This window comes from Phaeobacter sp. A36a-5a, from assembly GCF_037911135.1.
Taxonomy (GTDB): domain Bacteria; phylum Pseudomonadota; class Alphaproteobacteria; order Rhodobacterales; family Rhodobacteraceae; genus Phaeobacter; species Phaeobacter bryozoorum.
The window spans coordinates 284,434-342,104 of record NZ_JBBLYU010000004.1 but is presented as its reverse complement, the minus strand read 5'-3'; the positions used below and the strand labels follow the sequence as shown (position 1 = coordinate 342,104).

44 protein-coding genes, 2 pseudogenes and 1 other annotated feature (2 of these 47 only partly in view) are annotated in these 57,671 nt (G+C 58.9%); of the genes and pseudogenes, 27 read left to right on the top strand and 19 right to left on the bottom strand.

What is annotated here, in order from left to right:
- A protein-coding gene (locus WLQ66_RS17080) for a hypothetical protein (RefSeq protein WP_340547527.1) crosses the window boundary here: on the bottom strand, positions 1-102 show its 5' portion. It extends 384 nt beyond the left edge of the window; the window shows 102 of its 486 coding nt (coding positions 1-102); the start codon lies at positions 100-102; its stop codon lies off the left edge, out of view.
- A 116-nt stretch (positions 103-218) separates the two neighbouring features.
- On the opposite strand from WLQ66_RS17080, the gene WLQ66_RS17075 reads away from it, so the two are divergent.
- Complete coding sequence (locus WLQ66_RS17075; RefSeq protein WP_211038625.1) at positions 219-407, top strand: hypothetical protein; 189 nt, start codon at positions 219-221, stop codon at positions 405-407.
- Positions 408-722: 315 nt separating this feature from the next.
- A complete protein-coding gene (locus WLQ66_RS17070) occupies positions 723-2,444 on the top strand; it encodes a plasmid recombination protein (RefSeq protein WP_340547526.1) in 1,722 nt (573 codons plus the stop codon).
- A 477-nt stretch (positions 2,445-2,921) separates the two neighbouring features.
- On the opposite strand, the gene WLQ66_RS17065 is transcribed toward WLQ66_RS17070, so the two are convergent.
- Positions 2,922-3,620 (bottom strand): MOSC domain-containing protein, encoded by a 699-nt coding sequence (locus WLQ66_RS17065; protein WP_340547525.1) that lies wholly within the window; start codon positions 3,618-3,620, stop codon positions 2,922-2,924.
- Positions 3,621-4,232, bottom strand: coding sequence for a MarR family winged helix-turn-helix transcriptional regulator (locus WLQ66_RS17060; RefSeq protein WP_340547524.1), 612 nt, complete (start codon positions 4,230-4,232; stop codon positions 3,621-3,623). It abuts the gene before it with no gap.
- A 17-nt stretch (positions 4,233-4,249) separates the two neighbouring features.
- On the opposite strand from WLQ66_RS17060, the gene WLQ66_RS17055 reads away from it, so the two are divergent.
- Complete coding sequence (locus WLQ66_RS17055) at positions 4,250-4,999, top strand: hypothetical protein (RefSeq protein ID WP_340547523.1); 750 nt, start codon at positions 4,250-4,252, stop codon at positions 4,997-4,999.
- Positions 5,000-5,056: 57 nt separating this feature from the next.
- Positions 5,057-5,581 carry a redoxin domain-containing protein gene (locus WLQ66_RS17050; protein WP_340547522.1) on the top strand — a complete coding sequence of 175 codons (525 nt, stop codon included), beginning with the start codon at positions 5,057-5,059 and terminating at the stop codon, positions 5,579-5,581.
- Between the two features lie 238 nt (positions 5,582-5,819).
- On the opposite strand, the gene WLQ66_RS17045 is transcribed toward WLQ66_RS17050, so the two are convergent.
- Positions 5,820-7,274, bottom strand: a complete 1,455-nt coding sequence (locus tag WLQ66_RS17045; RefSeq protein ID WP_340547521.1) for a catalase — start codon at positions 7,272-7,274, stop codon at positions 5,820-5,822.
- Positions 7,275-7,371: 97 nt separating this feature from the next.
- Between WLQ66_RS17045 and WLQ66_RS17040 the strand changes: the two genes are divergently transcribed.
- From WLQ66_RS17040 to WLQ66_RS17015, 6 genes are all read left to right on the top strand, one after another.
- A complete protein-coding gene (locus WLQ66_RS17040; protein ID WP_340547520.1) occupies positions 7,372-8,316 on the top strand; it encodes a hydrogen peroxide-inducible genes activator in 945 nt (314 codons plus the stop codon).
- Positions 8,317-8,881: 565 nt separating this feature from the next.
- Positions 8,882-10,552: an ABC transporter substrate-binding protein gene (locus WLQ66_RS17035; RefSeq protein WP_340547519.1), complete on the top strand. Its 1,671-nt coding sequence runs from the start codon at positions 8,882-8,884 to the stop codon at positions 10,550-10,552.
- Between the two features lie 73 nt (positions 10,553-10,625).
- On the top strand, positions 10,626-11,711 hold the full coding sequence (locus tag WLQ66_RS17030; protein ID WP_340547518.1) for an ABC transporter permease: 1,086 nt from the start codon (positions 10,626-10,628) through the stop codon (positions 11,709-11,711).
- A gap of 12 nt (positions 11,712-11,723) precedes the next feature.
- Positions 11,724-12,929 (top strand): ABC transporter permease, encoded by a 1,206-nt coding sequence (locus tag WLQ66_RS17025; RefSeq protein ID WP_340547517.1) that lies wholly within the window; start codon positions 11,724-11,726, stop codon positions 12,927-12,929.
- Positions 12,930-12,940: 11 nt separating this feature from the next.
- The gene (locus tag WLQ66_RS17020; RefSeq protein WP_340547516.1) at positions 12,941-15,031 is read left to right on the top strand and encodes a dipeptide ABC transporter ATP-binding protein; all 2,091 of its coding nucleotides are present in this window, start codon (positions 12,941-12,943) and stop codon (positions 15,029-15,031) included.
- A gap of 56 nt (positions 15,032-15,087) precedes the next feature.
- Entirely contained in the window at positions 15,088-15,891 is an 804-nt protein-coding gene (locus tag WLQ66_RS17015) for a type 1 glutamine amidotransferase (RefSeq protein ID WP_340547515.1), read from the top strand.
- A gap of 4 nt (positions 15,892-15,895) precedes the next feature.
- On the opposite strand, the gene WLQ66_RS17010 is transcribed toward WLQ66_RS17015, so the two are convergent.
- The 5 genes from WLQ66_RS17010 to WLQ66_RS16990 form a co-directional block, all read right to left on the bottom strand.
- On the bottom strand, positions 15,896-16,900 hold the full coding sequence (locus WLQ66_RS17010) for a LysR family transcriptional regulator (RefSeq protein WP_340547514.1): 1,005 nt from the start codon (positions 16,898-16,900) through the stop codon (positions 15,896-15,898).
- Positions 16,901-17,018: 118 nt separating this feature from the next.
- Positions 17,019-17,768, bottom strand: a complete 750-nt coding sequence (locus WLQ66_RS17005; protein ID WP_340547513.1) for an amino acid ABC transporter ATP-binding protein — start codon at positions 17,766-17,768, stop codon at positions 17,019-17,021.
- A 12-nt stretch (positions 17,769-17,780) separates the two neighbouring features.
- Entirely contained in the window at positions 17,781-18,668 is an 888-nt protein-coding gene (locus WLQ66_RS17000) for an amino acid ABC transporter permease (RefSeq protein WP_340547512.1), read from the bottom strand.
- Positions 18,658-19,413 carry an amino acid ABC transporter permease gene (locus WLQ66_RS16995; RefSeq protein WP_340547511.1) on the bottom strand — a complete coding sequence of 252 codons (756 nt, stop codon included), beginning with the start codon at positions 19,411-19,413 and terminating at the stop codon, positions 18,658-18,660. Before WLQ66_RS16995 ends, WLQ66_RS17000 begins: the two co-directional genes overlap by 11 nt.
- 27 nt (positions 19,414-19,440) lie before the next feature.
- Complete coding sequence (locus WLQ66_RS16990; RefSeq protein ID WP_340547510.1) at positions 19,441-20,274, bottom strand: transporter substrate-binding domain-containing protein; 834 nt, start codon at positions 20,272-20,274, stop codon at positions 19,441-19,443.
- A gap of 169 nt (positions 20,275-20,443) precedes the next feature.
- On the opposite strand from WLQ66_RS16990, the gene WLQ66_RS16985 reads away from it, so the two are divergent.
- Both WLQ66_RS16985 and WLQ66_RS16980 read left to right on the top strand, forming a co-directional pair.
- On the top strand, positions 20,444-21,187 hold the full coding sequence (locus tag WLQ66_RS16985; RefSeq protein WP_039152133.1) for a substrate-binding periplasmic protein: 744 nt from the start codon (positions 20,444-20,446) through the stop codon (positions 21,185-21,187).
- Positions 21,184-23,880, top strand: a complete 2,697-nt coding sequence (locus tag WLQ66_RS16980; protein WP_340547509.1) for a hybrid sensor histidine kinase/response regulator — start codon at positions 21,184-21,186, stop codon at positions 23,878-23,880. Before WLQ66_RS16985 ends, WLQ66_RS16980 begins: the two co-directional genes overlap by 4 nt.
- On the opposite strand, the gene WLQ66_RS16975 is transcribed toward WLQ66_RS16980, so the two are convergent.
- From WLQ66_RS16975 to WLQ66_RS18830, 5 genes and pseudogenes are all read right to left on the bottom strand, one after another.
- Positions 23,868-24,677 carry a response regulator gene (locus WLQ66_RS16975; protein WP_340547508.1) on the bottom strand — a complete coding sequence of 270 codons (810 nt, stop codon included), beginning with the start codon at positions 24,675-24,677 and terminating at the stop codon, positions 23,868-23,870. The genes WLQ66_RS16980 and WLQ66_RS16975 overlap by 13 nt on opposite strands.
- A gap of 364 nt (positions 24,678-25,041) precedes the next feature.
- Positions 25,042-25,470, bottom strand: a pseudogene (locus WLQ66_RS16970) (IS5 family transposase); the annotation flags it as partial.
- A gap of 37 nt (positions 25,471-25,507) precedes the next feature.
- A protein-coding gene (locus tag WLQ66_RS16965) for an IS3 family transposase (RefSeq protein ID WP_340546359.1) occupies positions 25,508-26,736 on the bottom strand; the annotation gives its coding sequence in 2 pieces (ribosomal slippage) (positions 25,508-26,448 and positions 26,448-26,736; 1,230 coding nt in all).
- Positions 26,339-26,455: a sequence feature (AL1L pseudoknot), on the bottom strand. (Overlaps the previous gene by 117 nt.)
- Positions 26,737-26,752: 16 nt before the next feature.
- Positions 26,753-27,262 (bottom strand): hypothetical protein, encoded by a 510-nt coding sequence (locus WLQ66_RS16960; protein WP_340547507.1) that lies wholly within the window; start codon positions 27,260-27,262, stop codon positions 26,753-26,755.
- A 132-nt stretch (positions 27,263-27,394) separates the two neighbouring features.
- Positions 27,395-27,598, bottom strand: a pseudogene (locus tag WLQ66_RS18830) (transposase); the annotation flags it as partial.
- Positions 27,599-28,597: 999 nt separating this feature from the next.
- Between WLQ66_RS18830 and WLQ66_RS16955 the strand changes: the two are divergent.
- From WLQ66_RS16955 to WLQ66_RS18825, 6 genes are all read left to right on the top strand, one after another.
- Complete coding sequence (locus tag WLQ66_RS16955; RefSeq protein ID WP_340547506.1) at positions 28,598-30,253, top strand: ATP-binding cassette domain-containing protein; 1,656 nt, start codon at positions 28,598-28,600, stop codon at positions 30,251-30,253.
- The gene (locus tag WLQ66_RS16950) at positions 30,250-32,367 is read left to right on the top strand and encodes a peptidase domain-containing ABC transporter (RefSeq protein ID WP_340547505.1); all 2,118 of its coding nucleotides are present in this window, start codon (positions 30,250-30,252) and stop codon (positions 32,365-32,367) included. Before WLQ66_RS16955 ends, WLQ66_RS16950 begins: the two co-directional genes overlap by 4 nt.
- A 4-nt stretch (positions 32,368-32,371) precedes the next feature.
- Positions 32,372-33,715 (top strand): HlyD family type I secretion periplasmic adaptor subunit, encoded by a 1,344-nt coding sequence (locus WLQ66_RS16945; RefSeq protein ID WP_340547504.1) that lies wholly within the window; start codon positions 32,372-32,374, stop codon positions 33,713-33,715.
- Positions 33,716-34,269: 554 nt separating this feature from the next.
- A complete protein-coding gene (locus WLQ66_RS16940; protein ID WP_340547503.1) occupies positions 34,270-36,093 on the top strand; it encodes a hypothetical protein in 1,824 nt (607 codons plus the stop codon).
- Positions 36,094-36,963: 870 nt separating this feature from the next.
- Entirely contained in the window at positions 36,964-39,129 is a 2,166-nt protein-coding gene (locus tag WLQ66_RS16935; protein WP_340547502.1) for a DEAD/DEAH box helicase, read from the top strand.
- Positions 39,126-39,809, top strand: coding sequence for a DUF2290 domain-containing protein (locus WLQ66_RS18825; protein ID WP_416633797.1), 684 nt, complete (start codon positions 39,126-39,128; stop codon positions 39,807-39,809). Before WLQ66_RS16935 ends, WLQ66_RS18825 begins: the two co-directional genes overlap by 4 nt.
- Positions 39,810-40,141: 332 nt before the next feature.
- On the opposite strand, the gene WLQ66_RS16930 is transcribed toward WLQ66_RS18825, so the two are convergent.
- Complete coding sequence (locus WLQ66_RS16930; RefSeq protein WP_340547501.1) at positions 40,142-41,206, bottom strand: hypothetical protein; 1,065 nt, start codon at positions 41,204-41,206, stop codon at positions 40,142-40,144.
- 602 nt (positions 41,207-41,808) lie between these two features.
- Here WLQ66_RS16930 and WLQ66_RS16925 point away from each other — a divergent pair.
- The 5 genes from WLQ66_RS16925 (at position 41,809) to WLQ66_RS16905 (ending at position 47,868) form a co-directional block, all read left to right on the top strand.
- Positions 41,809-42,198: a hypothetical protein gene (locus tag WLQ66_RS16925; RefSeq protein ID WP_340547500.1), complete on the top strand. Its 390-nt coding sequence runs from the start codon at positions 41,809-41,811 to the stop codon at positions 42,196-42,198.
- Between the two features lie 53 nt (positions 42,199-42,251).
- Complete coding sequence (locus WLQ66_RS16920; RefSeq protein WP_340547499.1) at positions 42,252-42,833, top strand: c-type cytochrome; 582 nt, start codon at positions 42,252-42,254, stop codon at positions 42,831-42,833.
- Positions 42,834-42,846: 13 nt separating this feature from the next.
- The gene (locus WLQ66_RS16915; protein ID WP_340547498.1) at positions 42,847-43,737 is read left to right on the top strand and encodes a c-type cytochrome; all 891 of its coding nucleotides are present in this window, start codon (positions 42,847-42,849) and stop codon (positions 43,735-43,737) included.
- A 44-nt stretch (positions 43,738-43,781) separates the two neighbouring features.
- Positions 43,782-45,164, top strand: a complete 1,383-nt coding sequence (locus WLQ66_RS16910) for a multicopper oxidase family protein (protein ID WP_340547497.1) — start codon at positions 43,782-43,784, stop codon at positions 45,162-45,164.
- Positions 45,165-45,363: 199 nt separating this feature from the next.
- Positions 45,364-47,868, top strand: a complete 2,505-nt coding sequence (locus WLQ66_RS16905) for a heavy metal translocating P-type ATPase (RefSeq protein ID WP_340547496.1) — start codon at positions 45,364-45,366, stop codon at positions 47,866-47,868.
- Positions 47,869-48,030: 162 nt separating this feature from the next.
- On the opposite strand, the gene WLQ66_RS16900 is transcribed toward WLQ66_RS16905, so the two are convergent.
- Complete coding sequence (locus tag WLQ66_RS16900; RefSeq protein ID WP_340547495.1) at positions 48,031-51,177, bottom strand: transporter substrate-binding domain-containing protein; 3,147 nt, start codon at positions 51,175-51,177, stop codon at positions 48,031-48,033.
- A gap of 249 nt (positions 51,178-51,426) precedes the next feature.
- On the opposite strand from WLQ66_RS16900, the gene WLQ66_RS16895 reads away from it, so the two are divergent.
- Positions 51,427-51,834: a response regulator transcription factor gene (locus tag WLQ66_RS16895; protein WP_340547494.1), complete on the top strand. Its 408-nt coding sequence runs from the start codon at positions 51,427-51,429 to the stop codon at positions 51,832-51,834.
- A 51-nt stretch (positions 51,835-51,885) separates the two neighbouring features.
- On the opposite strand, the gene WLQ66_RS16890 is transcribed toward WLQ66_RS16895, so the two are convergent.
- The 3 genes from WLQ66_RS16890 to WLQ66_RS16880 form a co-directional block, all read right to left on the bottom strand.
- Positions 51,886-52,986 (bottom strand): M24 family metallopeptidase, encoded by a 1,101-nt coding sequence (locus WLQ66_RS16890; RefSeq protein WP_340547493.1) that lies wholly within the window; start codon positions 52,984-52,986, stop codon positions 51,886-51,888.
- A gap of 155 nt (positions 52,987-53,141) precedes the next feature.
- On the bottom strand, positions 53,142-54,728 hold the full coding sequence (locus tag WLQ66_RS16885) for an ABC transporter substrate-binding protein (protein ID WP_340547492.1): 1,587 nt from the start codon (positions 54,726-54,728) through the stop codon (positions 53,142-53,144).
- A gap of 68 nt (positions 54,729-54,796) precedes the next feature.
- Positions 54,797-55,414, bottom strand: a complete 618-nt coding sequence (locus tag WLQ66_RS16880) for a helix-turn-helix domain-containing protein (RefSeq protein WP_374015532.1) — start codon at positions 55,412-55,414, stop codon at positions 54,797-54,799.
- Positions 55,415-55,579: 165 nt separating this feature from the next.
- Between WLQ66_RS16880 and WLQ66_RS16875 the strand changes: the two genes are divergently transcribed.
- The 3 genes in view from WLQ66_RS16875 to WLQ66_RS16865 are tightly spaced (each overlapping or abutting the next) and all read left to right on the top strand, a layout consistent with a single transcriptional unit that may run on beyond the window.
- Positions 55,580-56,623 carry an ABC transporter permease gene (locus tag WLQ66_RS16875; protein ID WP_340547491.1) on the top strand — a complete coding sequence of 348 codons (1,044 nt, stop codon included), beginning with the start codon at positions 55,580-55,582 and terminating at the stop codon, positions 56,621-56,623.
- Positions 56,623-57,525, top strand: a complete 903-nt coding sequence (locus WLQ66_RS16870; RefSeq protein WP_340547490.1) for an ABC transporter permease — start codon at positions 56,623-56,625, stop codon at positions 57,523-57,525. Before WLQ66_RS16875 ends, WLQ66_RS16870 begins: the two co-directional genes overlap by 1 nt.
- Positions 57,522-57,671, top strand: the start of a protein-coding gene (locus WLQ66_RS16865) for an ABC transporter ATP-binding protein (RefSeq protein ID WP_340547489.1). It continues 699 nt past the right edge of the window; only the first 150 of its 849 coding nucleotides appear in the window; its start codon is at positions 57,522-57,524; the stop codon falls past the right edge of the window. Before WLQ66_RS16870 ends, WLQ66_RS16865 begins: the two co-directional genes overlap by 4 nt.

The following is a 57,671-nucleotide window of genomic DNA, read 5'->3' as shown; positions in this document are numbered from 1 at the left end:
GTCGAAGGTGCGGGTGATGAAGGTGGAACCATCATCTGCTTCGTTTGCAGGCCACAAGCCTTTTTCTGTGCTCATGCGCATGATACGGCAAATATCAGCCATAGTCGGTCTCCTCTCGCGAGATCGGTTTTGGTTAGGGTGCGGCAAGGGGTAGGAGCCTTGCTGCACCTGCAATATATGGTACCATAAAACCAAAAATCAATACGAGATTGTCAGACATGTCAAAAAAAGCGCGAGGACGCCCGGCGGTGGATACCGAAGCGGTCAATCTCCGATTGGCGCGTGGGATGATCGAAGTCATTGATAACCAGCGCCGCGAGCAAGACGATCTTCCGACACGGCCTGCTATGATCCGGCGGATGTTGAAGCAATGGTGCCAGGATCGCGGAATTGAAGTCGACGAATAGCAATTGCTGTCAGTGTAAATCTTCACCCCTTCCAGATTATCGAAAAACAATAAGTCATCCCAGGCCCCCGGCAGGGCGGGTCCAGCAGGCTGCTGGCCGCAGGAAGCTTTTGAAGGCGAAGGCCTGAAACAAGCTGACGAGGAGGGGATCGAAGGGGGTATCCCCCTCGCGAACGGCAAGTTGCAATCCTGGGGCCCAGCCCAAGATTGCAACTTGCCTAGTGAGTACAAGCCTCACAAAAACAAAAATAAGCCTATCGGGATTTTCTTCGTCTTCGCGGAGACTCGGATCAGAGAAGCAGATCCGAGCAGCAAGATGACCCTACAGCCCAAGTTCACCCAAGCACAGCCCGTAATTCTAAATGAAGCACCGGTTGTGCTGCGATTTGCAGGCTTGTTTCCGCGGGACCTTGGCAAGTTCAAGATGCATGACAAGCGCGGCGGCGGCGACCTGGATCATGTCGACCAGGAGCTGTCGCGGCTGAACCAGGTGCTGGCCGGCGAGCCGGGCTGGCAGCAGCAGATACGCGGCGAAATTGCTGAGATGCGCCGTCACAATCACGAGGAGCATTTGCGTGCCCTCAGAGCCAAATCACGCATGAAGGACGCCAGGAAGCTGGAGGCGGAAGGGCCTGCAGACCCCTGGCGGTCCTGCAGCAGAGGTCCGCTTCGGGAAGGCATCATCACAGTCAACAAAGATTGGCTGGGCGGGGCAGGGCTCTCTGAATGGGATCCGGAACGTGTCTCTGCTTTCCGCAAAACCGCCATGTCGTTCCTCGGTCAAAACTTTCCACATGGTCAGCTGCGCTATGCAAGCGCCCACGTCGATGAGGAGGCTTACCATATCCACTTTGTCGTGGCCGTTTGGACCGAGAAGCCATCCGCCAACCGCGGGCATCAGATCCTGCTGCAGCCATCTGAGAACCCGCTCATCAAAAGCTATGAGCATGCCCAGGATCTTGCCGGAGAGGCCTTCGAGACAATCGGGATCATCAGGGGGGAGCGCCGTGCCGAGGCCCGGCGCCAGGCGTGGGCAGAGGGAAAACCTCTGCCCGAGCGGCGGCAGCATGTGCCGCCATCAAAGTGGCGTGCCGAGGAGCGCCTCAAGGCGCAAGCGGAGAAGAAGCGTATCCTGGGCGATGCTCTGGATGAGGCAAAGGCGGCCGTTGAAAACGGCCGGGACCTGGCCAAGGCCACGGTCAAAAAGTCGCGCAAGCGCGCGGTGAAAGAGGCGCGGGCCCGCAAACAGCGGACCGCGCGGGAAACTGCAAAGATGATCCGCCGCCGCGATGCGGCGGAGGCAGAAGCTGTGCAGAAGGAAAAAGCGGCTGACGCCGCGAATGCTCTGAAAAAGAAAATTGTGGCTGAGGTCGGGGCATTGGAGCCGAGGGTTAAGGGGTATGAGGCAAGGGCAGAAGAAGCTGCGGAAAAGTACCGGGCCAAGATGGCCGCGCGGAAGCTGGAGGAAGAAAAACGCGCGCGGGTTATCCAAGAAAGGCAACAGGCCGAGCAGGTGCTGAACGCCGCGAAGGCGGAGAAATCTGATCTGGCCGCTCAGCTGCTGCAGATGGTTCAGCACCGCGGCCAGGAAGAGAAAGCAGTTGCTGAGGCCCGGGCTGCCCGGCTGGCTGAGGAGAAGAGACTGCAGGAGGCAGAAGAAAAGGTCCGGTTGAAGGCAACGGAGGCAGAGGTCATCACGGATGCCATCGGGACCGGGCTGGATTTGGTTGCTGATGGGGCGGTCTTCTGGCGGGAGGCGTCTGCGGATCAGCAGGCAGGCTTGACTTGGGGCGCGGCCGCTCCGGATGCCAAGGGCGAGCGGGATGAAACGCTGAAAGAAATCCGCCCGGCAATGCGGATGGTCACGCGCATTGCTCAACTGGTGGCGCGGACCGTGAAACGCGTCCTCGCCAAGGAGCGGCAAAAGCTGAAGAGTGACGCGGATTATGTCCGCGGCCTGCGTCAGAAATGGGAACCGGAAGATGCAGCGAGGCTGTCGAGGATCACGCTCGGTGGTATAAACAGCGGACCGAAATAGGGCCGATTGCTGACTTTTGCTGCGTGAAAAGCCAAGGTTTGCTGTGCGGACAAAGCCGCCTTTTGCTCACGCGGCTATTGCTGGCGCAGCATATGCTCGTAAGTGCGGCAGGTTGGTCGCTGCGATGCAGCCGATGTCGCCAGAACGGTCATTGAAAGCAAATCTGAGGGCGAAAATCCGAACCGTCCTTTCGCTGCGCAGCTGGTCGACAAGCGAGACGCCGGACTCTCCAGACATTTGCGTTTTGGCATGTTGCTGACGCAGCATCCGCTCGCATGTGCGGCACCATCATAGCTGCCGTGCAACCGATGTCGTCAGAACGGTCATTGAAAGGTAATTTGAGGCGTAAAAATCAAACCGCCCTTTCGCTGCAGCTGTGAGAACAACTTTTCCGAATTGAGCAAACAGCCATTCACAGTTGGGAAAGCGGTACTTGCCGCGCAACATCCATAAACAAGTTTAGCGATGGCGCAGGTGTCAATACTGACCAGCAAGCCTTGCGCTTGTGTCTTCGCTTGAAATGCCTTCGGCCATACGTTCGAAAGCCTGCCGCCAGCCGGGGGCGAGATCCGCCAAATCTGCCAGGGCTTCGGCATCTTCGCGGGAAGCCCTGCGTGTCAGCCGGGCGCGGGTTACGCGCAGGACACTCCAGTCCGGGTTGCGTCTTTCTATCAGCGTTATCCGGCCGCCCGCTGCAGCCGCGCCGGTTTCCAGCACACGGTAGTACCACCCGGTGCGGCCCGTTTTCTGGAACAGGTAGGGCATCTTTTCATGTCCGGTGTGCAGCCCCAGCTTCCAGCAGGGCTGACGGCCTTGGCTGATTTGAACGGTGGCTGTGCCAAGCCTCAGGATATCGCCGATGCAGAGGTTTTCTTCGGTCAATCCGGTTGTTGAGATGTTTTCGCCAAAGGCTGCGGGGACCGTGCCGGTGGCCATGTGCCCCTCGCCCTGCCAGGCCGCATAGTGATCCAGCGCGTAGTGGTGAATGGCCTTTTCCGCGCCGCCATGCACGGTCAGGTCCGCCTGCGCATCCTCTGAAAAACCTGTCAGCGTAATGGTCTGTGGGCCGGACACCGGGTCTTTTTGAATGGCGGACGGCGGCTTTCCGTCCCAGCGGTTCTGAACGCTGCCCAGGAAGATGCCGCCGATTTCTGCCGTAAGTCCAGGAAGGGTCATTCAGGCCTCTTTGTGTTCGATGCAGAATTTATCTTTTTCGCCGGGTTCCAAGCCGAGCCCCAGCAAGGTGCAGAAGCCGTTTTCCGAGTCGGCCTCGTGATAGGCGCAGGTCTTGCATTTCCCGAACGAGTGGCCGCCGTTTGCCGCCAGAGCCAGCCTCAAGCATTGCATCAGCCCGTCCTTGAGCGCGGTGTGAACGCCTGCGGGCAGGTTGCCTATCGCCTCTGCAATTGGATTGGGTTCGGTCACCGCGGCCACGCCTGCCTCAGTCAGTTCATAGGAAATTGACCGCTGGTCGGACTTTTGCCTGCGTTCGGCGGTGTATCCCTTTCGCACCAGAGCCTTCAGTGTCTGGGACATCGTTCCGCGCGTTGTTCCCAGATATTCGGCGACATGTGAGGGCGAGCGGGAAAACTGATTTGCCTCAGACAGATACTCCAGCGCCGCCCTTTGTGTCGGGTTCAGGTCGCCAGTCCAGCCGGCAGCGGAATCAATCCTGGCAAGACGGTTGATCAGGATGCGGATGCCATGGTCGGGTTTCATGCTCAATAAGTAGCGAGTCGAAATTAAAGTTGCAATGTATTTTTCGTTATAGTAGCGAATCGATATCAAATGACGGGAGATGAGAAATGAAACTTACCTGGACATCCCTTGCCGCCATCGTGATCGGAGCCTCGCCCGCTGTTGCAGGCGGTGATCACGCCCTGCATCAGGAGGGGGCAGTCATCTCTCCGGCTGATGCCGGCAAGGCGGCAGATTTCGACATCCTTGCGGCGCATGCGTATCGCAACGGCAACACAGTTACCTTCCACATGACCACCAGCGGCATCGCCGGGGCATCACTTCCGGCCGCAACCGGCGCAGTGGGCGGATCAGATGTCTGGTCCTACGTGTGGCCCACATCTCTTGACCCGTCTGCTGTTGGCTTTGAGGGCGGCACCGGCATTCTGGCAATGGCTGCAACCAGCCACCCGGATTTTGACGACACTCCGCTTTTTGATGAAAACGGCGATGGCGACCCGGCCAATGACGGCATCGAATGGCACAGCCATTGGGTTGTGCTGACCCCGACAGAGGCCTGCGGCCCGGGCGCCCTCGCGGTGCGCGACATCCCCGAGGGAGCGACGCCAAAGCTGCCCGCGACCTGGCCCGGGTTCCCGGTCTTCCTGGACAGCCCCGGATTCACGCCGCTGTTCGACGGCCCGGAGATCAAGGTGAATGCCGGTCTTGCCAGCGGGGTCGAACTGGAGGGCGTAGTTTATGACGGCGTCACTTCCGCCCTGCGGGTGAACGCCAGCATTCACGCGCCGCTGCTGTGCGTCACCGATGTATTCGACGTAGCCTCAGGCGATCTGAGCCTGCCGGGCAAACTTCAGTAACCGGTATCAGCCGGCCGCGCAAAGCAGGCGGCCGGCTGCCGAACAGGAGAGATCAAGATGCAAGCGCCTGAACTGCAGGTCAGTGAATGGTTCAATACCGACAGGAACCTCAAACTGTCGGATTTCCACGGAAAGGTTGTCCTGATTGAGGCCTTCCAGATGCTGTGCCCCGGCTGTGTCGTCCATGGCATTCCCCTGGCACAAGAGGTGCATCGGCATTTTCCCGGCGATCAGGTGGCGGTGATAGGGCTGCACACTGTCTTTGAACACCACGAAGCCATGACCCCGGTATCGCTGAAAGCCTTTTTGCATGAATACCGCATTACGTTTCCTGTGGCGGTCGACAAACAGGGGGCGGGGCCGCTGCCGGAAACCATGGCTGCATACGGGATGCATGGAACGCCCAGCCTGGTTCTGCTGGATCAGTCGGGCCGGATTACGGCGCATCATTTTGGCCAGGTTTCGGAACTGCAGGTGGGTGCCGAGATTGGCAGCCTGCTTGCGGGCAAGGCTGCTGCGACGGCCGAAGATCAGCTGACCGGCTCCTCCGGCCGATGCGGCGACAGTGGCTGCAACGCGTGAAGCGCCTGCAACCAGACTGCAATTCAAGGCGGAGATTCCTTCGGGATTGGGCCTGCTGTTGCGCAAAAACATGACCGGGGCAGTCAGCGAGCTGACCGTCTTTGGGCGGGCGCCTGCTAAAAGGCCCCGGCAGATCCAAAATGGCTGGCCGGATGCGGTTGCTTCCGGCCAGCCCAGATTTGCAAGACGGTACTGTTTCAGGGTTGGAGGGCCGGAATGCCGCCTTGCATCATTCCACCTAAGCCGTACCGCCAATGCTCAGCCCAAGGGCTTTGGCAACTCCGGTTCCGTAGGCTGGATCAGCTTGCAGGCAATTCGCAATGTGACGGCGCTGAATATCTTCCCGGGCTCCGCCAAGGGCACGGGCTGTGTTTTCAAACAGCACTTGCTGCTGGTCCGGCGACATCAGCCGGAACAGGGCTCCCGGCTGCGAGAAATAGTCCTCGTCCACCCGGTGGTTCCAATGATCCGCCGCTCCCTCAGCCGACAGAGGCGGTTCCGAGTAAGCCGGCTGTTCACTCCACTCTCCAAGCGTGTTCGGCTCATAGCCAATCCGCGATCCCGCATTGCCGTCAACCCGCATCGCCCCGTCGCGGTGGTAGGAATGGAACGGGCAGCGGGGTGCGTTCACCGGAATGGAAGAGTGGTTGACCCCCAGCCGGTAGCGCTGGGTATCGCCATAGGAAAACAGCCGCCCCTGCAGCATCTTGTCTGGCGAAAAGCTGATCCCGGGAACAACCGTGGACGGCGCAAAGGCTGCCTGTTCCACTTCGGCAAAATAGTTCTCCGGGTTGCGGTTCAGCTCAAGCTCGCCGACCTCGATCAAAGGGTAGTCGCCATGCGGCCACACCTTGGTCAGATCGAACGGATTGAGGCGGTATCCACCTGCCTCCTTCTCAGGCATGATCTGGACAAAGAGCGTCCATTTCGGAAAGTTCCGGTTCTCGATCGCTTCATAAAGATCACGCTGATGGCTTTCGCGGTCGCCTGCGATGATCTGGGCCGCCTCCTCATCCGTCAGGTTTTTGATGCCCTGCTGGGTCTTGAAGTGGAACTTGACCCAGTAACGCTCATTTTCCGCATTGATGAAGCTGAAGGTGTGGCTGCCGAACCCGTCCATATGCCTGTAGCTGGCGGGGATGCCGCGGTCAGACATAACGATTGTGACCTGATGCAAGGCTTCGGGCAGGCTGGTCCAGAAGTCCCAGTTGTTGTCCGCGCTGCGCATATTGGTGCGCGGGTCGCGTTTGACGGCGTGATTGAGGTCGGGAAATTTCAGCGGGTCGCGCAGGAAGAACACCGGAGTGTTGTTGCCAACCAGATCCCAGTTGCCTTCTTCGGTGTAGAATTTGACGGCAAAGCCGCGGATGTCCCGCTCTGCGTCTGCTGCCCCGCGCTCCCCCGCAACAGTCGAAAACCGCAGGAACAGGTCCGTCTTCTTGCCAACTTCGGAAAACAGCCTGGCCCGGGTGTACTTGGTGATGTCATGTGTGACGGTGAAAGTTCCATAGGCGCCGGAGCCTTTGGCATGCATGCGGCGCTCCGGGATCACTTCGCGGTCAAAATGCGCCATCTTCTCCAGAAACCAGACATCCTGAAGCAGCGCCGGGCCGCGCGCACCGGCTGTCTGGATGTTCTGATTGTCGGGCACAGGCGCACCAAACGCGGTGGTCAGTTTGGGTTTGCTGGTCATGTCTTTCTCCTGAACTTGCGTACGGGAGCACCCAACCGGAAACCGCCAAACTACTCCAACTTATATAAATTATCCGGCCGATAAGCAGAGGTGATCCATGGCTAGACGCACATCCGTTGCCGGTCTTTCTCTCCGGGATCTTGAATACATTCAAAGCATTGCTGAAGAGGGGCATTTCGGCCGCGCGGCCTCGATCTGCGGGGTGTCTCAGCCCGCAATCAGCCAGCAGGTGCAGAAGCTGGAGGCCCGTTTGGGGTTTTCGATTTTTGAACGGCAGGGCAAGCATGTGTCGCTGACGCCGAACGGGCAGATTGTTGTCCGCAGGGCTGAGATCCTTCTGGCCGAGGCCAGAGAGCTTTTGGAGCTGTCCCTTGGCCTGAACAACAGCCTGGAAGGCGAGCTCCGGATCGGTGTGATCCCGACACTGGGGCCGTATCTTCTGCCTTTGATTTTGAAGTCTCTGAAATCTGCCTACCCCAAGGTGCAGATTTCGCTGTTCGAAGAGCCAACCCGCATACTGGAAGAGATGCTCATGAAGCGCGAACTGGATACAGCTTTGACCGCGACCGAACCCGGGCAGCAAATGCTCGATGCTTTCACACTGTTTTTTGAGCACTTCATTCTTGCCTGCCCCAAGGAGCTGAAGAAGAAACCGGGCCAGCCTGTGCGGTGGTCCGGCGTTCTGGCGTCCAAGCTGGTCCTTCTGTCCGAAGAACACTGTCTGCGGGATCAGACGATGGCGCTTTGCGACCGGATTGATAGGCCCGGAAACCGTGTTGCCAGCAGTCTTGAAATGCTGCGTCAGATGGTTGCCCTGGGTGAGGGGGCTGCTCTTTTTCCTGCCCTGTCCGTCAGCGGCCCGGACCGTTTCGGCGGGCTTGCGACTCTTCACCCCATTGAGGGCGGAAATTTCGGGCGTCACATCCGTCTGGTCTGGCGCAACAGCGACCCCCGCGCAGAGCACCTGGAAAGCTTTGGGAATTTCATAAGGTCGCAGATGGAGACGCCTGCCATGGCAAAACTGTCTGCGGGAAGAAATTGACATTGGCCATTTGCGAACCGGGCAGTCAGAATGCCCTGCTACCCAAGCCAATTGAAAATTACTTCATTTCAGGCACTCGAAGTTTAGGCTTGGTGCATCAACGACGGAATAGACTGACTGCGTCGCAGCGATGAGAGGCTGTGACCAACGGCAGTTTTGAGCTGGTTCAGAATGCTGCACTAGAAGTGCGGCATCCAGTTAAAGTCCGGTGTAGGCACGTACGAAAATCTCGCAGCGCTACGCTGTGCTTGGCTACCAAAACTTAATATTTGCAGCAGGGTACAGTTCTTCTCTACCCAGTGTAGTGGAACGGAAATCCTCATCCTTCAGTTGTAAACGGCTCTGGATGACGCCTCTACCTCAACTTCTCAGCATTCAAATTCTCAATGTCAATCATCAGCGGCAACAATGAAGCTGCCTGTGCTGGCTTGGAAGATCGAGTGCCGCCACAGTTAGGCAGTTCTGAAGAATTGCCAAATTTCTATGTGCTGGGAGGCCGGATCTGGAGGAAATGGCAGCTGGGGGCTCTCCCCTTTCTTCAGCGAATGCTCAACGGGAGGAAGACATGAGCTCCAACAATCAAACTGGTGAACGAACCGGCAAGCCACTGCCAGAACATGTTCTGAAAGCCGCTGGCCATGCACGTCGAGGCGGTGTCATGGACCGGAGGGAGTTTCTGGCACTGGCCAGCGTGTTCGGCGCAACCGCAGCAACCGCATATGGCATGCTGGGCATGGCTGCACCGGCACAGGCAGCCACGCCCAAACGCGGCGGAACCTTGCGGCTTGAAGTAGGCGTGCATGCGCTGAAGGACACCCGCACGATGGATTTCGCGGCGATGTCTATGGTGGCCTCCAATTGGCTGGAATATCTGGTCGAATACAATAACGATGGTACCTTCAAGCCCCGGCTGCTGGAAAGCTGGGAAGTCAACAGCGATGCCACCGAGTACACGCTGAAGGTTCGCAAGGGCGTGACGTGGAACAATGGTGATCTGTTCACCGCGCAAGACGTCGCCCGCAATATCGAACGCTGGTGCGACGCTGAGGTCGAAGGCAACTCGATGGCGTCGCGGATGAACTCCCTGGTCGATCCGGAAACCAAGAAAGCCGCAGCCGAAGCAATCACCGTTGTTGACGATGAAACCGTCAAGCTGAAATGCCGTTCATCTGACATCACGATCATTCCCGGTCTGGCAGATTACCCCGCCATGGTGGTGCATGAAAGCTACACGCCGGAAACCATGCTGACCAACCCGGTTGGGACCGGTCCTTACAAGCCGGTCGAGTTTCAGGTTGGCGTCCGCGCAGCTGTGGAACGCAACACGGATCATATCTGGTGGGGCGAAGGTACCGGTGCCTGGCTCGACCGGATTGAATTCCTCGACTACGGCACCGACGCCTCTGCGGTTCTGTCCGCCGTTGAGGCGGATGAGATTGACGTGACCTACAACACGTCGGGCGAGTATCTGGAACTGATCGAAGCGTTGGGCTGGAAAACATCCGAAATCGCAACGGGCTCAACGGTTGTAATCCGCGCCAATCAGCAGGCCGAGGTGAACGGGCAGAAACCATATGCTGACGTCCGGGTCCGCAAAGCGTTGCAGAAGGCAGTCGACAATAATGTCGTGCTGGAACTTGGGTTCAACAACAACGGCAAGGTTGCGCAGAACCATCATATTGCGCCGGTGCATCCGGAATACGCCAACATTGGCGACCCGGTGCATGATCCGGCGGGCGCCAAAGCCTTGATGGACGAGGCTGGCATGGCCGATTTTGAGCATGAGCTGATCTCGATTGATGGCGGCTTCCGCAGAGACACCGCTGATGTTGTTGCCATTCAGCTCCGTGACGCCGGGATCAAGGTGAAGCGCACCATCATGCCGGGTTCCACCTTCTGGAACGACTGGACGAAATACCCGTTCAGTATCACTGACTGGAACCACCGCCCGCTGGGGGTGCAGCTCTACGGCATCTGCTACCGCAGCGGTCAGAAATGGAATGAATCCGGCTTTGCCAATGCTGAGTTCGATGCGCTCCTCGATCAAGCCGTCGCAGTAGCAGATCCGGCAAAACGCAGTGAGATCACGGCAAAGATGGAACAGATCATGGTGGATGAGGCCGTGATCATCCAGCCCTACTGGCGCTCCCTTTTCCGTCAGTCGCGTGAAGGCGTCCTGAACGCCGAGCCGCATATTTCCTTCCTGCCTCAGCTGTACAAGTGGGGCTGGGCCTAAACCCTAGCGTTTAGGCACGGCAGGCTGCGGACCTGTGCTCCCCCCGTGGCCTGCCTGAACACTCGGAGTTACCATGCGACACTTCATTCTGCGGCGGTTCGGCGTCATGTTTTTGACGGCGGCTTGCCTGACCTTTGTGGTCTTCTTCCTGACCAATCTAATGCCCAATCTTGAAAAGCTGGCCAAGACAGAGGCCAATGCCCGTATGAGCGACGCTGAAGTCCTCTCCTGGCTGGCGGACCGCGGCTATACGCAGGACATCTTTTCCAAGTATGGCGAATGGCTTGGGATCGTCCCTTCCGCGCGGCTGAGCGGTACGGGCGGAGAAATACACACCCGCTGTTCGAGGCCGGTGCGTCCTGCGGAAGCGGCTCCGCTGTACTGCGGAGTACTTCAGGGTGAGTTCGGCTTCTCCACGGTGTTCAAGGAAGAGGTCAGCACCGTCATCGCCAAAAGGCTAGGCACCACCGGTTATCTGATGCTTGCGGTGCTCTGTGTCATGGTGCCGCTATCTCTGCTGATCGGAGTTCTGGCCGGCATGCACGAAGGCTCCTGGGTCGACCGGCTGCTCTCTACGTTCTCGATCATTACCACCTCCACCCCGGAGTATGTATCTGCGGTGGTGCTGATATCCTTTTTCGCTTCAAAAAATGCGGGGATTTCACCGCTGCTGGCAGACTGGGGCCTGATTGACGGCCCAACCCTGTTCAAAGCCTCTGCCGCCACAGCGATGCAGGGCATTACCTTTGCCAACTTCACCCTGCCTGTCCTGGCGCTGACCTTCTACGGTATGGGCTACATCGCCCGGATGACCCGCGCCTCGATGATCGAGGTGATGACCGCGCAGTACATCCGCACCGCCCGCCTGAAAGGGGTGAGCTTCCGTTCCATTGTGCTGAAACACGCGCTCAGGAATGCAATGATTACCCCTTTTACTGTGATCATGCTGCAAATTCCCTGGCTGCTGACCGGTGTTGTCATCGTGGAAACGATTTTCAATTACAAGGGTTTCGGCTGGGCGCTGGTTCAGGCCGCGGGCAACAATGACATCGAACTGCTGATGGGCATTTCTGTAGTTGCGGTAATCGTGGTGCTGCTGACCCAGCTCATCTCCGACATCGGCTATGTCTTCCTCAACCCGCGCATCCGCGTCAACTAAGGATCCGGGACCATGACTGATCTCACAACTCCCGAACTTCTCTTGCAGCTAAGCCTGCGTTTTCTGCCCGTCTGGGCCTGCATGGCAGTTATCCTGACCGGATCCATTGCCACACGCCGCAAAACCGGCCTTTATGGTCAGATCTTTGACAGCCCTATTGGAGTCGCGGGTTTCTCCCTGGTGCTGTTCTGGGTTCTGACTGCAATCTTTGCAAATCAGATCATCACGCACGACCCCTATGGCCAGTTCGCCGGCATGAAAAACGCCCTGCCTGGCAGCGCCATTCCCGGGGCGGATGAAGATACCTATACTTGGTATCTGCTGGGCGGTGACAATCTGGCGCGGGACGTGTTCTCGCGGATGGTTTCCGGCAGCCGCATCGTGCTGACCGTCTCGCCGATTGCGACAATCTTTGCATTCCTGGTGGGGATCACTCTGGGCCTACCCGCTGGCTACTATGGCGGCCGCATGGACACGGCCCTGACCTTTGCGGCCAACCTGATTATCGCATTCCCGGTCATCCTGCTGTTCTACCTGCTGGTGACACCGGAAATCCGCGCAGGCGGCCCTGCCATCAGCTTTGGTGCCGGGCATGTCTGGCAGGCATCTGTTCCCAATGTTCTGGCGGCAATCGTCTTCATCTTCCCGATGATCTTCTTCTGCCTGTTCTGGCACTCCCGTTTCTATGTGCGCCCTGTTCTGCGCAACGTGCTGGTCGCCATCACGCTGGGCATTGGCGTCTGGGTCTATCTCGGAACTGCCTTTGACTATGATCCCACGGGAATTTTTCTGATCGAGCCTGGGCTCAAGAACATCTTCGCCATCATCGCGGTGGTTGGTGCGCCTGCCAAGTTCCGCATCGTGCGCGGACAGGTTCTGGACATCAAGACCCGTGATTTTGTTGCAGCTGCCCAGACCCGCGGTGAGCGTCCCTGGTACATCATGCTCTGGGAAATTCTGCCGAACGCCCGCGGGCCGCTGATCGTCGATTTCTGCCTGCGCATCGGTTACACCGCGATCCTTTTGGGCGCTTTGGGCTTCTTCGGCCTCGGCCTGACCCCGGAAAGCCCGGACTGGGGCACGACCATCAACGAAGGCCGGAAGTTCCTGGCTCTGTATGCTCATCCCGCTTTGGCACCTGCTTTGGCCCTCATGAGCCTCGTACTAGGCCTCAATCTGCTGGGGGACACCCTGCGCGAAGAATCCCTGAAGGACTGAAGGAGGCAGAAATGAACAAACTGTCAGATTACGACGGCCCGATCCTCGAGATTAACAAGCTGTCGATCTCCTTCTTCACCCGGCTGCTGGAAATTCCCGCGGTGATGGACTTCTCGGTCACCGTTCAGCCCGGCGAGGCCGTGGGCCTTGTGGGCGAGTCCGGCTGCGGTAAATCCACCGTGGCGCTTGGCGTCATGCAGGATCTGGGCAAGAACGGCCGTGTCGTCGGCGGCACCATCAAGTTCAAGGGCCGCGATCTGGCGGAGATGAGCGCCGAAGAACTCCGCGACATCCGCGGCAATGAGATCGCGATGATCTATCAGGAGCCGATGGCCAGCCTCAATCCGGCGATGAAGATCGGCAAGCAGCTGATGGAAGTGCCGATGATCCACGAGGGCGTCAGCGAAAAGGAAGCCTATCAGCGCGCGCTGGAAGTGGTGACCGACGTGCGCCTGCCCGACCCGGAGCGGATGCTGAATTCCTTCCCGCACCAGCTGTCGGGCGGCCAGCAACAGCGGATCGTGATTGCAATGGCGCTGATGTCGAAACCGTCGCTGCTGATCCTGGATGAGCCGACAACCGCGCTGGACGTGACGGTGGAGGCCGCAGTGGTCGAACTGGTCAAGGACCTGGGCAAGAAATACGGCACCTCGATGCTGTTCATCTCCCACAACCTCGGCCTGGTGCTGGAAACCTGCGACCGCCTGTGCGTGATGTACTCTGGCGAGGCAGTGGAGCGCGGCTCGATCCACGATGTGTTCGACGAAATGCAGCATCCCTATACCCAGGCGCTGTTCCGCTCGATCCCGCTGCCCGGCGCCGACAAGAACTCCCGCCCGCTGGTGGCCATTCCGGGCAACTTCCCGCTGCCCCACGAGCGCCCGCCGGGCTGCAACTTCGGCCCGCGCTGCGATTACTTCGAGGAGGGCCGCTGCGATCAGGACATGGTCATCCCGATGTCGCCGGTGCATGGCAACGACCGGCACGAAACCCGCTGCCTGAAGTTCCAGGAAATCGACTGGAACGCGCCGGTCACGGCGGGCGAGCAGAAGGAAAAGACCGCGCCGGGCAAGGTTGTCCTCAAGATCGACAACCTCAAGAAATACTACGAGGTTGCGGCCAATGCCCTGTTTGGCGGCGGCGAGAAGAAGGTGGTGAAAGCCAACGAAACCCTCAGCTTCGAGGCCCGCGAATCCGAAACCCTCGCCATTGTCGGCGAGTCCGGCTGCGGCAAATCCACCTTCGCCAAGGTGCTGATGGGACTGGAAACCGCCACCGAGGGCCAGATCCTGCTCGACAACCGCAACATCGAGCAGATCCCGATCGAGGAGCGTGACACTAGGACCGTCTCCGACGTGCAGATGGTGTTCCAGAACCCCTTCGATACTCTGAACCCGTCGATGACCGTGGGCCGCCAGATCATGCGGGCATTGGAAATCTTCGGCATCGGCGATTCAGAGGCCGAACGGCGCAAGCGCATGCTGGAGCTTCTGGACCTGGTGAAACTGCCCCGCGCCTTTGCCGACCGGATGCCGCGGCAGCTGTCAGGCGGCCAGAAGCAGCGTGTGGGCATCGCCCGCGCCTTTGCCGGCGGCGCCCGCATCGTGGTGGCGGATGAGCCGGTCTCTGCGCTCGACGTGTCGGTGCAGGCCGCGGTCACCGACCTGCTGATGGAGATCCAGCGCAACGAAAAAACGACGCTGCTGTTCATCTCCCACGACCTCAGCATCGTGCGCTACCTCTCCGACCGGGTGATGGTGATGTACCTCGGCCATGTGGTGGAACTTGGCGACACCGACCAGGTGTTTGCACCGCCCTACCACCCCTACACCGAGGCGCTGCTGAGCGCGGTGCCGATTGCTGATACCTCCGTGGAGAAAGAGCACATCGTTCTGGAAGGCGACATTCCCTCGGCGATGAACCCGCCGCCGGGCTGCCCGTTCCAGACCCGCTGCCGCTGGAAATCCGAAGTGCCGGGCGGGCTGTGCGAGAAGGAGGTCCCGCCGGTGCGCACATTGGACGGCGGCCACCAGATCAAATGCCACCTCAGCGACGACGTGCTGGAGCGCATGAAGCCGGTGATCAAGGTTGCGGCGGAATAGGCAAACCGCGCAAGAAGCCCTCAGAAGCAAACCGATTCAATTGACCAAGGAAGAACATGACCGAAATTCTGATTGTAGAATCCAGTTCCCCCAACCTTGCCAGCAGCCGACGTCAGCAAGGACGGGCCGCGCCGCAAAACTTTGCCCGGGTGTTCTCAGCAGTCATACCAGGTATTAAAATCCGTGTCGCCGAGCCCTACAAGACCGAGATGACACGCGCGGATTTTGCAGGTGTGGATGGAATTGTTATGACTGGGGCCGGCGACGAATGGCCAGCGAATGACGACTTGGCCCGCCCCATCCGGGCGGCTTGCGATCTTGCTTTCGAAACCGGACGCCCGGTTCTGGGTGTCTGCTACGGCTTGCAGATCGGCACCATCTGCCTGGGCGGCGAAATCGCCGCTTCCCCAAAGGGTAAGGAAACCGGGCTTGCATTGAATGTTGAGCTGACAGAGGAGGGCGCGAAACACCCGATGATGAAGGGCCGCCGGTCAGGTTTCAGTGTTGCTTGTGCTCACCGTGACGAAGTCACCCGCATGCCCGACGGCGGTGAATGCCTGGCCTTCAACGCGCATAGCGCTATCCAGGCAATGGCAGTGCGCCAAAGCGGTGCAGACTTCTGGGGGCTGCAATACCATCCTGAAATTTCACCCTCGATCGTGGCCAATGCGATCCGTGAGAACGGCAGCCTGTTTTTCAACACCGGTGTTGCTGTCGAGGATTTGCTGACGGTTGAAAGCGATCCGGAAACCGCAAATCGGCTGGGCTGTTCTGTCGATGACTTTGAAATCAATACCCGGACCCGGGAACTGACAAATTGGATTCAGTATGTTGCAGGCCAGGTAGCGCTAACGGCTTGACCACTTAGCCGTCCGGCAGCGGCGTATCTGGGGCAGAAAAGATATCCGGGTTCGCTAGTCTCAAGTAACTCGCGGCCTCAGGCGACATTTTTTGCCAGGGGCCGTCCACCAGCTCTTTGAACACTTTGACCAGCCGTTGGTTCACGTCTTGGGACAGCTCCTGCATTTCTTCAGTGCGGCTGAGAAGCATCAGCGTGCGGCATGCTTCTGGCGGCGCAGGGAAAATCGAAAGATCACGTAAAGCTGCAGGTGTCTGATAAAGACACAGGACAGAAGTTACGGCCCAGCCATAACCGACCTGAACAAAGCGCAGCAGGCTTTGGCTTGAATCAAAGCTGAAGGCTGGCTCGTCATCCGCTCCCAGTTGCCGCGCAATCCTGGCTGCGCGCACTCCGAACTTTGTGGTCGGCGCATAGGCGATCTGCGGGTCGGTGACGACAAAGTCTTCCGGCCGCTTGCGAGGCAGCGAGGCGGGGTAGACCAGGACATAAGGATCTATGAAGATTTTGGCCGGGTTCACATAACCAAGCGTGTCATAGGGCGGGCTGTCGACCATCAGATCGAAGCTGCGCCCCAATAGCGCGTCATCCGCCCATGGGGAGATCCCCGCGCTCAACTCCACCGACTCCGCAAGAGAGGCCGCTACTGAAAGGAATTCAGCCCCCATTGTGCAGGACATGCTGTCCGGCATCGCAATCCTGAGCTTCTTGCGGCTGACATTCGGTGTCGAGCGTACGTGTTCGACCAATCTCACCAGATCCTGCAACTGGCTGGGCAGCCCTTCCGCAAGACGCTTTCCTGCCCGGGTCAGGCGGATCGGCCGGGTGTTCCGCTCTATCAGCAAAACACCCAAAGCTGCTTCGAGCCGCTGCAATTGCTGAGAAAGCGCGGGTTGAGATAAGTCGCATTTTGCGGCCGCTTCGGTGAGACTGGCCGAACCGGCAATGATGCAGAAATTCCGCAGGAGCGAAAAATCCGGAAGCTGGTCCGAGGGCTTGCTGCGGCTCATCTGTCTACCCCACGAATGATCATCCTTGCTGGAGCACCGGCAATGGTTTCTGAAACATGCTCCTCGAAGGATCTCAGAACAGAGCAGGCCAGTCCGGCCATTCTGTGCCCTGCAGCAGTTACAGGATCTGGCTCAGAAACTCTTTCGTGCGCGGATCTTTGGCGTTGTCAAAGAAGGTTTCAGGTGAGCCGTGCTCGACGATCACCCCTTTATCGGTGAAATAGATGTGGTCAGCCACTTCACGGGCAAACCCCATTTCATGTGTTACCAGGATGCAAGTCATCCCATCCGCCGCCAGATCCTTAATGGTAACCAGCACTTCCTTTACGGTTTCCGGGTCCAGCGCTGCGGTCACCTCGTCAAACAGCATGACATCAGGACGCATCGCCAGGCTGCGCGCGATGGCAACCCGCTGCTGCTGGCCACCCGACAACTCGCCGGGATAACTGTGCTCTTTGCCTTCCAGCCGAACCTTTTTCAGCAACGCGCGCGCGCGTTCCTCGACCTCGGTCTTGTTTTCCTTAAGCACTTTTACCGGTGCCATCATCACGTTTTCCAGCGCGGTCTTGTGCGGAAACAAGTTGTATTGCTGAAACACCATTCCGACTTTCTTGCGCAGCTGTAGCCGATCGAGCTGTGCGTCATGCACTTCCTGGCCTTCAACAGTTATCGAACCGCCCTGGATATCGTTCAGGGCATTGATGCAGCGGATCAGCGTCGACTTGCCGGACCCGGACGGGCCGATGATACAGATCACCTCTCCTTTCATGATGTCCATGCTGACACCTTTGAGGATTTCAATTTGCCCAAAGGATTTGCGCACATCCCGGATGGAGATTATCGGCTGATCAGATGTCCAAGTATTCATCGTCCGGACCTTTCAGAGTTTGACTGCAAAGCGCTTTTCCAGCGCGATTGTGATGCGGGCGATCGGGTAGCAATAGGCAAAAAACAGCACCAGCGCGTACCCGAAGAACGGCACCAGAAGCTCAGGCCGGTTGTTTTCGGCCTCCATTGCCTGGCGCGAAAAGGTGATGATTTCGCCGACCCCCAAAAGCGAACACAACGGGGTCGCCATTGTCAGGATGGCATACCAGTTCATCCACGGCGGGATCATGCGTTTGAAGCATTGCGGCAGAATGATCTGCCACAGGGTTTGCGTCCTGGAGAAGGACAGCGCTTCGGCCGCTTCCCATTGTGCCGACGGTACAGACATCACAGCTCCGCGCACAATTTCGGAGATGTTCGCCATAATCGGAAGGGACAATCCGATGACAGCCTTCATCCAGGCTGGGACGGGGATCACCAGGCCGAAGATTTCGATCTCAAACGGAAAGGCCAGCAGCACGATAAACAGGATTACCAGCCAAGGCGCATTGCGGAACAGCTGGGTAACTCCCCAGCTCAGCCGCCGAAGCCAATTGTTCTGGGAAATCTGACCAAGCCCCAAAGCCGCTCCGGCGAAGGTACCGATCAGCATTGAAAAAACCGAAATCACGACATTGAAAACAAAGCCCTGAAAGGTCAGAAACGGTATCCAGCGCCAAAGAGCCGCAAAGGCATCACCCATGCCATGGCTGGCGGTTTGAGCAAGAGCCAGGGTCGGCCAGGCCAGCAACATCAGCAGGATGAACTGCGGTGGGATGCTGGCCAGCCAACGGACCAGAAACATCTCGTCGTAGGTTCCACCGGAAAGGACATAGGGTTTCAGGACCGGCAGATCGGTGCCGGCCGGGCCGGTAATGCCCGGAAGGTTGTTACTGGCCATAGCCCGGTATCCTCATCTTGCGTTCCCAGGAGTTCATGCCAAAGACCAGCACCCCGACCAGGCCCAGGTAGACAACGAAAAGAAGCAGCATTGTCGGGTTCTGCGCCGATGGGAAATCGTTCCAGACAGAGACGCTTTCATACAGCAGCTCCGGCACGGCGATGGCAAAAGCCTGGGTGGTGGTCTTCACCAGGTTTACGAGGTTGTTGTTCAGTGCCGGGATTGACACCCGCAGTGCCAGCGGGAAGACCACATTGGTAAAGGTTTGTGTCCGGCTCATCCCCAGCGCTTCTGCGGCCTCGCGGGTCGAATAGGGCACGGCTTCGATCCCGGCCCGGAAGATTTCGACGTTGAAAGCCCCCGCAAAAAACGAAAGCGAAATGATAGCCCAGCCGGCAGCTGAGATCACTGGCACCTCGGTCCAGCCGTCGGGACCGGTTACCACGGGCGTGAACTGACCCAATGCAAAGTAGAAGAACAGCAGCTGCACCAGCGGCGGTGTGTTCCGGAAGAACTGGATATAGCCTTGAACACCCGCGCGCAGGATGCGGTTGCGGGCCCCTTGCAGCCAAGCTCCTGCAATGCCGATCACCAATGAAAACAGCACACAGGCAAAGCTGAGCTTCACTGTCATCCACAGGCCGGACAGTATGCGTCCGGCCTGTTTCTCGTCATAAAGCCAGATGAAATTCCAGCGCGGGAAATCCTCGGCAAGCTGCACAAAAAACGCTTCGAAACCAGTCATGCCGACGGTCTCCCCTATGGCCAATGCTTATTCTGCAACCGGGTCCGCCAGTTTGGCGTTCAGGTTCTGCAGGTAGGCCGTCGGTTTGATGCCCCATTTGGTTTCCCACTCGATCAGGCTGCCATCCTGATGCCAGCCGTACTGCATGCCGGTCATGAAACGGCCAAAGACACAGCTTTCTTCGCCCTTCGGAACCGCCAGGCCCCAAGGGCTGTCGTCTTCGGAGGCCAGCGGCATTTCGAAGTCTGCCCATTCGCCGGAAGCAATTGCCGAGCCGATAGAGGAATCGTCATAGACGAAGGCAACACATTTCTTGTCACGCAACGCCTGGCGAGCTTCGGCGGACCCGCCAAAGGCTACGATTTGGGCGCCGTATTTGTCTTCAATAATCTGATTGTAGAACGCACCTTGCACGCCGCAGACCGGTTTGCCGTTCAATTCATCCCAAGAAGAGAACCCCAATGCCTTCGGGGCGAGGATATTGGTGCCCGACGTATAGTAATTCGGGCCGACAATTCCGACGATTTCACGGCGGTCGGCGCGGTCGGTCATGGTGGCAATCATCAGATCAATCTGACCCTGCTCCAGAAACTGCATCCGGTTCGAAGCGACGACGGGGGTCAGTTCCAGTTCAACGCCAAGTGTCTCAGCAACATCCTGGGCCATGTCAATTTCCATGCCGACAATCGAGCCGTCAGTGTCCCGGAAACCCCAGGGCTTGTAGTCTGCTTTGACGCCGACAACGATCTTGCCGCGCTCCTGAATCCGGTTCCAGGTGTCATTGGTACATTCCGCGGCAGTGGCTGCAATCGGTGTCAGAGCAACGCTGGCCAGGGCTGTGGTGGCAATCAGGTGTTTCATGTTTCTCTCCCTTTCTCGTCTGCCGGATGGTTAACAGCCGAAAACTGTTCAGCGTGAGAGACGAAAAAGTTCCCCTGGCACCGGAACTTTTTTGACAGGCTGCCTGCTTGCCTGACCTATGCGCGCACGGATACTCTGGCACTGGCGCGTAACCAGCGGTGGATGACTGATGAACCGGCTCTTGCAGATCGTGACTTCTATCTGCCTGCTTGGCATCATGATGCACCCTGTCCGGGCAGAAACTTGGGTGGTCGGATCCATGGAAGGCTTTGCGCCCTTCAACTACTCAATCGAAGGCGAATACTCGGGCATTGACGTACAGATCCTGAACGAGGCTGCAGAACGGATCGGGGTCACCCTGGACCACAGGCCGCTGCCCTGGAAGCGCGCCTTGCTGGATTTCGAGACTGGCCAGCTTGATGCCGTCTTTCAGCTGGCGCCGACGCCTGAGCGTTTTCAGAAATGGAACATGGTCGGCCCTCTGCGCCGGACGCGCACTGTTTTCGTGACTTTGAAAGATTCCCCGATCCAGGATGTCCATACGCTTTCGGACCTGGACGGCCTCGTTGTAGGTGTGGTTTCAGGATTCACATACGAGGCGGGTTTCGACCATTACCAGCCGCTGCAACGCGAAGCCTCGCTGGATGATTTCACCAATCTTCGCAAGCTGCTTCTTGGCCGTTCTGATCTGATTGTCGGTGGCTACGAGACACTGCATTATGTAGCCAGTGAACTGAATGCGCTGGACAAACTGAAGTTTCTGCCGACCCCTTTGGCGGAGCACGCCCGCTATATCGGTTTTCACCGCTCGCCGGAAGGCGATGATATGGCTCGCCGCCTGCAGGCTGAACTGGAAAGGATGCAGGCAAACCGGATCCCGCCTGAATACCTGCACCACTATTTCTCGCGATGAGGCTAAAACTAAAACCTGCAGGCATCACACGTAAAATCGCGCTCGCTGCTGCGCTGCTGGGGGTTTTATCCGGCCTGTTTCTGGGCGTGTATACCCTGCTGGCGGAACACTCCCTTAGAATTGGGGCGGCGCGGCTAAATGCCGACCGGATCATCCGGGCCACGCTGCCGCAGATTGCCGGGGCATATTGGGAGGTGGACGTTCCCGCTGTCCGCGCCATTTTGAACGGCCTGCTTGAAGATCCGGTCATCCTGAGCGCGCGTATTGACGACCCGCTTCTGACCGAAGCGCAGCGCGACAGCAGCGGCTTAATCGACCTGTCCGTCTCGCGCCAGCCGCCGCCGGCGCCGCCCTGGCTGGGCATCCTGTTTCAGCCCGGCAGCCAGGCGGAGGAGCTTTCCTACGTCTTGACCAACCCGCGGGACGGCAGTGAGATCGGCCGGCTGGCGCTGGAGTTGGACTTTCGCCCGGTTCAGGAAGATATGGTTGCCCGCAGCTATGTCGTGCTCGGCTCAAGCATTCTGCAGACCCTGCTGGTGACGGCTGTTATTTTCCTGATTGTGCAATTGATTGTTATCCGTCCTCTTGCCCGGCTTCAGGCGGCTGCTCTCAGAGTGCGTGATGGGTACTCGTTCCAACTGAAAGGGCGCGACCAGCGAATGTTCGATGTAAGCAGGCAGGATGAGATTTCCCGTCTGGCCCGTGCATTCCGGCGCACAGTGACTGAACTTGAGGCCAGCCGCGATAATCTGCAGGGGCTTGTGGACGAACGTACCCGCGAACTGCTGGTGGCGCGCAACGAAGCAGTCGAAGCCTCTCAGGCCAAGTCAATCTTTCTTGCCAACATGAGCCATGAGCTGCGTACACCGCTCAATGCGATTATCGGATTGTCCGGCATTCTTCTGCGGGACGGTCAAGGCAACACCGGTACGCGCAACCTGACTGATCTGATCGCCGCCGCCGCGCAACTGTCGGAGAACATCGACAGTATTTTGGACCTCTCCAAGATCGAGGCCGGGGAACTGGTGCTGGAGCAAGTCTGGTTCCGTCTTGATGATCTTCTGGACGATGTGCTGATTCAGACAAGAGCTCTGATGGCTGGCAAACCAGTGCTGCTGACCTGGGCCTACGCCCCGGATCTGCCTGAAGAGGTTTGTGCGGACCCTCTGCGTCTGCGGCAGATCATGGTCAACTTTGCCTCCAACGCGGTGAAGTTCACTAAAGAGGGCGAGATCCGCCTGCTGGCTGCATATGATAACGGCGCTCTGCGCCTGGGCGTGAGAGACACCGGAATTGGAATCTCCCCGGAACAGATCGAAGGCATCTTCAAGGCTTTTGGGCAAGCCGACAGTTCAACCACCCGCCAGTACGGGGGAACCGGGCTTGGCCTGTCCATTGCCCAAAGGCTTGCGGACAGGATGCACGGCAGGCTTCTGGTGGAAAGTGAGCCTGGCAGGGGGGCTGAGTTTGCGATCCTTCTGCACCCGCCAACCCGGTCCGCGCCCCGGCAAAACGAAGCCGCGGATCTGATCAAGGTTGAGGGCACGGAGGGACCGGTCCGGCAGCTTCAGATAATGGCAAACCGGGCGGCGGCAATCATCGTCGGCCCAACACCGCCGGTCACGGTCACCGTCACAGCGGCCCATGCAACATTTTTTATACAGTCTTCGGGCAGCACGGAACGCAAACGTCTTGCTTTCCCAATCACCCATAGGGAACTGGCTGCAGTTGTTTCGGAATTGCAAACCGGCGGCAACCCGAAACCACCAAAGGACGACATCCTTGCCGACCTGGATGTGCTGGTGGTGGAAGACAACCCAGTCAATCTGGCCGTCATTGTTTCGCTGGTGGAAGCACTTGGTGCCGCGGTGCGCACAGCAACGAACGGTATCGAGGCAATGGAACAAGCCGCAGAGGCGATGCCGGACGTGATCCTGATGGATCTGCATATGCCTGTGATGGACGGGTACCGTGCTCTGGAGAATCTTCAGAGCAGGTATCAGGCAAGTTTGGCGCCTGTGGTCGCCGCAACGGCCAACGCCACGCAGGAAGAAGCCGAGCGCTGCACAGCCGCCGGCTTTGCCGGGTTTATCCCTAAGCCGATCGACCCTTCGCAGTTGCGCAGTCTTCTGGCCGGCCTTTGCGGCAGCAATCAATTGCTGAAAATTGATCAGGAAAAGGGGCTGTTTTACGCGGGCGGCAACCGGCAGCACTATGAAGCTTCCCTGCGTCGGTTTTATGCCAGTTTGGGTGAATGGTCTGCAGGTCTGGCTGCCCAGGGCGACAGGCCGGAAGGCCCGGGCGTGGCCAATCTCCTTCATGTCATCAAAGGGGCAGCCGGCACGGTGGGGGCCGGCAGGCTGGCGGAACTTGCGGCGGGCGCTGAGACCGGAGTCGTCTCCATCGGAATAGTGGAGCAGGCCCTGTCCCGGATGCTTGCGCAGTCCGGCGCATGGGGCCCCATCTATGCACATGAATTATCGCTTACTCCGGAAAGGCTGAACTGGATTGCTGCACTTGTCAGGAACCGTGACATTCAGGCCCTTGAAGAAGTACAGAATACAGGATCAGGGGATCTTCCCGGCTCTGCCAGGGCGGCACTTCAAAGCCTTTGTGCTGCCTTGACGGCGCTGGACTTCGAAGCGGCTGGTCAAATTGCGGAACAGCTCGCTCACGCAATTCACGACGATTGAAACTGTCCGATATCGGCACACATCCGGGCCAGTAGCTGCTCGGCTTTCTCGAGCCGGTCTGCCCGCCGTGCCAGCAGTTTTTCCAAGGCCGTTTTCGCCTGGCGCAGGTCAACATGGCTGCGGATCCGGGCGCGCAGAACGGCGGGCACGATCGGCCGCGTGATAAAGTCGCAAGCGCCCATTTCCAGGCCTTTGGTTTCATCCATCGGATCATCGAGACTGGTCAGGAATATCACCGGTGTATCAGCAAGGCTGGCCGTGGATTTGATTTGCCGGCAAACCTCGTAGCCATCCATATCCGGCATCCTGATGTCCAGCAGGACCAGGTCTGCCAGCTCCCCCGCGAGAAAAGACAGGGCTGCTTTGCCGGAGGTTTGCGGAATAATCCGGTAAGCGTCCCTCAGCAGGCCGTGCAAGTGGTGAATGTTTTGAGGCGTGTCATCAACCACAAGAACCGAAGGCAGTTCCTCATCATTTTCCGGAAGGACCGCGTCTTCCGGTTCAGTGCCATTGCCGACTTCTCCGGCCAGTTCTTTGGCCGCAACTGCAATTGCGGTGAGATTGGGTGACACCGTCGCAAAGAAGCGCGCTCCGGCGGCCCCCATGAGCGCCCGGTTCGCGTCCCTCTCAAACAGAGAAATGCCAAGATGGCTTTCCAATGTCCGGATCTGCCGGCTGACAGCCTCGCGGGAGACATTCAACTCTTCCGCGGCAGCGGTAAAACTGCCCAGGCGGGCAGCAGCTTCAAACGCAAGCAGAGAAGTCAGGGGCGGCAAGTGGCGTTTGAGCTGTTTCATGCTTTGCGTTCCGGAATGCTATGCATCTTGGACCGGAGGTTACGGCCGCTGTTTCATTTGTTACCGTGTAAGACTGGTCATTGAACAGGTGTTGCAGAAATATCCTGCCTTTTTGATGCTTTCAATTGGCCGCTCAGCCACGTTCACAAAGATCTTGCTCGCGGCGGTTGAACAATCTGCAAGTGGTGTGAGCAAGACCGATCCCAGTTCCCTACCCAGAGGAAAACATAAGAGTCGAAAAAGTGAAAGACTGGTGCGAGTGTGGGCTTTCCACGGGCATAAAATCAATGGCTTATTGATGTCTAGATGGGCGTTGTTGCACAAATCGGGTTCCGACCGCAGTTCCCCTTTCCCCGGGGCGGATTTATCCTACGGAAACTGTGACAGGTATCCCAAGCGCCGTGTAGCCGTTCAGTACGGCGATACGAACCTGCAGCTCGGCGACTTGGCGTTCGAAGTCTTTTGCCATCAGGGATTGGCCGAGCAGCTTGATGCAGTTCATTTTTGACTCAACCCGGCTCCTGCGGTGATATCCGCTCCACCGTCGCCAGATGGCGCGGCCGAGATACTTCGAGGCGCGCAGGGCTTCGTTTCGTGACACTGCGCCCGGGCTCGTTGGCTTCCAGGGCTTGGCGTTCTTGCGGGGCGGGGTGACAGCGGCGGCACCACGGGTGGCAATCGCCTCGTGGCATTTGCGCTTGTCGTAGGCCCCGTCGGCGGTCACGGAACCGATCTCTTCGTCTGCCGGGATTTGGTCAAGGAGATCAGGCAGAATGGGCGCATCACCGATGTGAACCGCACCGGGTTTGCCGGAGGCTGATTTCAGTTAGTTACGCGGCAATGCCCTCAGTTTCCAGAGCGGTGTAGAAATTGGCCTCTGCTTCTGCCGGCGGGATGTTCCCAATGGGTTCGAGCAGGCGGCGGTTGTTGAACCAATCCACCCATTCGAGTGTTGCGTATTCCACCGCCTCGCAGTTGCGCCAAGGGCCGCGGCGGTGAATGACCTCAGCCTTGAACAAGCCGTTGATCGTCTCGGCCAGGGCATTGTCGTAACTGTCTCCGACGCTGCCGACAGAGGGCTCGATACCAGCTTCTCCCAACCGCTCTGTGTACTTGATCGACAGGTATTGGCTGCCGCGGTCGGAGTGGTGAACAAGCCCCATCGCCTTTGTCGGCCGCCGCTCGTGAACAGCCTGCTCCAGAGCATCGATAACGAACCCGGCATGCGCCGAGGTGCTGACACGCCAACCAACGATCTTGCGGGCATAGGCATCGATAACGAAGGCGACATAGGTGAACCCCTTCCAGGTGGCAACATAGGTGAAATCGCTGACCCAGAGCATGTTGGGCGCGGGCACACGGAACTGCCGGTTCACCTTGTCCAGCGGGCACGGGGCCCTTTTGTCGGGCACCGTGGTTTTGTGCGGCTTGCCCCGGATGATGCCTTGCATACCCATGCTCTTCATCAGCCGGGCGACCGTGCAGCGGGCAACAGTGAAACCCTCCCGCTGCAATTGCCGCCAGATCTTCCGCACGCCATAGACCCGCCAGTTCTCTTCGAAAATACGCAGGATCTCGGGCCGCAATGCCGCGTCACGCCGGGCACGGTCCGACAACCGGGCCGGATTGGCCCGCTTCGCCAGATGCTCGTAATACGTGGAAGGGGCAATCGGCAGGACAGTGCAGATCGGCTCGACCCCATGCTCACCGCGATGCATGTCGATAAATGACACCATCACTTCGACCGGCGGTCGAGCTCCGCCATCGCAAAATACGCCGATGCCTTGCGGAGGATCTCGTTCGCCTGGCGCAGTTCGCGGTTCTCCCGCTCAAGCGCCTTCATCCTGTCGGCGACATCAGTTGGAACACCCGCCCGCTTGCCGCTGTCGACTTCCGCCTTCTTCACCCACTCATTCAGCGTGTGCGCCGAACAGCCGATCTTCGCAGAGATCGACATGATTGCCTGCCAGCGGGAACTGTGCTGGCCCTGGTTGTCCAGCACCAGACGCACCGCACGCTCGCGGACCTCAGGAGAATACTTGTTTGTTGTCTTGCTCATTGTGACTTCATCCTACTCAGGAGTTGAAGCCTCCGGCAAACCCGGTGCGGTTCACTGCTCCATTCAGGCCAGTCAAACTCTCGCGGGCGGTTCTACCGGCTTCTAGGAGGCTGTTTTCAAGACTTTCCTCGAGCTCTACTTCCACCCTTAGTCGCTGAAAGTGCTCCATGTACTTTTCAGAGGCAACGACGACTTTCCTGATTTCCTCGGAGTAGTGGCGGTTACCTTCGAAAACGGTCAGGTCATTTCCGTCTCTGATGATCTCGGCAATGTTAGACTGAACCTCGTCGGCATTTTCGGAGCTTCTAACCTCACGGAACTTAAGAGCTGCGATCCTAGCCTGAAACAGATCCTCCACAAAGTCACTAATCGCGATGTTTTGCTTGGCGGTTGACCTGTACTCTTTGTAGCTGCCTCCTAGATCTCTCACAGCAAAAAGCGAGAAAGATGCCACAACAATAAGCAACGCGGTGATTGCTGCAGATCCTAGATTGATACGGTTGGTGATGGATACGGAGCTTAACATCATAAATTCCTATACTGAACTCGCCCATTAGCTGATCGCGCCGGTAACCACGCGCAACTAAGCGGCATGATTTTTCAATCGCACCAAAATGATAATTTTTCCTGACTTTGCGGCTGGATTTAGGGGAAAAATTCATGACCAGAACATGACAGCGGCCGCTAAGGCACATGCGGACAGAAATACCTCCGGGCATCTGTCGAAACGCGTCGCGATGCGGCGCCAGTCCTTGAGTCGGGCAAAGCTGTTCTCGATCTTGTGGCGCTTGCGATAGCAGGCCTTTTCGTGTGGGGTCGGGAGCTTGCGGCCTATCTGCGATGGGATACACGAATCGATCCCCCTGTTTTCAAGCGCCTACCGATACCAGTCTGTGTCATTTCCCCGATTGTAGTCGTCGCGTCAGGCAATGTCCGCTTTCGCGACAGGGATGCGTTGCAGCGAGAAGATCGCTGGATGTACAATGCGCTGCTGCACCAGAAAAGAGGGGAAAGCCAAGGTCGGTTTTGTCCGGCATCCCGTTCGTTCGATGATGGTTGGTGGCTGCACGTGCGGCGAAGGTCTGTTCCTGCCATCGCTCATGCAGCGTAGGGTCGCCGGCCGGATATCAGATCCCAAGACTTTGCAAAGGGCGCTTCCTGCGCTCCACGGCCTCCGGTGCTACCCGCAGCATCCCGTGAAGCAGTTCGGCCCTGCCGAGCGTCCGCTTCCGGGAATTTGGCCCCAGACCTTTGCACCTGCGGCGATACCAGCGCCGGGCCTGGCACGACCGTCTGCTCTGGGCTGCCTGGCCTCGTCTGGTAGAAGCGTCCTGGTGAAGTTTCGCTGCAACCCTGCCGCCGCATTGCCGCAAGTCGGCAGTGAGCCCACAGCGGAAGTGTCAAAATCTTGCTGCGCGCGCTCGCAGCACGAAAATCGCCGCGACCGCATCATTTTCGGCTTGGCTCCGCGGCGTGAAAATCAGCCGTTCATACATGTCGCAGCGAGGAAGAGAGCCCGGTTCTGCAGGTTGCGGGACAATGCGGCCACTCGCCTGTTTGGAGGCAAGGGCTGCAGGCGGCCCGAAGCCGACCTCCGGCCGTTGCATGGCCGAGAAGAGTACGCTTGCAGGTCGGGCGGAAAGCAGTCTTTCGCTGCATGTGCGAGCGGGCCACTTTTTGATGCAGCTTGGCAGACATTTAGAATGTATCGATTTACAGTTCCCACGAAGAACCAACAAACTTCCCTTTCCAAAGCGTACTACGCTGCTCTTCCCCTTGAGCCTCAACCATTCCGCGAAACGAAATCTTCATCGGTGCAGACTAAAACAAGGATCCTACTTGTCTGCCGGGCTTCGAAGAAATGCAGAAACTGCCTGAAAATAAGGTGTCCCGCCCTCTTTCCTTAGAGCTTGCGGCGTTTCTTGCCCATCTTCTGGCATTGGCGCTTCCGCTGGTCATTATTCAGATCTTCGACAGAGTAATTCCGAACAAGGGATATGCCACCTTGGCAGTCCTTCTGGCATTTCTGCTGACTGCCGCAGTTGGTGAAACGGTGCTTAGAGCTGCATCCGCAGCAGTTGCTGCCAATGCAGCTGCAAAATTTGAAATCCACACCATTGATCGTCTGGCTTATCTGACTTTGTTCAAGCGGCGAACAGCATCCGAGCCACACGATCCGGTTGAAACGCTTGGCCACTTCGACACGATCGAACGCGTCCGCGCGCTGTATGCATCGGAGGCGCGTCAGTCGCGTTTCACTCTTCCATTTGCAGCTGTTTTTGGAACGGCTTTCGCTTTGATTGCGCCCGGCTTGATCTGGGTACTTTGCTTGGCGCTGGCTGTCGTAATGCTTGCCCAGTTGGGTTTGCAGCGCATGGACAAGGCCAATCAGGAGCTATCTGAAAAGACCAAGCGGAGCGCTGCCTTTGTCAATGAGGCTTTTGACAGCTTAGAAACGATCAAGGGCATGCATGCGGAGCCCTTTTTGGCCCGGAGACATGAAGCCCTGGCGCTCGGGGCTGCAAATGCTAGGGAAAAAACAACGCTCGCAAAAGGCACTCGGCGTGCTCTGACTGAAACTGCGGCAAGTTCCGTTCCAATTCTCATGGCCACCGCCGGCACTTATGCTGTTGTCAGCAATCAGATGACTGCAGGCGCCCTGGCCGCAGCAATCTTGCTCTCAGGCAGGATAATCCAGCCCTTGCTGCGGGCTCAAACTGCCCGGGAAGCCCGGTTTGCGTTGCGTCCAGCAGAAAAAAGCCTCGAAAAGTTTCTGTCCCAGCCGCTGCCTGTTCTGGGGGAAAACACTCCCGGTCCTCTAGAGACGCTGAAGGCAAAAGACCTCTGCGTGTATTGCTCTGAAGGCAGAGTCCTTCTGGACAATGTGTCCCTTGATGTTTCAGCTGGGGAGACCGTTGCGATTACCGGTCCCTCGGGCGGCGGGAAGTCAACCCTGCTGCAGGCTCTGACAGGGCGGCTGCTGCCGGACAAGGGCGAGGTGTTTTGGAACCGCAGCCGGATTGGCGATTGCGATCCGCGCCTTATCGGGCAGCGCATGCAGCTTTTGCAGCAGCATGCCAGGCTGCCGGACAGTACTGCTCTGGAGTTAATGACAGCGGGTGATCCGGACCGGCTCCAGGAGGTTCTGAATATCTGTTCTGATCTTGGAATGCAGAAGTCATTTGCAGAACACCCAAATGGAATGAACGCCCGGCTGGATCAAACTGGTTCACAGCATTTGCCGACGGCACTCATCCGCCGCTTGCATATTGTGCGCTCCCTGGCACTCCAGCCGGACATCATAATTTTTGACGAGGCAAATGGCGGGCTTGATGCAGAGGCGGATAGTTTGCTGAGGGATTATTTTGCAGCCCACAAAGGCAAGTTCGCCTTGATACTTGTTTCGGCAAGACCGTCATACATCCGGCTCGCTGATCGTGTTTTGACTATGCGTGGGGGCCGGTTGGAGCAAGTCTCAGCATCAGAGGCGTCCGTTCAAAGGGCGCAAAGTGCATGAACTCAGTCACTGCAAGTTCCGACTTCTATCGCGATCAGGCCTTGGATCAATTCGAAGGAGCGATCGCGCAAGGGTTGCTGCCGGGTGTGGGAACACAGGATCCGATGGTGGCTGCGTTCCTGCGCTGCCTTGAGATTTTGGAATGGGTGCAGTCCGGCGTAGGATTGTTTCACTCGATGCCCCACTTCTCTGGAGCATTTTCGATTGAGGACTTGCGCAACGCCTTCTATCGACTGGGGGTGGAAACCCGGCAGACCCCGGCCACCTCTCAGGCGCTTCGAACCGGAACAGGTCCGGTTCTACTGATTGACGCAGCCGGATACCCCTACGTCGCTTCAAATGTTGAACAGAAGCGCGCAGTGGATCCTGTTTCCGGCGAACTTAGGGCATCCTTTACAAGGCCGGGTGACGTACTTGTAACCTTTCACCGGCCTGACGAGCTTGCTGAGCAGCCGTCTTCCTGGTTCAAATCACGCCTATCAGCGATGAGGCGGGAGTTCCTGCGCCTGCTGCTGACCAAACTGGCGATCGCGGCTATTTCGATAGCCTCAGCATTCGGCATTGTCGGCATGTACAGTGTTGTGATTCCGACAGGAGCTCTAGATACGCTGTCGGCAATCGGACTTGGCCTGGGGTTGGTGATTGTCAGCGATCTTGCATTCCGGCGCATCCGTGCTCGTACTGCTGCGCGTATCGCAGCCCGGTTGGACTATTTAGCGACTACAGAAATTCTTGCCAAAATCCTGTCCTTGCCGATGGACCGTCTAGGTCAGAGCAGTGTTGCGGCGCAAGGGGCGCGAGCCAGGCAGCTCGCGGCGACACCCAGTGCTTTGACAGGTTCAGCACTTGAAGTTTGTTTTGATATCCCAATTGCAGTTTTACTGCTGGCGGGGCTCGCTTTCTGGAGCTGGCAACTGGCGCTTATTCCGTTGGCTGTTTGCCTGTTTTGCGCCGTTCTGGCCTGGGCGACCTACCCTTCGCTCAAAGCCCGGTCCAGCGAAGCCCGCAAGGCGCGGGCGCATTATAACGGCCTCGTGCATGAAGTCTGCCATGGCATTGGCCAAATTCACGCAAACGGCCAGGAGGATCATTGGTTGGCAGCAGTGGCCCGGGCAGGGCGTGCCAATTCCAGAGCGCAGCAACGGGTTGCCGTTTTGCGGCGCACGCTTGATGCCGTTGCGGCCTCCGCGACTCCTGTTGCTGGAGGGCTGATCGCAGTGGCAGGTGCGCTGCTTGTCATGAAAGGCCAGATAACAAACGGATCTCTTCTGGCTGCTATGGTTATCAGCTGGCGTGTACTGGCCCCTATTCAGAGTGCCTATCAACTCCTTAGCCGTGTGTCGGACTTCCGCAGCCAGATCAAGCAAATCGACGCGCTTATGAAGCTCCCGGACGAGCAGGAACAGAAAGCTGCGCCGCAAAAATTCGATGTCGACCGGTCAATAGAAATCCGCCGCGCCGTCAGCCGCTATCCAGGCTCTTCCACAAATGCATTGAGCGGGATCTCTTGCAAGATTCCTGCTGGCAGTTTTGTAGTTGTGACTGGCCCGTCGGGGGCAGGAAAGAGCACTCTTTTACGCTGCATCAACGGACTGTCCCCGCTCCGGGCAGGGCAAGTTTTGATCGGCGGAGTGAACAGTCATCAGCTGCCGGTAAGTGCCTTGCGCGGCCTGGTCGCACATGTTCCGGAGACACCAGCGTTGATTCATGGCACCGTGGCGCAGAATCTGCGGCTGGGTAAGCCCTCTGCGACGGACGGCGAATTGGAAGAACTATCTGCTGTCTTTGGGCTCTCTTCCTTTCTAGCTAGCTTGCCTGACGGCCTTCAAACACGCCTGACCGCCGCGCGGCAGGCCACGATCCCTCGCGGAACCGCACAGGCGCTTGCAGTAGTTCGGGCAGTTTTGCGCGAACCGAGGGTCCTGCTCCTGGATGATCCTGCAGATGCGATGGATTCCGCACTGGAAGCCGCTCTCATGAATTGGCTGACCCGTCAGCGGGGCGGCCTGACAGTGCTGATGGCCACACACCGTCCCAGCCATGTGCGGGCGGCCGACTTCGAACTCAAACTCCGGTCCGGAATTGCGGCCGGTTTTGGCAAACCCGAAAGATGAGCACATGCTAAACCGCATTCTGCCTTGGAAAAGCCGGTACAGTGACAAGAAACTTGAGAATGATCTCATGCAACGCCGACTGGCGATTGCCGGCCCTCTTGATGAACCACATGACGATGGGCTCTCCCGTTCTCTGATTTTCTGGATCGGAGGCGCCTTTGCCGCAGCAATCGCTTGGGCCGCGTTGACGCCAGTTTATGAAACGGTTGTGGCTGAAGGACTGGTTCTTCCACTGGATGGCTCACGCCCGGCGCAGCATTTGGAAGGAGGGGTCGTAGAGCAGGTTCTGGTGAGAGAAGGTGACACAGTGGAAGCAGGCCAGGTTCTCGTCCGGATAAATGTGGACGAAGCCAGAGCTGCCCTCGCAGGGCTTCATACACGCCAAGAGACCCTGCATGCGGAGGCAACCCGGCAGCAGGCCGTGCTTTCAGGCGGGACTTTCCTGGAGAATTCAGGCGGGCCCTGGGCGGACCAGTCTTATGTTTTCAGCATGCAGGAACGTGTTGCCTCTGCTGAAAACCGTATGCTGGCTTCACGTGCCGAACTTGCCAGAGTGGAACTGGAAACTGCGCGCAGTGAGTTAGCCGAACTTAAACATCAGGCGCAGCTTGCACAGGCGTCACTCAGACGGATGGAACAGCTTGCGGCAAGCGGCAGCGCAAGTGCTGCAGCACTGGATGACAATAAACGCGTACTGGCCTCTATTCGCAGGGAAGTAGCTGAAACACGCGGCGAAGCTGCCTCGGCGGCTCTCAAGCTTGACCAAGCGGAATTGGCCTTGGTCCAGCGTGAAGCTGAAAGGCTGGAGCTTGCAGCTCAGAGGCTTGCTGAAATCAATTCAGAGCTTGCCAGCCTCGAAAAGGAGGTTGCCCGCCTTAGTCCTCGCATAGACCGCGAAGAGATACTGGCACCGGTTGCAGGCAGAGTTCAGGACATGACAGTCGCCGACCCGGGACAGGTGGTTGCTGCTGGCGCGGTTATCGCAACGGTGGTCCCCGTCGCGGGTGAGATGTTCGCGGAGCTGGTAGTCCCGGCTGACAGGATCAGCGACATCACTCCGGGGCTCCAAGCGGTGGTCAAAGTGCTGACTTATGATTTTGCGCGTTTCGGGGGCATACCTGCCGAGGTTACCCATGTCTCTCCTTCCAGTAATGTGGATGAACAGGGGGAAGCACGTTATCGGGTTAGGTTGAGACTTCTTGCGCAGGAGTCCGCGAGTTTTGCGGATTTGCCATTGAGGCCTGGAATGTCTGTCACCGCCGATCTCCAGACGGGACGGAAGACTGTTCTGGAGTATTTCTTCAAGCCTTTGCGTGTTTTGCGGGATCGCGCCCTTACTGAGGCGTGAGAACGCATACTGCCCCTAATGGGGAAAATAATTTAGCGAACACCCTCATTAAGGGTTTATTACACTGAAAATGAAATAACTTTAGACACGCAGTAATTGCCGTGCTGTGGAGCACAGGAATGGCCAACACCAACAAAAATTCAGGTCAGAACGCCGGTTCTTCTGCTCAGGAAGAACACGGACCCGGTTCAAAGGGTCAACAGGCACCTGATCAGCATAACCTCCAATCCGTGACAGAAACATCGGGCTTTTCGGTTAACGTTGGAGCTCTCCGAGCGTATTTCACTGAACAGGTCCGTGCTTTCTCAGACAGGTTCATTGAGGGAAAGGCAAAGGCTGTAGAAAACACTTCTGCCGATAGCAGTGAGCAATCACCGCCTGAAGGACAGGCCTTAGTTGACGGCGAGAAGCAAGGCCCCGGCGGCTCCCGGAACTCAGGGAGCAATTCCAAAGGTTTCGACCAGGGAAATGAAATTGAAGCACCGATTTCAGGTCGTTCAGGTATCGAAGCCGGACAAGAAAAGGGATCGCCTGTTGCAAGCGAAAATCCGGATGTGTCCTTTGCCGCTGATGAAATCGCGGCACCCCTTACACAGCACAACAGCCGTGGCGATTCTGACCAGCTAGAAGACGAGCCCGCTGGCAACGACGGCGGCACTTCCGAGCCGGAGGATGAACCCGCTGGCGATGGCGGCGGTACTTCCGAGCCGGAGGATGAACCCGCTGGCGATGGCGGCGGTACTTCCGAGCCGGAGGATGAGCCCGCTGGCGATGGCGGCGGTACTTCCGAGCCGGAGAATGAGCCAGCTGCCGATGGCGGCGGCACCTCGGAACCGGAGGATGAGCCTGCTGGCGATGGCGGCGGCACTTCCGAGCCGGAGGATGAGCCCGCTGGCGACGGCGGCGGCACTTCCGAACCGGAGGATGAGCCTGCTGGCGATGGCGGCGGCACCTCGGAACCGGAGGATGAACCCGCTGGCGTCGGCGGCGGCACCTCTGAACCGGAGGGTGACCCTGCTGGCGATGGCGGCGGCACCTCGGAACCGGAGGATGAGCCCGCTGGTGAAGACGGCGGTACTTCTGAACCGGAGGAAGACCCCGCTGGCGACGGCGGCGGTACTTCCGAACCGGAGGATGAGCCCGCTGGCGATGGCGGCGGGACCTCGGAACCCGAGGATGAGCCCGCTGGCAACGACGGCGGCACTTCCGAACCTGAGGATGAGCCCGCTGGCGACGGCGGCGGTACTTCCGAACCGGAGGATGAGCCTGCTGGCGATGGCGGCGGGACCTCGGAACCCGAGGATGAGCCTGCTGGCGATGGCGGCGGTACTTCCGAACCGGAGGATGAGCCCACTGGCAACGACGGCGGCACTTCCGAACCTGAGGATGAGCCTGCTGGCGACGGCGGCGATACTTCCGAACCGGAGGATGAGCCCGCTGGCGACGGCGGCGGGACCTCGGAACCCGAGGATGAGCCCGCTGGCAACGACGGCGGCACTTCCGAACCTGAGGATGAGCCCGCTGGCGACGGCGGCGGTACTTCCGAACCGGAGGATGAGCCCGCTGGCGACGGCGGCGGCACTTCCGAGCCGGAGGATGAACCCGCTGGCGACGGCGGCGGCACCTCTGAACCGGAGGGTGACTCTGCTGGCGATGGCGGCGGCACCTCGGAACCGGAGGATGAGCCCGCTGGTGAAGACGGCGGGACCTCGGAACCGGAGGATGAGCCCGCTGGTGAAGACGGCGGTACTTCTGAACCGGAGGAAGACCCCGCTGTCGATGGTGACGACGGCAATAACGGCCATGGTAATGACGCCGATGGTCATGATGACAGCAATCCCGGGAAGGGATCCGGCAAAGGGAACAAGTCCGGGCAGGATGATAGCGATGACGGCAACAACGGCCATGGCAACGACGCCGATGGTTATGACGACAGCAACCCCGGGAAGGGGGGCGGTAAAGGAAACAAGTCCGGGCAGGATGATGGTGACGACGGCAACAACGGCCATGGCAACGACGTCGATGGTTATGACGACAGCAACCCCGGGAAGGGGGGCGGCAAAGGAAACAAGTCCGGGCAGGATGATGGTGACGACGGCAACAATGGTCATGGCAACGACGCCGATGGCTATCACGACAGCAATCCCGGAAATGGAGGAAGCCTAGAAGAAGGTCAAAACTCCTCCAGTTTGCACTCAGATGATGAAGACGAGTTCGAACTCGAAGAAAGTACAGACTGGATGGATGCTATAGTAGAAGGAACCGATGAAAACGGGTCTGATGCGGCAGTTAACTTGTCTGATGATAGAGAGGGAGCGGAAACGTTCTGTGACGACCTAGACTTCGATATGGATAGTTCAGATGCAATCAACTGGTAGAGAAAAGCGGAGAGCTTCAGAAGCCGCCTGAGCAAATCTGGTTGAAGCTGGTATGAAAACCAAGTGGCTGACACTGTGCAAACCCGACACTGAACTAATCCTCTGGACGTGGCTGCAGCGAGTAGCGGCAACTCAGCTGAAGTGTCGGTGGGCTTGAAATGCTCCACTTGAATGCGAATGCCGCTTCGGGGCGGCCTGCTGTAGCGATGAGACATCCGATCAATGGCAGCCCTGGGCCAGTCAGGTCAGAAGGGCGAACACGGTTCGCAACTTTGCAGCGGCAGCTTTCTGGGCTCCGCATCCCTTCGTGTCAGTCGCAGCACTTGAAGCTTTGGGCTCTGACTGGGCAATCGCCGCACCAAGTGTGAATGACGGCAGGCAGCCCAAACAAGACATTCGAGCCAGGCGCAGTGGGCACTCTGCTGCGAGGGCAAAAGATCCCGAGCAATTTCCCGGAAGCGGACATTCCACGCTGACCGATCTGCCATGGCAATGCTGCACCTCGCTCAAACGTCAGCGAAGCGCAGGAAGCGGGCTTTGCAAAGCCTCGCGCAGTCACCGAAGCGGACATCCAGATAGACATTGAGGTCGGTTGCTTTGGAGTCCATTGCGGCCGTCGGTCACCTCTCAGTCTTTCGCTGGTGCCGCATTTGCTGCCTGACCCAATACCGTTGTTAGCTCGGTAACTAGGTTCTACGGGGCCGAACGGGCTTCAGCGCTTGCTCGATGCCTCAAATTCTGATTGTAGCGTACTGGCCGTAAGCGCCCAATATCGTTAGAAGAAGACATGCAGCCTACGCTGACTGCGGTTTTAACATCATAGGCTAACAGCATCAGAACGACTGTCTTGATGTGTCTGAGGGGAAAGTGATGCTCGACATTGTATTTGGTTCCGCTGGTCAAACAGTTGCCGAAACAAGCCTTCGCGATGTGCTTTCGAAAGCCGACCTAGAAGGGACGCTATACTTTGCCTACCCTCTATTCGATAGCGCAGATGGGCAAGTCAGCGCTGACGCTCTGCTTGTAACTCGTGAACATGGACTCGTGTTGTTTGACCTGACAGCACCGATACAGGGGATTTCCCACCACGACGAGTGGGTTGAGGAACTGCTTGACCGTCAAGACGAAATTTTTCGGAACATCAACTCAAAGCTCTTCGATAATAAAAATCTAGTTAAACGTCGCGAATTAGTTCTGAAACCTCAGATAATCACTTATTTCTCCGACGATATCAAAGTAGATGATGAAGACGTTCTGCATGCATCTCCCGAAAATTTACTCGAAATCATCAAGGCATTTCCGAGTGTAAGCGAGGATCATGAGGCGTCTCTTAATGCCACGATTCAACGCGTAACGACTATCAAACCTAATAACAAAAGGCTCAACGTTGGTAGGGATGATTCACGCGGCGCAGTTTTAAAGAAAATCGAAGCAGGTGTAGCAAACCTAGATTCGTGGCAGAAGAAGTCTGCAATTGCATACCCAGAAGGCCCACAGCGGATTCGAGGTCTAGCTGGATCAGGCAAGACTATTGTTCTAGCCTTGAAGGCCGCTTACCTACACGCGCGTCATCCAGACTGGGATATTGCCGTCACTTATTATAGCCGCGCTCTACAGCAACAGTTCAAAGATCTAGTTCGTCGCTTTATGTATGAGACGAAGAAAGATGAACCAGACTGGTCAAAAATTCACATTTTCCATTGCTGGGGCAGTCGATCCGAGCCGGGCTTTTATTCTCAAGCAGCACGAGCTCATGATGTTGAGCCGCTGACATGGAGTGCCGCAGATCGAAAATATGGAAAGGAGAGCTTTGACGGGGCCTGTACCGAGTTGTTGACCGCCCTAAAGAAGTTCGACAATCCTACCGAGCTTTTTGACGCGATACTGATCGATGAAGCGCAAGACTTACCGGTTTCGTTCTTTAGAATGGCCTACTCAGTATGCAAAGCACCCAAACGGATTGTTTGGGCATACGACGAGCTGCAGAACCTCGGCGAATACAGCATGCCCTCTCCTGAAGCACTCTTTGGCAACGACAGCGAAGGTCAGCCTTTGGTGCAGTTGAGAAAGGACCCAAATCGACCACCTCAAGATATCGTACTTCCTGTCTGCTACAGAAATACACCATGGGCTTTGACTGTTGCACATGGTCTTGGGTTCGGAATTGCACGCGAAGCCCCATCAGAATCGACACCAAGCTTGGTTCAAATCTTTGACGAACCGGCACTTTGGCAGGAGATCGGTTACGAGACGGCAAAAGGCGAACTTGCCCTTGGAAAAGGTGTTTCATTGAAGCGCAAACCAGAGTGCTCGCCTGCATTTTTCTCCGATCCTGAAAGGGCACTTATCTCTCCAGAGGACGCAGTTCAGTTTCGGAGCTTTGAAAGCGCGCAAAAACAAGCTGAATCGGTTGCCGCTGATATTGAGAAAAACCTTCTAGCAGATGAACTTCTCGCCCGAGATATTTTGATCATTCTACCTAATGCCTACACCTCAAAAAGTCAATTTTCCGTAGTTTTTCGTGAGCTCATGAACAGAGGTATTCAGTCACATCTGGCGGGTGTCAATTCCAGCCGAGATGAAATATTTGTTGATGATAGTATAGCCGTTTCCCACATTTACCGAGCAAAGGGTAATGAGGCGGCCATGGTCTATGTACTAAATTCACACGAGTGCTTTGCTGGACTTGAGTTGGCTAAGAAGAGAAATACGCTATTCACGGCTATAACTCGGTCCCGCGCTTGGGTAAGAGTATATGGTGTTGGAGCCGCCAGCGAAAAGCTAAGTGCTGAGTTCGAAAAAATTGCTGCCGAAGGTTTCCACCTGAAGTTCAGTTACCCGAACGCCGAAGAAATCAAGAAAATGCGAAGAATTCATCGGGATCGATCTGAAGCCGAGCAAAAGGAAATCAATAGAAGCGTATCCGATTTCTCTAGCATTATTGAACAGATCAATAAGGGGGAACTTTCCACTGATGCCCTCCCGGAAGATTTTCTGAGTGCGCTTTCAAAAATTGTACCTAGAGGCGATGGATGAGTGCGACAACATTTTCCAGATGTTTAGATGATTTTTGCGCGCATTGCCTCCAGGAAGGTATTGCCCTTAACATATCTTCCCATGTCGCTCGCCCTCTAGGGAATAACCACTTTTCTGTCAACTGGGCCACCAGTCGCGTTCGGACTTATAGACGGGTTAACGATCTAGACCTGCAGGAGTATCTTGAGTGCCTTCGCTGCAACGATTTTTCAATTCTGCTTATGGATGGTGGGCTAATTCAAGTTTCTGCGCAGTTCGACGGATCCGAGATCATAGAGAGTCGCTTCTACTACATTCCATGCCCAGTCCGCTTCGAAAAGTCAGAACTCGAAGTTGGTGAGGAGCTATATCCTTTAGAAGATTTCATTGAGGAGCTTCCATCGGCCGAACTAAAGGCTCGCCTGTGTATTCGAGCCCCTTTCAGATTTGAACTCGATCCCAAAAATGCCGGAGATGGTCACCCCACGAACCATGTCCATATTGGCCCGTCATCATCAAGGATCCCCGTAGCCCTTTCGATGTGTTGGAATTCGTTTTCTCGTTTCATCTTCAAAAATTTTTATCCAGACCAGCTACCGGTCGTAGAAGGTCTCCTCAAGCACCCCGCGCCCTATCGAGTTAGAGCCATCACGGAACCCGATGCCTATGAATTGCATATGACCTTCGCAGTGAACACATAAGTTCAGGCTTCCTGTCCTTCGCTTCAAGTCAGTCTGCCGCCACTCGTGCAAAGAAAATGGCCACAAGTTGAGGGTTTTCGCAACCTTGGAAAATGTCCGCTCTGTCCCGCCCACCTGTCGTAGGTGAAATCCCTGCGAAGGTCCGCTTTCGTCAGAGCCGGATGCGCCCTCTTGTCCGCTTTGGGCTGCCTGGCGTCGTCTGGAAGAAGCATCTTGGTGAAGTTTCGCGCCAATCCTGTCGCCGCATCGCCGCAAAGCGGCTCTGAGCCCATATTTCCCGATGCTGCAGACCCAACAAAATTTCCCGATGCTGCAGACCCAACAAAGGTCCGCTAGCGAGTTTCCGTCAAACTTGCCCAGTAATCAGGGATCAACTCAATCGTTTTAATCAATTCCGGATCGCCTGCAGTTATTTGCTCACGGCGAACGCCTAGGGTGGCGCTTACTCTATTCGCTAACTCGAAAACAAGACGGCAGGTTACGCCTTGCCTGTCAGTTTCGGCCGGGTCGGGGCTATAGAAACATGTGACCCGTCCAGGCCCGAGCGCAGTGTCAGAGTATTGTGCGGTCAGTTCCGGTTCGTCTCGGTCAGATGGGCCAGACGTCGCATCTCTACGTAGTTCAAATTGCATCGTCGGCATGTCGCGGCACCAGATACTATCGGCCTGATCTGGGCGGATTTCGCGACACCAATGATCCACTTTTTCTTGTGTGAGGCAGTAGTCGTTTCCTAGGCGACAGTCATGCTCTACAGGTGAAACTCTGATGGTTCGAAAATTGATAGGGTCGCGACGTTCATGCAGGAGTACGTCGTTTGGCTTGGTGAAACCGGAAACGGGGTTGGTTAGGTTTGTTGAGCATCCGAATAGCCCAGCTTGAACATCCGGCGCACAGTCGTCGAATACGCGGAGGCGAGGACTCGCTGGAAAAGCAACCTGATGCTCTGCCAAGGTGCCCGTGAAATCCGCGCGGATGATTTCTGCCGCCCGAACATCTTGATCCTCAACTAAATGGCGCTTTGCTAATTCACGCTGCGCGACTGGCAAAAGTGTTGCTGATGCTGTCAGCCCCAGGATTGCAACCCCAGTTGCCCGCGAGGCCCACCTTAGTCGCTGGTGCCCGATCCACAACACAATCGAAGCGCCAGCCATGCCGAGTGCAGCGCTGCTTGCCACAAATGGAACTAGCATGATGGGTCCAAGCGCGAAGAAAGCAAAGTTCAGAACCGAGCCAATGCCCTGCATAGGAGCATTGGCTGGTCCCAGCAGCAAAACCAAAGGGACGACACCCAATATTACTCCCCAGTTGAGAGCTTTGCGCGGGTTTCGAATAAACCGCAGAGAAAGTACAAACCCGATGAGAAATCCAAGAAAAATATATAGAAGCATGTCGACCAATAACACTCCCGTAGGGCCGATACGCAAGAACTATTGGATCTTTGACGAGCCCTAGTGTTCAAGAGCAGTCATTGGCGCAGCCGCTGCGAAAAGGCGCTTTGTCCCGCATCCCTTCCGTTCGATGATGGTTGGTGGCTGCACCTGCAGCGAAGGTCTGCTCCTTTCATTGCTCGTGCAGCATGGGATCGCCGTCCGACTGCCAGCCCCCGAGACTTTGCAAAGTCAGCTTTCTGCGCACAGCGGACGTACGAGATAATTAGACTACGCTTGCAACGGATGGCGGGTGGCGACGCAGTCGTAAGTTATCGGGCTTGAATGAAACAGTGTCCAAATCCTGCTCCCGCAACCAACGCATCGATGAAATATCACAACCTTAAACCTCGCTCCGGCGGGGATCTTCGCGTTCAGGCACAGGCACTGGATGCAATACCGAAGTAAAATAGCGTCCCAGCGCCTACAGCCATCATACCAGTCATGAAACGAGGCGCACCAAACCAAAGCGGTACACTTCAGCGCGGAAAACCCCGCCGCAAGCCCGCTTGACCGCAACGGCGGGGGCGGGCATCTTTGTTTCAGCCGCTGAACCTGGCCGCGACAATGGGATGAACGGAGCCTTGTGCCTCTTTTCCAGAGTAGAAACCGGAGCCGGAGTTGCAACCGGGGCCAGATCGGCAATCGGCTCCGTGGTGCTGGCGGCCTGCCTGCTGATAGCGGCGCTTGTCCTGTCGGCAAATCGGGCAGAGGCCCATGGTGCCAGCGGGGAGGCGCAGATCGCGGTCTCGGTTCAGGACATGGATCAAGATGTGGCGGGTAGCCGCCCTGCGGATCATTGTCATGGCAGCTCGCTTTGTGGTGGGGTTGCGGTTCTGTTGGGCCGCTGGCCGTCGATGCAGCCCGATCCGCGGAACTTTCGTCCTGATCTGCCGTTGATGCTGCTGCGACCGCTGGCCATCACCGGGTTTGAACCACCGCCGCCGCGTGGCCGGTCCTGAAGACTGATCCTGCGCATGTGACGCGCATTCTGGACCTCAATCGGGAAAACAAGATGACATGTTCCAAACTGCTTACCGGCGCTGCATTGGCGTCGCTCATTTCCGTGGCTGCCTATGCGCATAGCGGCGCCACAGGCGTTGTAAAAGAACGAATGGATGGCATGGATGCCATGAAAGCCAGCATGAAGCTGCTGGCGCCGATGATGCAGGGGCAGACGCCCTATGATGCTGCGGTGGTTCGCGAAGAGGCGCAGACAATTCAGACCCACGCAGGGGAGGTCCTGACGGGGCTGTTTCCCAAGGGAACCGACGGGCATCCCTCAGACGCCAAACCCGAGATTTGGGCCGATTGGGAGGGGTTTGCCGATCTAGCACTGCGATTGGAGACCTATTCCCAAGGTCTGGCTCTGGCGGCCGAGAACGGCTTGATGATGGCCGGTGCCGAGGGGACGGGAATGATGTCGAGCGGGGCGATGATGGGGGCCACTGCGATGGGAGCAGGAGGCATGATGGGCGGTCAGACGATGGGGGGACCGCGAAGCGCCGAGGCCCTGCAGCAGATGCCTGCCGATGCTGTCTTCACCATGCTGAGCCAAACCTGTTCGGCCTGTCACACCCGTTTTCGTAAAGAGTGAGAGGGGGAGACATATGTTTCGTTATCTCCTTGCCGCCTCGGTGACGGTGTCGGCCGGGCTTGCCGCGGTGGCGGCCTGGCCGATCGGCACGAGGCCGAGTGCGCTTGATCTGGACGGCGATGTCGCCCGCGGAGCCTATCTGGCAAGGGCGTCGGGATGTATCGCGTGCCATACAGATTTTTCCAACGGTGGCGCAGCGCTTGCGGGTGGGGCGAAGATCGAAACGCCGTTCGGGGATCTCTACGCGCCCAACCTCACGTCGGATCGCGTTCATGGGCTGGGCAGCTGGACGGTCGACGCCTTTGCCAAGGCTGTTCGCCAAGGCGTGTCTCCGGAGGGGCAGCCCTATTATCCGGCGTTTCCCTACCCGTTCTACGGCAATTTCTCCGATCAGGATATTGCCGATCTCTGGGCGGCATTTCAGACCGTTCCCCCGGTGGCGCAGCCATCGAGGCCGCCGGAAATGGCGTTTCCCTTCGACCAGCGATGGGGGCTGAAGCTCTGGCGTCTGGCGTTTCTTGAACCGCCGCGGACAGATCCGGTCGCCGGAAAGGATGATCTCTGGTCACGTGGTCGACTGCTGGTCGAGGGGGCCGCGCATTGTGGCGCCTGTCATACGGGCCGCAATCTGCTCGGCGCGCGGAAGACGGGCACCGCACGTTTCAAGGGCAATGATGTCTTGCCGGGGGGAGGAAAGGCGCCTGCCATTGATCCCCCATCTCTTCTGGCACGCGGTTGGAGCGTCGACAGCCTGGCCTATGCCCTTGGTACGGGGGTGATGCCGGATGGCGACGTCTTTGGCGGGACGATGGGCGAAGTTGTCCTATATGGAACCGCATTCCTGACCGACACGGACCGCAGGGCCATGGCGACCTACCTGCTTGATGACCAGCCCGGTGCGTGATGAGCGCGCCGAACAGCAGTTCCAGAGACAGAAGGAGAGACGGTATGATCCTTAACCGCCGACAATTCCTGGGGGGCGCCAGTGCCATGGCGCTTTGGCCACGAACCAGCGCTGCGGCTGCCGCGCCGCGCCTTCTTGAAGCGAGACCAAGCCGCGTGCAGCTGGTGCCGCCAGAATTTGGCGACCACCCGGAGACAGAAGTCTGGGGGTTTGATGGCACCGTGCCCGGCCCCCTCATCCGTGCCCGCCAGGACGAGCTGCTGCAGGTCCGCCTGACCAACAGCCTGCCGCAGCCAACAGCCGTACATTGGCATGGGCTGCGGGTTCCCAATGCCATGGATGGCGTGCCCGGGATGACACAGGATGCCGTCCTGCCCGGCGATGGGTTTCTCTATGAATTTCCGATGAGGGATGCGGGGACCTATTGGTATCATTCGCACAATCAGTCGACCGAACAGGTGGCGCGGGGGCTCTACGGCGTGTTGATTGTCGATGAGGCCGACGCCCCGGATATTGACCAGGATATCGTGGTTGTCCTTGATGACTGGCGTCTGAGCGAGACGGCGCAGATCACCGATGATTTCGGCGCGATGCACGATTGGACCCACGCGGGGCGGCTGGGCAATTTCATCCATGCCGCCTTGACGCCGCAGGTCTCTGAGGTTCAGCAAAATCAGCGCCTCAGGCTGCGGCTCGTCAATGTGGCGACGGACAGGATCATGGCGGTATCGCTGCGTGGCGTGACCGGCAGGATTGTCGCCCGCGACGGGATGCCGCTGCAAACCCCCGAGGATCCCGGCATCATGGTTCTGGGGCCGGCGGAACGGCTGGATATCATCGCGGATGTTTCGGCGGCACCGGGTGAGAACGTCCAGATCGTTCTCCATGAAGGCGAGACCGGTTATCTGTTGCAGGAGATCGACGTAAGCGGCCGTCATGCCGACGCTGCGCGCGGCGCGGTTGTGGCATTGCCGGACAATCCGGTCACACGGCTGGACAGTCTGACAGAGGCGCGCAGTGTCCCTTTGGTCATGGAGGGAGGCGCGATGGGCGGTCTGCGCCAGGGCCGTTACAAGGGGGAACTGCTGACATCGCGCGAGCTGGTCGCGGCCGGGCAGATCTGGACATTCAATGGCGAGGCAGGGTTGCCGGCCGAACCGATGGTGACAGCCGAGAGAGGCGAAATCATCCGGATCCCTATCCAGAACAACACCGCCTTTCCCCATGCGATCCATCTGCATGGCACACATTTCCAGGAGGTGCTGCCAGACGGAGGTTTCGGTCCGCTGAAGGACACGCTGCTGATGGCACGTCAGGAAACCCGCGAAATCGCCTTTATCGCGGATAATCCGGGCGACTGGCTGCTGCATTGTCACATGCTTTCGCATCAGGCCGCCGGTATGAAGACCTGGCTGCGTGTCAGATGACGAAACACGTCCGCAGCAGAACAGACCGCTCCGGCCAGACCCTTGGCTGGTGCGGTTAAGGGGGAAGGTGTCTGCACCGGCGGGCCAGTGCCGCTTGGCGCGTATTGCCGGTGAGGGCGAAAAACTGCAACTCTGGTATTGACCTTCCAGTCGCTGGAGACCCTACATCAGCAGCAACATAGAGTTTATTGGTGTTGTCATGACGGAAAATCTTACTACCCGATTTCAAATTACGGGCATGAACTGCGCCTCCTGCGTGGGCCGCGTTGAGCGTGCGCTGGCGGCCGTCCCCGGTGTGTCGGAGGCGACGGTCAATCTGGCGAGCGAAAGCGCCCGCGTCAGCCATGATGCAAAAGTCACGGCTGCGGATCTGGCCGATGTTCTGGAGGGGGCAGGCTATCCCGCCGTAACCGAGGAAGTCACGCTGGAGATTGCGGATATGTCCTGCGCGTCCTGCGTCGGTCGTGTGGAGCGGGCATTACAGAGCGGTGATGGTGTGCTGACCGCATCCGTCAATCTGGCGGCAGAGACGGCCACGATCCGCTATGCGGCGGCGGCGATCACCCCGGCAGAAATTGCAGCCCTCGCCACCGAGGCGGGCTACCCGGCGCAGGTGAAATCGGCGGAGATGTCTGACCAGCAGGACCGGAAAGCGGAGGAAATCCGCAGTCTGGCACGACGCACCCTGTTGGCCGCGGCGCTTGCCCTGCCGGTGTTCATCATAGAAATGGGCAGCCATGTCATTCCGGGGATGCACCACCTGATCTCCTCTGCCATCGGGTTGCAGACCAGCTATTACCTCCAGTTTGCATTGACCCTGATTGTGCTGATCGGACCGGGCCTGCAGTTCTATACCAAAGGCTTCCCGGCGCTGTTCAAGGGGGCACCGGATATGAACTCGCTTGTTGCGCTGGGAACCTCGGCCGCTTTCGGGTTTTCTCTGGTGTCCACATTTGCGCCCGATGTCCTGCCGACGGGCACCGCCAATGTTTATTACGAGGCGGCGGCGGTTATCGTTGTCCTCATCCTGCTGGGTCGTCTGCTGGAGGCACGGGCCAAGGGCCGGACCGGGGAAGCGATCCGCAAACTTGTGGGATTGCAGGCAAAAACCGCGCGGGTTGAACGTGACGGCAGGGTCGTGGAACGGCCAATCGACGACATCGTGGCGGGCGATACCGTGCATGTGCGCCCCGGGGAAAAGATCGCCGTGGACGGGGTTGTGCTCAGCGGGGCCTCCTATGTCGACGAAAGCATGATCACCGGCGAACCGGTCCCGGTTGAAAAGACCGAGGGCGCGCAGGTCGTCGGTGCGACCGTCAATGGCACAGGTGCGCTGACGTTCCGGGCCGAGAAGGTCGGCAGCGACACCATGCTGGCCCAGATCATCCGCATGGTGGAACAGGCGCAGGGTGCGAAATTGCCTATTCAGGGACTTGTGGATCGGATCACACATTGGTTCGTCCCTGCTGTCATCGCGGTTGCGGCGCTGACGGTTGCGATCTGGTTCCTGTTCGGGCCGGATCCGGCGTTGAGCCTGGCTCTGGTTGCGGGTGTTGCGGTGCTGATCATCGCCTGCCCCTGCGCGATGGGGCTGGCCACGCCAACCTCGATCATGGTTGGCACCGGGCGCGCCGCAGAACTGGGTGTCCTGTTCCGCAAGGGCGATGCGCTGCAAATGCTGCAGGAAACCACCGTTGTGGCGCTGGACAAGACCGGCACGCTGACAGCGGGGAAACCGGCGCTTACGGATCTGAGACTGGCGGAGGGCCGACAGGAAACCGATGTGCTGGCGCTGGTTGCCGCAGTGGAGCAGCACTCCGAACACCCGATCGCCGAGGCCATCGTGCAAGCCGCCCAGTCGCGCGGGCTTCAGATACCTGCAACGACATCCTTTCAGTCCATCACCGGCTATGGGGTGAGGGCGGAGGTTGACGGGCATCAGGTGCTTGTTGGTGCCGACAGGCTGATGGTCCGGGACGGCGTGGAACTTGGCGCCCTCGCCGAGCAGGGCAGGGCGCTGGCGGGCAAGGGGAAAACACCGCTCTTTGCCGCCATCGACGGCAAGATTGCCGCCGTGATCGCAGTGGCCGACCCAGTAAAGCCCACCACCCCGCAGGCCATCGCGAAGCTTCACCGGCTTGGGCTGAAGGTGGCGATGATCACCGGCGACAATGAGGTCACCGCAAAAGCGATCGCTGCGGATCTCGGGATTGATCATGTGGTGGCCGAGGTTCTGCCCGAGGGCAAGGTTGCGGCGCTGGACGATCTGCGCATGGGGAGCGGCAAACTGGCCTTTGTCGGCGATGGGATAAACGACGCGCCCGCCCTGGCTGCCGCCGATGTTGGCATCGCCATTGGCACTGGCACCGATGTCGCCATCGAAGCTGCCGATGTTGTCCTGATGTCGGGCGATCTGACCGGGGTCGTGAATGCGTTCAACCTGTCGCAGCGGACCATGAAGAATATTCGTCAGAACCTGTTCTGGGCGTTTGGCTATAACACCCTGCTGATCCCGGTTGCAGCGGGGGTGCTCTACCCGTTCGGTGGACCGCTTCTGTCGCCGGTGCTGGCCGCCGGGGCGATGGCCTTGTCGAGCGTTTTTGTCCTGACCAACGCGCTGCGGCTCAGATGGGTGCGCCCGTCGATGGCCCCCTCAGAAGCCGCCGCGCGGCCGGAACCGGGCGCTGTCGCCGCCCGGGCCTAGCGCCAGCTCAACGCCACGGGCATGAGCGGCCAGATCAGGCGCGGCAAATGTAGATCAACTGCGATCCAATGAGGCAGGCAGCGGTGGTTGCCTGCCTCAGCTTATGACAGACCTATGCGTGTCGGGATCGAGCGCCGGGTGGTGCTTAGCTGGCGCGGGCACTCAGGCGGTGGCGCCCCGCCCCAGTGCGGCTGCCACGGTGGCTGCCAGATCGTGCGGGTGCGAAGGTTTCTGCAGGAGCGGGGCCTCAACCGGGCCCATCTCGGCGGCGGTGAAACCGATGTAGCCCGACGTGTAGACAACCGGGACGCCCGGTCGCAGGGCGCGGATGCAGCGGGCCAGTTCAAAACCACTGATGGAGCCCGGCATCACCACATCGGTCAGCAGCAGATCAATAGACGCCTCACGCCCTGCTAGATCCAGCGCCTGCTGCGCCGATGACGTCGCAAGCACCTGATAGCCAAGCTCCTCCAGCACGCCGCTCATCATCGACAGCAGCTCGGGTTCGTCCTCCGCCAGAAGAATGGTCTCGCCATTGCCGCGGATCGCCGCCCCGTCGCTGACGGGCGCTTCACGCTCGCCCTGTTCGGTCCCGCGCGGCAGGATCATTTGCACGGTGGTGCCGATGCCGGGTTCGGAATAGATCCTGAGATCACCATTGGCATTGCGGGCAAAGCCGTAGACCATCGACAGGCCCAGCCCGGTACCCGCAACGCTGCCTTTAGTGGTGAAGAACGGGTCGGTGCAGCGGGCAACCGTTGCCTCGTCCATGCCGGGGCCATTGTCGGTGACCGACAGTTCCACGTAGCGATAGATGCCGGGTTCTGAGCCGGGTGCGGCGCTGTTGTCATGATCGCGCTGGTCTGCGTCTAGGTCGTCGTCGGTCGAGAGCACCGCGCGGGCCGTCAGGGTGATCCTGTCACCGCGACCGCTGTGCAGTATCGCATCCCGGCTGTTCAGCACCAGATTCATCAGTGCCGTTTCCAGCTGGGCCGGATCACAATAGACCCGCAATCCGGGGTCAACCGGATCGCAGGCGAGCTGGATCCGTTCCTCGATCATGGAGCCGATCAGCTCCTCGAAATCTGCAAAAACCTCATCGACAGGTTTGGCCATGGCAAGCCCCGGCTGACGTTTGGCAAAAGCCAGCAGCCGAGCTGTGAGCGCGCGGCCCTTGTCGATTGCGCCAGCTGCAACGTTGAGAAACCGCGCCCTGCTGTCCGGCGTCTCGGAGTTGCGCGCCAGTTCCACGGCGTAGAGCATGGAGGCCAGCAGATTGTTGAAATCATGGGCGATCCCGCCGGTGAGCTGGCCGAGGGCATCCAGCCGATTCTTGCGTTCGCTTGCCAGTCGGTTGCGTTCTTCGCGGGAAATATCGTCGATCACCAGAACCAGCGAGATACCGTGTTCCTCATTGTCCAGAACGGCGCTTGTGACGCGGACATAGCGATAGTCCTCGCTGTCGGCGTGGCGGCGCAGCAGATGGGTTTCGCCGGTCAACACATGGCCTGAGCGGGCGCGGCGGATCGGGTCGGCGCTGTCTTCAAGCGGGGTGTTGCTTTCACTGTCGAGAAAATAGATATCCTGCGGCCAGGCGAATGGCACCGGTTGCGAGACACCCCCCAACATGCGACGGGCGCGGCGGTTGATGCGAATGATCTGGCCGTCGCGATCCAGTGCGACTATACCGCTGGTGGCGGCATTCAGCACGGTTTCCAGCTCGTCGCGGATCTCGGCCACCTCGGCGGCTTGTCTGGCCTTTTCAGCGGCGGTACGGCGTCGGGCGCGCAATTGGCCGGTGCCAAGAATACCCAGCAGGCCCAGAACACCGCCCACAAGGCCATAGCCCAGCAGCGCAAGCCGGTCCGAGGTCCAGAACACTGCCGGTTCAAAATACTGGCGGCGCAGCTCGGCGTAATCGGCGGACACCAGATATTGCGGCAGGGCCAGATCCAGCTTGTCGCGGATTTCGCCCAGACCAAAGCGCAGCGCGGCAGCGCGTTCCGTGGTCAGCAGCGCGGGGAGCGCCTCGGTTATGCTCTCAGGATCGCCCCATCGCGCCGCCGCCAGGGGCAGGGTGTCAGATTGATAGATCACCGCGTCGATCCGCCGATCCTGCAACGCCGCCAGCAGGTCCCTGGCCTCTGCCATCGCAACGATGGTCCAGCCATTGGCGGTTGCCAGCGCGATCGCGGCTGCGTTGTCTGAGCGCAGGCCGATGCGGCGCCCTTGCAAATCCTCGGGCCGCCTCAGCTCTGCGGCATCCGCCGGACGGGTAAATACGGATTGATCCGTGGCCAGGATGGGATGGGCAAAATCCATCCTTGCAGAACGTTCGGTCGTGATGCTGGCGGCGGGCAGGATATCGTAGGTGTCCGACTGCGGCCCACGCCGCCAGTCGTCGTCGCTGATGCTGTGGAATGCCAGTTTCAGCCCGGTGCGCCCTGCCAGATCGCGTAGGGTCTCGATGCCAAAACCCGAAAAGCTGCCATCCGGTTCGATCACCTGATAGGGCGGCGCGTGGCGCACGCCGACGCGAAGCACCTCGGGGGCGGGCAGTGGAATGTCCAGAAAATACTTGCGCAGCAGATTATCTAGTCGACGGTCGCCTTCGATCCGGTCCAGCGCGGCTTCGATGTCAGGCAGCAGGTCGGCACGGCTTTGATGCAGGGCGATGAACCTCTCGAACTGCCGCAAGGGCGGATTCAGGAAGCTGACCCGGCCATCAACGGACGCCAGTTTCGCGATGTTGAAAGCGACGGGCTCCGGGATCAGCACGGCGTCAACCCGCTCTGACAGCAGCGCCATGATTGCGGCCTCGGGTGACTCGAACTCCACGGCCGTGTTGCGCGCGAGAAAGGCCTGCTGCTCCGATCCGACAGCCGGGGGCACGATGCCCACCCGCCTGCCGCTGAGCGAGGTGGTCGAGAGGGATTGCGCCTGTGCGATACGGACCATCGGGCGCAGGGTTTCACGCGAAATGCTGCGGGAAAACACATTGGTGTCACGCAGTGCGGGCAGCTGTGCAATGCCCGCGATCATATCGGTTCGCCCGGTGGCCTGTGACTCGACGAACTCGCGGCTGGTGGACAGCGGAACCAGCGTGATGCCGGTGCCGAGTTCGCCCGCGATCTCCTCGGCGAGCTCAACCAGGAACCCGTTTGCCTGCGCATCAGGATCCAGCTGCGCGAAAGGCGGGATCGGCAGCACACCGATCCGGAACGGCTCCGGGGCCTGCTGCGACCACACGGGCGGGGCTATGGCAAGAACCGCCAGCAAGGCCACGCCGCGCCAAACCTGTCTGATCATGTCTCGAACGCTCCGCCTTGCCTCTGCCCGCCTGATATCGCCGGTCCGATGCCGTCAGGCTACCGCCTGTCCGGGCGCAATGTCGGATCAAACCGACCAACAGTTGCAATCAAAACGAATTGTCGCAGCCAACACAATTGATCAATCCCGGGCTGGCCGTTAAAACTGATGCGGCACGGGAAACATCAGCAATCCGGTCGGCGTTTCGGCGCAGTTATGTGGTACTGGTCCGTTTGAAAAGGGAATGCGATGGCAAATCTTCTGGTTCTCGAAGACGACGAGGTTTTTGCCGACCTGTTGCAGGTCTCGCTGGAGCGGGCCGGGCATTTCCCGATCTTCTGCGCGGACGCAACTCAGGCCATTGCTCAATACGATGAATATGACTTCGATCTGGTAATCGCCGATCTGATCGTAAAGAAAAACAACCGTGCGGTGCCGGATGGCGGCGTGATCCTGCTTGCCTTCCTGCAGGGGCGTGCCCGAGAGGGCCACAAGATCCCGCCGGTTATCTCAATGTCCGGTGCAACCAAAGCCCCGGGGCTGGAGAATCTGTTGGTCACGTCACGTGATCTTGGGGCCACGGCTTCGCTGACCAAACCCTTTGAACCAATCGAACTGCTGTCCCTGATCGACGAGCTGCTGGAGAGCGAAGTCTGATCGGCGCCACCAGAAACCGGGGCGCCGACCGTTTTTTCGGAGCCTGATCAGTCAGCGCCGCTGCATGCTGCGGGGCATCTCTGACAGGATCTCGGCGCCATCTTCGCGCAGGATCACGATCTCCTCCAGACGCACGCCAAAACGGTCCTTTAGGTAAATCCCCGGTTCGATCGAGAACACATTGCCTGCGCGCAGCTCAACCTCCGATGTCGCGGTGATATAGGGCGGTTCATGCACGTCGATGCCCAGCCCGTGGCCGGTGCGATGCAGGAATTGCGCCCCATAGCCGGCGGCGGCAATGGTATCGCGGGCGGCACGGTCGACCTCACTGGCGCGAACGCCGGGTTTTGCCGCCTGAACAGCTGCCTTTACCGCGGCCTCGACCACTTCGAACACCTGCTCATATTCCGTTTCCGGTGTGCCGAACCAGCCGCAGCGGGTCATGTCAGAGGGGTAGCCATTCAGACGGCATCCCGTGTCGATCAGCACAGCCATATCGCGGCTCAGCCTTGTGTCCCCGGTGTGGTGATGCGGGAAGGCGCCATTGGCGCCAAAGCCGACGATAGTGAATTCCGCGCTGGCGCCATGGGCCTTGTAATATTCATGCAGGATGGCCTGCACATCCAGCTCGCTCATGCCTTCTTCGAGACGGGAGAACGCTTCGGTCACGGCGGCATCATTCAACAGATGCGCGGCCTTCAACGCGTCATATTCTGCGGCGTCCTTCATCGCGCGCAGCAGGCCAACTGTATCATCGGTAAAGCGGCGGCTGGGCGCGTCCATCGCATCCAAAACCCGCAGGGCAAAATCGGCGCGCATGGTTTCATCCAGCACCACCGACAGGCCGCCAGCTGTGGCATCGCAGTCGCTCAGCAGCGTGGCAAGGGCCGCATCCGGGCCTTCGTCATCCGACCAGCAGCGAAATGGCAGGTCGGTTGCCGTGCGCGCGGCATCAGCATTAAGCGCCGGCATCAGAAATCCCGCATGGCTCTGGCTGACCATCAGCATCACCGGGCGTTCGTCGCCATGGGGGTTCACACCCGACAGCCACATCATATGGCTGGAGGGGCCTAGCACCACCAGATCGGTGGCGGTTTCTGTCATGCGGTGACGCAGCCGGTTCAGCCGGTCTGCATAGGGGGGCGTTGTCATCTATCTGGCTCCTGCCGCGCGCCCGGTTGTGAGGGGCGGGGCGTCTTGATTGCGGTCGACATTGGAAAAAGGGGGCCGGCTCATGTCAGCACCGGCCCCGAGCGGCCTGCCCCCGTCAGGCAGGGGACAGGCCTAGGCACCAGGGGGCGCCTGGATCAGTTCTTTTCCACCAGACGGTAGAAAACAAAATCAGAGGTCGCACCGTTCACATAGCCGGAGACATCCGCGTCCATCGCCACCTGATAGGCCGCCTGGAACATGATCACGATGGGGGAGCTTTGCTGTACCTCGGCCTGCAATTCGCGGTACATCTCCAGCCGTTTTTCAGGATCTGCCTCGGTGAGGGCAGCCTTGGTCTTGGCGTTCATCTCCTCCGGCACAGCCCAGGCGTTGCGCCAGGTGGTGGTCGCCGCATAGCTGTCGTCCGAGTTGTCGGAATTATAGGCAAAGGCCTTGGCGTTGGAATGCGGGTCCATGAAATCCGGGCCCCAGTAGAGCAGCATCGCCTCATGGCTGCGCTCGCGATATTTGGTGATCACCTGGCTGCCGGTGCCGGGGAGGATTTCAAAGTTGATCCCCGCGTCGGCAAAGCTGGCCTGTAGGGACTGCGCCATATCGGTAAAGGGGGCTGCGTTGATCACATCCAGCGAGACGGTGATCGGGGATTTGATCCCCGCGTCGCTGAGGATGGACTTGGCCCGCTCCGGGTCATAGCCGAACGGGGTCTCATCGTAGGAGCCGGGAAAGCCCTTGGGCCAGAACGCCTGATGGATCTCCATCTGGCCGTTGATGATGGTATCGGTCATCCCCTTGTAATCCACCAGATAGCGCGCGGCCTCCCAGACAGCCGGATCGGTCAGACTGTCGGTTTTCTGGTTGAAGGACAGGAAATGCACCGCGGCCTGCGGGTAGGTCTCCACCTTGATGGCGTCGCTGTCAAAGCCGCGGATCTGATCGGGCGTCAGGTTGCGGGCCATGTCGATATCGCCGGATTCCAGCAGCAGTTCCTGCGTCGCCGCCTCGGCCACATGGCGGATGATGACGCTCTCCATCTTCGGCGCGCCTTTGAAATAGGCGGGGTTTGCCGCCAGCCGCACCATCTGCGCCGGGCGGTAGCCCTGCAGCTTGAACGGGCCGGAGCCTGCGGCGTTTTCATTCAGCCAGCCATTGCCCATGTCGCCGTCCACGGCATTGGCCATCACCACCTCTTTGTCCACCACCGAGGCGGGGCGGGCGGCCAGTACGTTCATGACAAAGGCGGGTGAGAAATCGCCTTCGTATTTGATGGTGATGCTATTGCCATCTGCGGTGACCATCTGATCGACATTCTCCGCCGTCCAGCCCAGCTGCGCCAGAATAAAGGCGGGGGTCAGGTTCAGCTTGATCACCCGGGCAAGCGAGAACACCACGTCCTCGCTGCGCACCGGATTGCCCGAGTGGAACACCGCATCATCGCGCAGAGAAAAGCGGATGGTCTTGGCTGCCGCGTCGATGTCCCAGGCGCTGGCAAGGCCCGGCGCCAGAACGGTGGGATCCTCGGCGTCATATTGCACCAGCCGGTCGTAGAGGTTGGTCACCAGCTCGCCCGAGGTGAACTCATAGGCCTGTGCGGGGTCAATGGCGACGATATCGTCGATGTTCTGCGCCACGATCAGCGCATTGGCGGGCGTATCTGCAACAGCGCCGCTCGCCAGGGGCAGGGCCATCACGCTGGCCAGCAAGGCGGATTTCACGAGGTTCATGTCAGTCTCCCTGTTTTGATGTCTTGTTGTCTGCCGCATCGGCTCTGCCCACTGGGGAGCGATCCCGGTCACGGCAGGTTGGGGGTATTCTTGCTGTGCAAAACGCTGAGCGTGCCGGTCCACAACAGCCGCGCGGGCTGTTCGGTCGGATTGCTCCAGGAATGTGAGGTAAGGCCGCTGTAATGCAGGCTGTCGCCGGCGGTAAGGCGGAACACCTGCCCGTCCAGCGACTGGTCGATCTCGCCCTCCAGCACATAAAGCATCTCTTCGCCCTCGTGGCTGACCTCTTCGGAGACGTATCCGGGCGGGACATGCAGGATGTAGCTGGACAGCTCCGCACCCGGAAACTGCGCGCCGAGCGCCTCATAGGTGAGTGACGATCCCGCCAGTGAAAACTGCGTGCGCGTTGCCGCCCGGGTCAGCGCATCCGACGGCTTGGGCGTGGCGATGAAATACTCCAGCCCCACCTCCAGCGCAGCGGCAATCTGCGCCAGCGTGCCCAGCGTCGGGGTGGCGTTGTCGCGCTCCACCTGGCTCAGATAGCCCACCGACACCCCGGCGGTATCACCAAGCGCCTGAAGCGTCAGCCCCATCTGCTTGCGCCGCTTGCGGATCAGCGCGCCCAGCATCGGCCCCGTGCTGCTGCGGGTCTTGGCGGGTTTGGCGGCAGGGCTGGCAGGGGTCATCGGTGGCTCTCGGTTTGGGCTTGCTTCGGGCAGCTTAGGAAAAAAATTATTGTGAAGCAAAAAAATTTTGCTATCGAGAAAAATAATATTTATTCCTGATGGTGTCGCGCCGACCGTCCGCCGATCGGATGCGGTGCGGATCGACCATGTGGAGGGCAGGATATCTTGACCAGAGCAGCACAGAGACGGCGCGCAATTCTGCGCTGGGGGCAGGGGCTTGCCGGTTTTGCCATCGTGTCGACGCTGACCTTTCTCGGGCTTCTGGCGATCACGTTTTTCATTGGCCGTGTGGTGCCGATTGATCCGGTTCTGTCCGTGGTCGGCGACCGCGCCACACAGGACCAATATGACGCGGCGCGGGTTGCCATGGGGCTGGACCGGCCGCTGGTGATCCAGTTCCTATCCTATGTGGGCGATGTGTTTCAGGGCGATCTGGGGCGTTCCGTCTCCACCAACCGGCCCGTCGTGTCCGACCTCGCGCGGGTGTTTCCCGCCACGCTGGAGATGGCCACGCTGGGCATACTGATTGGTGTGATGATGGGCGTGCCCATGGGCGTCTGGGCCGCCGCCCGACAGGGCACCTGGGTCGATCAGATCATCCGCGTCTTTGCGCTGCTGGGCTATTCGGTGCCCGCCTTCTGGCTGGGGCTGGTTGGTCTGGCGGTGTTTTATGCGGGTCTGGGCTGGGTCGCGGGACCGGGGCGGGTCGATATCTTCTATGATGGGCTGATCGAGCCGGTCACCGGCCTGCTGCTAGTGGACAGTCTGCTGGTCGGCGACACCGAGGTGTTCTGGAACGCGCTCTCGCATCTGGTGCTGCCTGCGGCCATCCTCGGGTTTTTCAGCCTCGCCTATATCGCGCGTATGACCCGCAGCTTCATGCTGGACCAGCTCAGTCAGGAGTTCATCACCACCGCCCGCGTCAAAGGCGTGCCGGAATGGAAAGTGATCTGGGTGCATGGGTTCAAACCGATCCGGGTGCCGCTGATCACCGTAATCGGCCTCTCCTATGCCGCTCTGCTGGAAGGGTCGGTGATGATTGAGACGGTGTTCAGCTGGCCCGGCATCGGCAATTACCTCACCGTGGCGCTGCTCAATGCGGATATGAATGCCGTGCTTGGCTCGACGCTGGTGATTGGCGCGGTCTTCATCTTCATCAACAAGATCTCGGATGTGCTGTACCGGGTTCTTGATCCAAGGAGCCTGTGATGCTGAGCCGCGACTGGTTGCTGGACGACTCCCCCACCACACGGACCCAGGCCACCGCAGGGCGCGCCTATCGCATGATCCTTGCGCTGATGCGCAACCCGCTGGCGGTGCTGGGGGCACTGATCATCACGATCCTCATTCTTGCAGCCGCGCTGGCGCCCTGGATCGCGCCGCATAGCCCGGTGGGGCAGGACCTGTCCTCCCGTCTGTTGCCGCCCTCCTGGGCCAATTGGATGGGCACGGATGAGCTGGGGCGCGATATCTTCTCCCGCGTGGTTTACGGCGCGCGCATCACGCTGATGATCGTGGCGCTGGTGGCGGTGATCTCGGCGCCGCTGGGGCTGATCATCGGGGCGATTTCGGGCTACTTCGGCGGCTGGATCGACCGGATCCTGATGGGGATAACGGACGTCTTCCTGTCGATGCCCAAGCTGATCCTGGCGCTGGCCTTTGTTGCCGCCTTGGGGCCGGGGATCGAAAACGCGATCATCGCCATCGCGATCACCGCATGGCCTGCCTATGCCCGCATCGCACGGGCCGAAACGCTGACCTTCCGCAACGCTGAATTCATCGCCGCGACGCGCCTGCTGGGGGCCTCGCACAGCCGGGTCATCCTGCACCACGTGCTGCCGCTCTGTACCTCCTCGATGATCGTGCGGGTGACGCTGGATATGGCCGGGATCATCCTGACGGCAGCGGGTCTTGGGTTTCTGGGTCTGGGCGCGCAGCCGCCGCTGCCGGAATGGGGCGCGATGATCTCGCGCGGGCGGGTGTTCATTCTGGACCAATGGTGGGTGGCGACCATGCCCGGCATTGCCATCATCGTTGTCAGCCTCGGCTTCTGTTTTCTTGGTGACGGGTTGCGCGATGTGCTGGACCCCAAACAGGGGGGCAAGTCATGAGCCAATCCACGTCCACACCCCTGCTGGAGGTCGACAACCTCCGCGTCAGCTTCCCGACACCCCAGGGGCGGGTAGAGGTGGTCAAGGGGCTGAGCTTCACATTGGGCCGCGAACGCCTCGGTATCGTCGGCGAGAGCGGATCGGGC

Coding starts and splice junctions, on each gene's coding strand:
- WLQ66_RS17075 (WP_211038625.1), top strand. CDS start 219: ATGTCAAAAAAAGCGCGAGGACGCCCGGCGGTGGATACCGAAGCGGTC.
- WLQ66_RS17070 (WP_340547526.1), top strand. CDS start 723: ATGACCCTACAGCCCAAGTTCACCCAAGCACAGCCCGTAATTCTAAAT.
- WLQ66_RS17065 (WP_340547525.1), bottom strand. CDS start 3,620: ATGACCCTTCCTGGACTTACGGCAGAAATCGGCGGCATCTTCCTGGGC.
- WLQ66_RS17055 (WP_340547523.1), top strand. CDS start 4,250: ATGAAACTTACCTGGACATCCCTTGCCGCCATCGTGATCGGAGCCTCG.
- WLQ66_RS17050 (WP_340547522.1), top strand. CDS start 5,057: ATGCAAGCGCCTGAACTGCAGGTCAGTGAATGGTTCAATACCGACAGG.
- WLQ66_RS17045 (WP_340547521.1), bottom strand. CDS start 7,274: ATGACCAGCAAACCCAAACTGACCACCGCGTTTGGTGCGCCTGTGCCC.
- WLQ66_RS17040 (WP_340547520.1), top strand. CDS start 7,372: ATGGCTAGACGCACATCCGTTGCCGGTCTTTCTCTCCGGGATCTTGAA.
- WLQ66_RS17035 (WP_340547519.1), top strand. CDS start 8,882: ATGAGCTCCAACAATCAAACTGGTGAACGAACCGGCAAGCCACTGCCA.
- WLQ66_RS17030 (WP_340547518.1), top strand. CDS start 10,626: ATGCGACACTTCATTCTGCGGCGGTTCGGCGTCATGTTTTTGACGGCG.
- WLQ66_RS17025 (WP_340547517.1), top strand. CDS start 11,724: ATGACTGATCTCACAACTCCCGAACTTCTCTTGCAGCTAAGCCTGCGT.
- WLQ66_RS17020 (WP_340547516.1), top strand. CDS start 12,941: ATGAACAAACTGTCAGATTACGACGGCCCGATCCTCGAGATTAACAAG.
- WLQ66_RS17015 (WP_340547515.1), top strand. CDS start 15,088: ATGACCGAAATTCTGATTGTAGAATCCAGTTCCCCCAACCTTGCCAGC.
- WLQ66_RS17010 (WP_340547514.1), bottom strand. CDS start 16,900: ATGAGCCGCAGCAAGCCCTCGGACCAGCTTCCGGATTTTTCGCTCCTG.
- WLQ66_RS17005 (WP_340547513.1), bottom strand. CDS start 17,768: ATGAATACTTGGACATCTGATCAGCCGATAATCTCCATCCGGGATGTG.
- WLQ66_RS17000 (WP_340547512.1), bottom strand. CDS start 18,668: ATGGCCAGTAACAACCTTCCGGGCATTACCGGCCCGGCCGGCACCGAT.
- WLQ66_RS16995 (WP_340547511.1), bottom strand. CDS start 19,413: ATGACTGGTTTCGAAGCGTTTTTTGTGCAGCTTGCCGAGGATTTCCCG.
- WLQ66_RS16990 (WP_340547510.1), bottom strand. CDS start 20,274: ATGAAACACCTGATTGCCACCACAGCCCTGGCCAGCGTTGCTCTGACA.
- WLQ66_RS16985 (WP_039152133.1), top strand. CDS start 20,444: ATGAACCGGCTCTTGCAGATCGTGACTTCTATCTGCCTGCTTGGCATC.
- WLQ66_RS16980 (WP_340547509.1), top strand. CDS start 21,184: ATGAGGCTAAAACTAAAACCTGCAGGCATCACACGTAAAATCGCGCTC.
- WLQ66_RS16975 (WP_340547508.1), bottom strand. CDS start 24,677: ATGAAACAGCTCAAACGCCACTTGCCGCCCCTGACTTCTCTGCTTGCG.
- WLQ66_RS16960 (WP_340547507.1), bottom strand. CDS start 27,262: ATGTTAAGCTCCGTATCCATCACCAACCGTATCAATCTAGGATCTGCA.
- WLQ66_RS16955 (WP_340547506.1), top strand. CDS start 28,598: ATGCAGAAACTGCCTGAAAATAAGGTGTCCCGCCCTCTTTCCTTAGAG.
- WLQ66_RS16950 (WP_340547505.1), top strand. CDS start 30,250: ATGAACTCAGTCACTGCAAGTTCCGACTTCTATCGCGATCAGGCCTTG.
- WLQ66_RS16945 (WP_340547504.1), top strand. CDS start 32,372: ATGCTAAACCGCATTCTGCCTTGGAAAAGCCGGTACAGTGACAAGAAA.
- WLQ66_RS16935 (WP_340547502.1), top strand. CDS start 36,964: ATGCTCGACATTGTATTTGGTTCCGCTGGTCAAACAGTTGCCGAAACA.
- WLQ66_RS18825 (WP_416633797.1), top strand. CDS start 39,126: ATGAGTGCGACAACATTTTCCAGATGTTTAGATGATTTTTGCGCGCAT.
- WLQ66_RS16925 (WP_340547500.1), top strand. CDS start 41,809: ATGAACGGAGCCTTGTGCCTCTTTTCCAGAGTAGAAACCGGAGCCGGA.
- WLQ66_RS16920 (WP_340547499.1), top strand. CDS start 42,252: ATGACATGTTCCAAACTGCTTACCGGCGCTGCATTGGCGTCGCTCATT.
- WLQ66_RS16915 (WP_340547498.1), top strand. CDS start 42,847: ATGTTTCGTTATCTCCTTGCCGCCTCGGTGACGGTGTCGGCCGGGCTT.
- WLQ66_RS16910 (WP_340547497.1), top strand. CDS start 43,782: ATGATCCTTAACCGCCGACAATTCCTGGGGGGCGCCAGTGCCATGGCG.
- WLQ66_RS16905 (WP_340547496.1), top strand. CDS start 45,364: ATGACGGAAAATCTTACTACCCGATTTCAAATTACGGGCATGAACTGC.
- WLQ66_RS16900 (WP_340547495.1), bottom strand. CDS start 51,177: ATGATCAGACAGGTTTGGCGCGGCGTGGCCTTGCTGGCGGTTCTTGCC.
- WLQ66_RS16895 (WP_340547494.1), top strand. CDS start 51,427: ATGGCAAATCTTCTGGTTCTCGAAGACGACGAGGTTTTTGCCGACCTG.
- WLQ66_RS16890 (WP_340547493.1), bottom strand. CDS start 52,986: ATGACAACGCCCCCCTATGCAGACCGGCTGAACCGGCTGCGTCACCGC.
- WLQ66_RS16885 (WP_340547492.1), bottom strand. CDS start 54,728: ATGAACCTCGTGAAATCCGCCTTGCTGGCCAGCGTGATGGCCCTGCCC.
- WLQ66_RS16880 (WP_374015532.1), bottom strand. CDS start 55,414: ATGACCCCTGCCAGCCCTGCCGCCAAACCCGCCAAGACCCGCAGCAGC.
- WLQ66_RS16870 (WP_340547490.1), top strand. CDS start 56,623: ATGCTGAGCCGCGACTGGTTGCTGGACGACTCCCCCACCACACGGACC.